The 57,671-nt window shown below is 43.8% G+C and carries 54 protein-coding genes and 4 pseudogenes (1 of these 58 running past the window's edge); 42 read left to right on the plus strand and 16 right to left on the minus strand.

Going from position 1 to position 57,671, the window contains the following annotated elements; translation table 11 throughout:
- Positions 1-208 precede the first annotated feature (208 nt).
- The 5 genes from LQV63_RS25285 to LQV63_RS25305 all read left to right on the plus strand — a co-directional run bounded on the left by LQV63_RS25285 (position 209) and on the right by LQV63_RS25305 (position 3,271).
- Positions 209-649 (plus strand): LytTR family DNA-binding domain-containing protein, encoded by a 441-nt coding sequence (locus tag LQV63_RS25285; RefSeq protein ID WP_233698729.1) that lies wholly within the window; start codon positions 209-211, stop codon positions 647-649.
- A gap of 10 nt (positions 650-659) precedes the next feature.
- Positions 660-1,112, plus strand: a complete 453-nt coding sequence (locus tag LQV63_RS25290) for a DUF3021 domain-containing protein (RefSeq protein WP_233698730.1) — start codon at positions 660-662, stop codon at positions 1,110-1,112.
- Positions 1,113-1,134: 22 nt separating this feature from the next.
- Positions 1,135-1,863, plus strand: a complete 729-nt coding sequence (locus LQV63_RS25295; protein ID WP_233698731.1) for an ABC transporter ATP-binding protein — start codon at positions 1,135-1,137, stop codon at positions 1,861-1,863.
- Complete coding sequence (locus tag LQV63_RS25300) at positions 1,860-2,585, plus strand: ABC transporter permease (RefSeq protein WP_233698732.1); 726 nt, start codon at positions 1,860-1,862, stop codon at positions 2,583-2,585. Before LQV63_RS25295 ends, LQV63_RS25300 begins: the two co-directional genes overlap by 4 nt.
- A gap of 401 nt (positions 2,586-2,986) precedes the next feature.
- Positions 2,987-3,271 carry a DinB family protein gene (locus LQV63_RS25305; protein WP_233698733.1) on the plus strand — a complete coding sequence of 95 codons (285 nt, stop codon included), beginning with the start codon at positions 2,987-2,989 and terminating at the stop codon, positions 3,269-3,271.
- A 153-nt stretch (positions 3,272-3,424) separates the two neighbouring features.
- Here LQV63_RS25305 and LQV63_RS25310 read toward each other — a convergent pair whose 3' ends face one another.
- Complete coding sequence (locus LQV63_RS25310; protein ID WP_233698734.1) at positions 3,425-3,976, minus strand: DUF1697 domain-containing protein; 552 nt, start codon at positions 3,974-3,976, stop codon at positions 3,425-3,427.
- 46 nt (positions 3,977-4,022) lie between these two features.
- Here LQV63_RS25310 and LQV63_RS25315 point away from each other — a divergent pair, with 46 nt between their 5' ends.
- Positions 4,023-4,478, plus strand: coding sequence for an ABC transporter permease (locus tag LQV63_RS25315; RefSeq protein WP_233698735.1), 456 nt, complete (start codon positions 4,023-4,025; stop codon positions 4,476-4,478).
- A gap of 416 nt (positions 4,479-4,894) precedes the next feature.
- On the opposite strand, the pseudogene LQV63_RS32175 reads toward LQV63_RS25315, so the two are convergent.
- Both LQV63_RS32175 and dcuC read right to left on the minus strand, forming a co-directional pair.
- Positions 4,895-4,972 (minus strand): annotated as a pseudogene (locus LQV63_RS32175) (IS3 family transposase); the annotation flags it as partial.
- A gap of 508 nt (positions 4,973-5,480) precedes the next feature.
- Positions 5,481-6,842, minus strand: coding sequence for a C4-dicarboxylate transporter DcuC (gene dcuC / locus LQV63_RS25320; protein ID WP_019419719.1), 1,362 nt, complete (start codon positions 6,840-6,842; stop codon positions 5,481-5,483).
- A gap of 198 nt (positions 6,843-7,040) precedes the next feature.
- Between dcuC and LQV63_RS25325 the strand changes: the two genes are divergently transcribed.
- Positions 7,041-7,220, plus strand: a complete 180-nt coding sequence (locus tag LQV63_RS25325; protein WP_233698736.1) for a hypothetical protein — start codon at positions 7,041-7,043, stop codon at positions 7,218-7,220.
- Between the two features lie 295 nt (positions 7,221-7,515).
- Here LQV63_RS25325 and LQV63_RS25330 read toward each other — a convergent pair.
- Positions 7,516-8,475: pseudogene (locus LQV63_RS25330) on the minus strand (IS30 family transposase).
- 76 nt (positions 8,476-8,551) lie between these two features.
- Between LQV63_RS25330 and LQV63_RS25335 the strand changes: the two are divergent.
- From LQV63_RS25335 to LQV63_RS25410, 16 genes are all read left to right on the plus strand, one after another.
- Positions 8,552-8,728: a Spo0E family sporulation regulatory protein-aspartic acid phosphatase gene (locus tag LQV63_RS25335; protein ID WP_233698737.1), complete on the plus strand. Its 177-nt coding sequence runs from the start codon at positions 8,552-8,554 to the stop codon at positions 8,726-8,728.
- 155 nt (positions 8,729-8,883) lie between these two features.
- The gene (locus LQV63_RS25340) at positions 8,884-9,810 is read left to right on the plus strand and encodes a type II CAAX endopeptidase family protein (protein WP_233698738.1); all 927 of its coding nucleotides are present in this window, start codon (positions 8,884-8,886) and stop codon (positions 9,808-9,810) included.
- Positions 9,811-10,533: 723 nt separating this feature from the next.
- Positions 10,534-12,381, plus strand: coding sequence for a proline--tRNA ligase (locus LQV63_RS25345; RefSeq protein ID WP_233698739.1), 1,848 nt, complete (start codon positions 10,534-10,536; stop codon positions 12,379-12,381).
- Positions 12,382-13,290: 909 nt separating this feature from the next.
- On the plus strand, positions 13,291-13,620 hold the full coding sequence (locus LQV63_RS25350) for a DUF3024 domain-containing protein (RefSeq protein WP_233698740.1): 330 nt from the start codon (positions 13,291-13,293) through the stop codon (positions 13,618-13,620).
- A gap of 131 nt (positions 13,621-13,751) precedes the next feature.
- A complete protein-coding gene (locus LQV63_RS25355) occupies positions 13,752-14,084 on the plus strand; it encodes a GNAT family N-acetyltransferase (protein ID WP_325175922.1) in 333 nt (110 codons plus the stop codon).
- Positions 14,085-14,344: 260 nt separating this feature from the next.
- The gene (locus LQV63_RS25360; protein WP_233698742.1) at positions 14,345-15,208 is read left to right on the plus strand and encodes an alpha/beta fold hydrolase; all 864 of its coding nucleotides are present in this window, start codon (positions 14,345-14,347) and stop codon (positions 15,206-15,208) included.
- Between the two features lie 316 nt (positions 15,209-15,524).
- Positions 15,525-15,932: a hypothetical protein gene (locus LQV63_RS25365; RefSeq protein ID WP_233698743.1), complete on the plus strand. Its 408-nt coding sequence runs from the start codon at positions 15,525-15,527 to the stop codon at positions 15,930-15,932.
- Between the two features lie 116 nt (positions 15,933-16,048).
- Positions 16,049-16,909, plus strand: coding sequence for an aminoglycoside phosphotransferase family protein (locus tag LQV63_RS25370; protein WP_233698744.1), 861 nt, complete (start codon positions 16,049-16,051; stop codon positions 16,907-16,909).
- A 252-nt stretch (positions 16,910-17,161) separates the two neighbouring features.
- A complete protein-coding gene (locus LQV63_RS25375) occupies positions 17,162-17,854 on the plus strand; it encodes a GNAT family N-acetyltransferase (RefSeq protein ID WP_233698780.1) in 693 nt (230 codons plus the stop codon).
- Between the two features lie 302 nt (positions 17,855-18,156).
- Positions 18,157-19,185 carry a serine hydrolase domain-containing protein gene (locus tag LQV63_RS25380; RefSeq protein ID WP_233698745.1) on the plus strand — a complete coding sequence of 343 codons (1,029 nt, stop codon included), beginning with the start codon at positions 18,157-18,159 and terminating at the stop codon, positions 19,183-19,185.
- Between the two features lie 76 nt (positions 19,186-19,261).
- Entirely contained in the window at positions 19,262-19,759 is a 498-nt protein-coding gene (locus LQV63_RS25385) for a DUF6933 domain-containing protein (protein ID WP_233698746.1), read from the plus strand.
- Positions 19,760-20,019: 260 nt separating this feature from the next.
- On the plus strand, positions 20,020-20,565 hold the full coding sequence (locus tag LQV63_RS25390; RefSeq protein WP_019419732.1) for a GNAT family N-acetyltransferase: 546 nt from the start codon (positions 20,020-20,022) through the stop codon (positions 20,563-20,565).
- A gap of 651 nt (positions 20,566-21,216) precedes the next feature.
- On the plus strand, positions 21,217-21,900 hold the full coding sequence (locus tag LQV63_RS25395) for a PspA/IM30 family protein (protein WP_233698747.1): 684 nt from the start codon (positions 21,217-21,219) through the stop codon (positions 21,898-21,900).
- A 27-nt stretch (positions 21,901-21,927) separates the two neighbouring features.
- Positions 21,928-22,965: a TFIIB-type zinc ribbon-containing protein gene (locus LQV63_RS25400; protein ID WP_233698748.1), complete on the plus strand. Its 1,038-nt coding sequence runs from the start codon at positions 21,928-21,930 to the stop codon at positions 22,963-22,965.
- Positions 22,962-23,771 carry a TPM domain-containing protein gene (locus tag LQV63_RS25405; RefSeq protein WP_233698749.1) on the plus strand — a complete coding sequence of 270 codons (810 nt, stop codon included), beginning with the start codon at positions 22,962-22,964 and terminating at the stop codon, positions 23,769-23,771. The genes LQV63_RS25400 and LQV63_RS25405 overlap by 4 nt, the downstream gene beginning before the upstream one ends.
- Before the next feature lie 41 nt (positions 23,772-23,812).
- A complete protein-coding gene (locus LQV63_RS25410; protein ID WP_019419736.1) occupies positions 23,813-24,796 on the plus strand; it encodes an SPFH domain-containing protein in 984 nt (327 codons plus the stop codon).
- 83 nt (positions 24,797-24,879) lie between these two features.
- Here LQV63_RS25410 and LQV63_RS25415 read toward each other — a convergent pair.
- A pseudogene (locus tag LQV63_RS25415) lies at positions 24,880-25,789 on the minus strand (EamA family transporter).
- Positions 25,790-26,081: 292 nt separating this feature from the next.
- Here LQV63_RS25415 and LQV63_RS25420 point away from each other — a divergent pair.
- The 4 genes from LQV63_RS25420 (at position 26,082) to LQV63_RS25435 (ending at position 31,139) form a co-directional block, all read left to right on the plus strand.
- The gene (locus tag LQV63_RS25420; RefSeq protein ID WP_233698750.1) at positions 26,082-26,765 is read left to right on the plus strand and encodes a response regulator transcription factor; all 684 of its coding nucleotides are present in this window, start codon (positions 26,082-26,084) and stop codon (positions 26,763-26,765) included.
- The gene (locus tag LQV63_RS25425; RefSeq protein WP_233698751.1) at positions 26,766-27,767 is read left to right on the plus strand and encodes a sensor histidine kinase; all 1,002 of its coding nucleotides are present in this window, start codon (positions 26,766-26,768) and stop codon (positions 27,765-27,767) included.
- A 94-nt stretch (positions 27,768-27,861) separates the two neighbouring features.
- The gene (locus tag LQV63_RS25430; RefSeq protein WP_111156475.1) at positions 27,862-28,545 is read left to right on the plus strand and encodes an ABC transporter ATP-binding protein; all 684 of its coding nucleotides are present in this window, start codon (positions 27,862-27,864) and stop codon (positions 28,543-28,545) included.
- A complete protein-coding gene (locus tag LQV63_RS25435) occupies positions 28,542-31,139 on the plus strand; it encodes an ABC transporter permease (protein WP_233698752.1) in 2,598 nt (865 codons plus the stop codon). Before LQV63_RS25430 ends, LQV63_RS25435 begins: the two co-directional genes overlap by 4 nt.
- A gap of 71 nt (positions 31,140-31,210) precedes the next feature.
- Here LQV63_RS25435 and LQV63_RS25440 read toward each other — a convergent pair whose 3' ends face one another.
- On the minus strand, positions 31,211-32,410 hold the full coding sequence (locus tag LQV63_RS25440) for an MFS transporter (RefSeq protein ID WP_233698753.1): 1,200 nt from the start codon (positions 32,408-32,410) through the stop codon (positions 31,211-31,213).
- Positions 32,411-32,513: 103 nt separating this feature from the next.
- Here LQV63_RS25440 and LQV63_RS25445 point away from each other — a divergent pair, with 103 nt between their 5' ends.
- Entirely contained in the window at positions 32,514-34,235 is a 1,722-nt protein-coding gene (locus LQV63_RS25445) for an ABC transporter substrate-binding protein (protein ID WP_233698754.1), read from the plus strand.
- Between the two features lie 74 nt (positions 34,236-34,309).
- On the opposite strand, the gene gltS is transcribed toward LQV63_RS25445, so the two are convergent.
- On the minus strand, positions 34,310-35,497 hold the full coding sequence (gltS, locus tag LQV63_RS25450; protein ID WP_233698781.1) for a sodium/glutamate symporter: 1,188 nt from the start codon (positions 35,495-35,497) through the stop codon (positions 34,310-34,312).
- On the minus strand, positions 35,481-36,464 hold the full coding sequence (gene hutG, locus LQV63_RS25455) for a formimidoylglutamase (RefSeq protein WP_233698755.1): 984 nt from the start codon (positions 36,462-36,464) through the stop codon (positions 35,481-35,483). Before hutG ends, gltS begins: the two co-directional genes overlap by 17 nt.
- A 119-nt stretch (positions 36,465-36,583) precedes the next feature.
- Here hutG and LQV63_RS25460 point away from each other — a divergent pair, with 119 nt between their 5' ends.
- The 3 genes from LQV63_RS25460 (at position 36,584) to LQV63_RS25470 (ending at position 39,282) form a co-directional block, all read left to right on the plus strand.
- The gene (locus LQV63_RS25460) at positions 36,584-37,507 is read left to right on the plus strand and encodes a LysR family transcriptional regulator (protein ID WP_233698756.1); all 924 of its coding nucleotides are present in this window, start codon (positions 36,584-36,586) and stop codon (positions 37,505-37,507) included.
- Positions 37,508-37,688: 181 nt separating this feature from the next.
- Complete coding sequence (locus LQV63_RS25465) at positions 37,689-38,243, plus strand: tyrosine-type recombinase/integrase (protein WP_325175921.1); 555 nt, start codon at positions 37,689-37,691, stop codon at positions 38,241-38,243.
- A gap of 223 nt (positions 38,244-38,466) precedes the next feature.
- Complete coding sequence (locus tag LQV63_RS25470; RefSeq protein ID WP_233698757.1) at positions 38,467-39,282, plus strand: hypothetical protein; 816 nt, start codon at positions 38,467-38,469, stop codon at positions 39,280-39,282.
- A gap of 380 nt (positions 39,283-39,662) precedes the next feature.
- Here LQV63_RS25470 and LQV63_RS25475 read toward each other — a convergent pair whose 3' ends face one another.
- Positions 39,663-39,812, minus strand: a complete 150-nt coding sequence (locus tag LQV63_RS25475) for a hypothetical protein (RefSeq protein WP_233698758.1) — start codon at positions 39,810-39,812, stop codon at positions 39,663-39,665.
- Between the two features lie 457 nt (positions 39,813-40,269).
- The gene (locus LQV63_RS25480) at positions 40,270-40,530 is read right to left on the minus strand and encodes a hypothetical protein (RefSeq protein ID WP_233698759.1); all 261 of its coding nucleotides are present in this window, start codon (positions 40,528-40,530) and stop codon (positions 40,270-40,272) included.
- Between the two features lie 272 nt (positions 40,531-40,802).
- Between LQV63_RS25480 and LQV63_RS32180 the strand changes: the two genes are divergently transcribed.
- From LQV63_RS32180 to LQV63_RS25510, 7 genes are all read left to right on the plus strand, one after another.
- Complete coding sequence (locus LQV63_RS32180) at positions 40,803-41,234, plus strand: serine hydrolase (RefSeq protein ID WP_407672969.1); 432 nt, start codon at positions 40,803-40,805, stop codon at positions 41,232-41,234.
- Positions 41,235-41,260: 26 nt separating this feature from the next.
- Complete coding sequence (locus LQV63_RS25485; protein ID WP_233698760.1) at positions 41,261-41,545, plus strand: serine hydrolase domain-containing protein; 285 nt, start codon at positions 41,261-41,263, stop codon at positions 41,543-41,545.
- A gap of 369 nt (positions 41,546-41,914) precedes the next feature.
- Complete coding sequence (locus tag LQV63_RS25490) at positions 41,915-42,526, plus strand: hypothetical protein (protein ID WP_233698761.1); 612 nt, start codon at positions 41,915-41,917, stop codon at positions 42,524-42,526.
- Positions 42,527-42,764: 238 nt separating this feature from the next.
- Positions 42,765-43,148, plus strand: a complete 384-nt coding sequence (locus tag LQV63_RS25495) for a hypothetical protein (protein ID WP_233698762.1) — start codon at positions 42,765-42,767, stop codon at positions 43,146-43,148.
- A 460-nt stretch (positions 43,149-43,608) separates the two neighbouring features.
- Positions 43,609-44,361 (plus strand): class I SAM-dependent methyltransferase, encoded by a 753-nt coding sequence (locus LQV63_RS25500; RefSeq protein WP_233698763.1) that lies wholly within the window; start codon positions 43,609-43,611, stop codon positions 44,359-44,361.
- 228 nt (positions 44,362-44,589) lie between these two features.
- Positions 44,590-44,919, plus strand: coding sequence for a GNAT family N-acetyltransferase (locus LQV63_RS25505; protein WP_233698764.1), 330 nt, complete (start codon positions 44,590-44,592; stop codon positions 44,917-44,919).
- A gap of 386 nt (positions 44,920-45,305) precedes the next feature.
- Positions 45,306-45,980 (plus strand): HAD family hydrolase, encoded by a 675-nt coding sequence (locus LQV63_RS25510; RefSeq protein WP_233698765.1) that lies wholly within the window; start codon positions 45,306-45,308, stop codon positions 45,978-45,980.
- A 119-nt stretch (positions 45,981-46,099) separates the two neighbouring features.
- Here the strand turns inward: LQV63_RS25510 and LQV63_RS25515 are convergent, their stop codons facing one another.
- Positions 46,100-47,308 carry an IS110 family RNA-guided transposase gene (locus LQV63_RS25515; RefSeq protein ID WP_233698766.1) on the minus strand — a complete coding sequence of 403 codons (1,209 nt, stop codon included), beginning with the start codon at positions 47,306-47,308 and terminating at the stop codon, positions 46,100-46,102.
- A gap of 504 nt (positions 47,309-47,812) precedes the next feature.
- A pseudogene (locus LQV63_RS25520) lies at positions 47,813-47,941 on the minus strand (IS110 family transposase); the annotation flags it as partial.
- A 452-nt stretch (positions 47,942-48,393) separates the two neighbouring features.
- Here LQV63_RS25520 and LQV63_RS25525 point away from each other — a divergent pair.
- The 4 genes from LQV63_RS25525 (at position 48,394) to LQV63_RS25540 (ending at position 52,664) form a co-directional block, all read left to right on the plus strand.
- Positions 48,394-48,972 carry a TetR/AcrR family transcriptional regulator gene (locus LQV63_RS25525; protein ID WP_233698767.1) on the plus strand — a complete coding sequence of 193 codons (579 nt, stop codon included), beginning with the start codon at positions 48,394-48,396 and terminating at the stop codon, positions 48,970-48,972.
- Complete coding sequence (locus LQV63_RS25530) at positions 48,969-49,472, plus strand: flavodoxin family protein (protein ID WP_233698768.1); 504 nt, start codon at positions 48,969-48,971, stop codon at positions 49,470-49,472. Before LQV63_RS25525 ends, LQV63_RS25530 begins: the two co-directional genes overlap by 4 nt.
- Complete coding sequence (locus tag LQV63_RS25535; RefSeq protein WP_233698769.1) at positions 49,472-50,110, plus strand: NAD(P)H-dependent oxidoreductase; 639 nt, start codon at positions 49,472-49,474, stop codon at positions 50,108-50,110. The genes LQV63_RS25530 and LQV63_RS25535 overlap by 1 nt, the downstream gene beginning before the upstream one ends.
- Before the next feature lie 271 nt (positions 50,111-50,381).
- Positions 50,382-52,664, plus strand: coding sequence for an ATP-dependent DNA helicase (locus tag LQV63_RS25540; protein WP_233698770.1), 2,283 nt, complete (start codon positions 50,382-50,384; stop codon positions 52,662-52,664).
- Between the two features lie 166 nt (positions 52,665-52,830).
- Here LQV63_RS25540 and LQV63_RS25545 read toward each other — a convergent pair whose 3' ends face one another.
- From LQV63_RS25545 to LQV63_RS25560, 4 genes are all read right to left on the minus strand, one after another.
- Positions 52,831-53,691: a MurR/RpiR family transcriptional regulator gene (locus LQV63_RS25545; RefSeq protein WP_233698771.1), complete on the minus strand. Its 861-nt coding sequence runs from the start codon at positions 53,689-53,691 to the stop codon at positions 52,831-52,833.
- Between the two features lie 98 nt (positions 53,692-53,789).
- On the minus strand, positions 53,790-54,467 hold the full coding sequence (locus LQV63_RS25550; RefSeq protein WP_233698772.1) for a hypothetical protein: 678 nt from the start codon (positions 54,465-54,467) through the stop codon (positions 53,790-53,792).
- A gap of 117 nt (positions 54,468-54,584) precedes the next feature.
- Positions 54,585-56,729, minus strand: coding sequence for a hydantoinase/oxoprolinase family protein (locus LQV63_RS25555; RefSeq protein WP_233698773.1), 2,145 nt, complete (start codon positions 56,727-56,729; stop codon positions 54,585-54,587).
- A 110-nt stretch (positions 56,730-56,839) separates the two neighbouring features.
- On the minus strand, positions 56,840-57,671 hold the 3' portion of the coding sequence (locus LQV63_RS25560; protein WP_233698774.1) for a citrate transporter. Its footprint extends 464 nt past the window's final position; only the last 832 of its 1,296 coding nucleotides appear in the window; its start codon lies off the right edge, out of view — the gene reads right to left on this strand; its stop codon occupies positions 56,840-56,842.

The following is a 57,671-nucleotide window of genomic DNA, read 5'->3' on the forward strand; positions in this document are numbered from 1 at the left end:
TTTATTGCTGAAAGTCCTTGTGTAGCAAGGGCTTAGATTACTGCAAAATGCTCAATTAGGTGAAATATAATGCTCCCATAGGTTGAGACACGGCTAGCTACATCGCCGTATGACCAGTTATCGTCCGGAAATGACCGATTATCGAAAATCCATTTACAATAAGTCTCTTGGTTTTTATAGTGAATACGGATGAAAGGAATGAAGCGCAGTGAAATTTGAAGTATCGATTGATCCATCTTGCAAAGAGCCGAAAATTATCATCCTAACCGACAAAATGACGGATGAAATAACTGATATCATGAAGATGCTTTCAGAATCCTCTACCGATTCATTAGCGGTGTTTTCGGAAAGAGGCGTTATCATCGTGGAATGCAGAAAAATCGTCAGAATTTATGCGGAGAGAAAAAAGGTTTTTGTCCAGACCGCTCATGATACGTATACGGCTCGTTCAAGATTATATGAGCTTGAAGAAAAACTGGACAGTCAATTATTTGTCCGTATTTCAAATTCGGAAATCATTAATATTAAAATGATTATCAATATGGACATAAGTATTACCGGGACAATTGGGATCCTGTTAAAGGGCGACATTAAAACATATGCATCTCGCCGATACGTCTCAAAAATTAAAAAATTGTTAATAGGATGAGGTGATCAACATGTTGAAAAAACTATTGAGTCGAGCCGCTGGAGGGTTTGCATATGGTGTGTTAATCGGACAAGTGGTGCAAATAATCATCTCCCTCTCTTTGGGAGAAGGGAAGTTTATGCCAGTAATCTCAGACTTTCGATCGTTATTTGAAAGTGAGATTACAGCTGTAATAGCACAAATGATATTGACAGGTATTATTGGTGTGGCTTTTGCTACGAGTTCTGTTGTATTTGACATTGCAAAATGGAGCTTACTGAAGCAATACGTCGTACACTTTTGCATAACAGCGATTGTGTGGGTGCCGATTGTTATTATTTGCTGGATGCCAAAAACGTACAAGAGCATCCTCATTCTTGGTGTCAATTTTTTAGGGACGTATTTGATTACATGGTTCATCCAATACACGATTTCCAAAAAGGATATCCAAGAGATTAATGCTGCTATAAAGGCTGAAAAATGATGAAAAGGCAGGCGATAAATCGATGTCAATTGAAATAAAGGAACTGACGAAGCAGTATCAATCAAGAAAAGCGGTCGATCATTTCAGTCTCTCGATTCATACGGGTGAATTTTTTGCACTGCTTGGACAAAATGGTGCAGGCAAAACGACAACTATTAAGATGCTTTCATGTTTACTAACACCGACAAGTGGAGATGCACTACTACTTGGTGATAGTATTGTGACAAATTCAAAGGCTGTGAAGCAAAAAATCAATGTGTCACCGCAGGAAACGGCCGTTGCACCGAATCTTTCTGTAAAGGAAAACCTTGAGTTTCTTGCAAGAATCTATGGTAGCAGTAAGCAACAATCACAAATGAAAGCTGTTGAGATGATGAAAGAATTTGGTCTAACAGAACGAGCAAAGAACAAAGCGAAAACATTGTCAGGCGGTATGCAACGACGTCTGAGTATTGCCATGGCGCTCATTTCCAATCCTGAAATACTCTTTTTAGATGAGCCAACACTTGGACTTGATGTTCGTTCAAGACGTGAACTATGGAAAGTGTTAAGTGGGCTTAAAGGAAAGATTACGATTATTTTAACAACGCACTATTTGGAAGAAGCAGAAGCACTGGCTGACCGAATCGGTATCATGCACGGTGGGGAATTACATGCGCTTGGCACGGTGGATGAGTTGAAGGAAACAACGGGACAATCTAATCTTGAAGATGTATTCCTTGCACTGACTGAGGAGGAGAGCGATGTATGAGATATTTCGCATTTGCTTCACGTAATCGTAAAGAGATTTTTCGAGATCCGTTGAATCTCTTATTCGGTATTGGACTGCCTGTTGTTATGATGTGGCTCTTTTCAATCATGCAGAAAAATATGCCGTTTGACCTTTATAATATTGAAAAATTAACGCCGGGTATTATCGTTTTTAGTTTTTCATTTATTACGTTATTCTCAGGTATGCTGATTGGTCGAGATCGAAGCAGTTCGTTCTTAATGCGAATCTTTGCTTCTCCAATGTCGGCATCTGATTATATTGTTGGCTATGCATTTCCGCTATTACCGGTTGCCACCCTACAAATTATCGTTTGCTTTATTACAGCATTTTTCTTTGGCTTATCTTTTAATGCGAATATACTTCTTACAATCGTTGTACTGATTATCATTGCGATGTTTTATATTGGATTAGGTCTGCTGCTTGGCACTTACTTCACAGACAAGCAAGTTGGTGGGATTTTTGCCATCTTCATCAATATTACAACATGGTTAAGTGGCACATGGTTTGAACTAGACATGATTGGCGGAGTGTTTAAAACAATTGCGTATGCTCTCCCATTTGCTCATGCGGTTGATGCAACACGAGCTGCTCTTGCCGGAGAATACGGTGATCTTGTAGTACCACTATTATGGGTGATTGGCTATACAATCGTCATATTTGTCATTGCGGTTACTGGTTTCAAGAAGAAAATGAAAAGCTAATTTTTTAATAAGGACCTTTAAAAATGATCAAACTTTATTCAAAAGCTACACCAAATGCCTTTCTATGAAGAGAGGAGTCGCTCAACTAACGGAACACGTTTGTTTAATAAGTAATTAAGAAAATAAGCTATTTGAACATATTAGTCATAGATAATATGTCAAACAGCTTATTTTTATTGATTTCTTTAAAGTTAGCTCTTGACAACCTAGTCAAATAAAGTATTTTCTTAGTGCTTAATCCTAGTTTATTGGTTTATTTGAAGAACTACATGCTACACGCGTATGTGCTTTCATTAAAATTGGAGAGGAAATTCGTCAGTTGGACCGTTCCTCACATTTTTGGAAGGTTCGTAACCTAATTGGTTAGGAACTAAATCATACATGAAAAGAGGAGATTCAAAATGACTCATTTTGCATTACAGTTTTTTATTGGTAAAAGTATGAACCATGCATTGATGTTAGCTGATCAACTAAAAGAACACACTGAGTCAAAAGGATTAGAGGAAATGGAGACAATGTTTTTTGAGTTATCTGAGCGATACAAATCGTTTCTTAACCAAAAGGGAAATATAGACAAGTCTCTTGTAATTGACAATCCATCTGGCGACCTAATGAAAACAAGTGTGTCCGAAATAGTTCCCCATAAAAACAAGGGCTTAGCGTACAATCATTTCCGCGTAATGTAATTATGGCTCGGTCGCTATTTATTTACATAAATACCCGTCTACTATGTGGGTGGTGTCAGCTTTGATGATACAGGAACTTAGAAAAAAGCCAGAAAGAAAACGATTTGGACAACTACCACGGTTGCCCTATGCCTGAGGCATATCGTAAATGACTTACTTCTCCTCAGCTTGAACTTGCATAAGTTCGTATATTTTGCGAGTTGTATTTACATTCCTGACTGTCATTTGTTGATATATCGTTGACCTAGCAAGTTTCATCATACCGCTCTTGGTAACATTTTTTCTGTCAACCGACCATAGAATCGCTCCGGTAACGTATTTCACCGTATCAAATTCTGGTTTGATGACCAGCTTATCAAGCACTGACTCATCATTGACATCATCCCATAAAAACAGCACATCACTTTTCATCTGTTGATCGTTTGTCCATGAGTCCGGAAGGGAGTGCATGATTTTTTTAAAATCATCAAAACTACGGACCACAACTTTGATTTCTAATCCGAAGTCTGCATGTATAGCCTCTTCCAGAATGTGTGATATTTTTGTTCTTGATTGGCTATTGTCTGTAAAAATGATATTACCTGAATTGATATATGTCACTACAGAGTTCATACCCACTCGTTCAAAAGCTTTTTTAAGCAACTTCATGTCCATTTTATTTTTTCCACCAACATTGATTCCCCGAAGCAGTGCGATATAGACCATGATTATCCCCCTATCAATAACATTAAAAAAAATTGTTTCTACATAAATGCACAAAACCATTATAAATACAACGTTTCCGCTTTTGCCGTTTGCAATGTTCCAATGTGCCGTTTGCTTTGTTACTGCCATTATCGTTGGCCTGTCTGTCAGTGTAAATATTCTGATTGCTATCATTGCACTCATTCCCGTTTCTTTACTTTTTATAAGTATCGGCTTGCTGATGGGAAGTGTTCTTTCGAGTAATCAGATGAACGGCGCTGGTGCGATTCTCACCAATGGGGCTTTATGGCTTAGTGGCGCACTGTTCCCTCTCGACACAATAGGTGGAGCGTTTAAGACGGTATGCTATGCACTTCCGTTTGTTCACTCAGTGGATATGGTAAAGTATGCTCTATCTGAAAATAATTCACCTATTCTTTCACACGTTTGGTGGGTGTTGGGATACGCAGTCATTATTTTTATCATTGCGGTTATCCTTTTCAAGAAAAAAATGAAAGGCTGATTTCTTCGTAGAGCAATACAGTACCGTCCTGCCGTTCCTACTCGGCGGAGCAGTATACCTGCTTGCGGCGGTGGGTCTTACCATCTACCTGATGTATCAGTACAGGCGTTAAAAAGTAGGAAAGCCGGAGGCGCGGGCAATGTCTCCGGCTTTCCCGTTGAACGGGTGCAAATTCCCGCCCATTCACGCCATGCAACAGGATTTCACGGTCTGTTGCCGACATCATGGACAAGCAGGAAACCAATGATCGGATTCATCAGGCGTTGGCCGGTCTTTCCACAATACAGCGCCGGCGCATAAAGACTTATTTTTACAACGGGCTGATCTATCGCCAGATCGCGACAATAGAAAAAATCACCTGCATGGCAGTGTGAACTGCAACCCTATATGTGGACAGCAAAAAAAGCACTTCGTGCTTAAGCTGCTAAAAGATGGCTTCTGAACTCATCAGGAGTCATCACCTCTAATGTCCATTGGTATCGTTCTGAATTATAAAAGGAAACGTACCTGCCTCCTCAAAGATTTTTTGTGGCATTTTCCCTTCCTTATGTGCATGCACCGCAGCCATTTTAAACGAAGGGGCATAGGTTATTGATTTCTCTGTTACGTGTAAGACGTTTGGATTAGATTCTAACTGTCTGATCTGTTGCTCCGCAAAACGAAGTCTTCTTGTTGTAGGCTTCTTGCTGTCTGTAATTTCATCGACCTCGCTCTTATTAGTTACACTCATTATAAACGCAAAGAACCCGTCTGGCAGAGGCACTTTTTTCAGAGTGTCCATCCTACGGGTTACAGTTCAAAGATTGATCAGAATGGTTTCTTTTCGTTTACTATAAAATATGACTTAGTAAATGAGCCCATCTCCGTTGTTTGGAAGCTGCTTAATTTCCAATTTCTAAGGGGATGGGCTATAAGAATGCCTGTTAAAGGCCATGTAGGTACATTGAATTATGTTCTCTTATAAAGCACAATCGTCCGCTAACTCCTCTGTCTCTTGATGCCTTATGTGAAAAAGATGAACGATAAGATAAAGCAAGAGACGATCCCGACCAGAATCGGCACGGATGTGCGTTTGACGATCTGTATCGGGTTGACCTTAATAATCGAAGCAACGACGATGATGACCGCCGCCACCGGCGATATGGAACGAACCAAGTTCGCAATCAACTGCATCGGCAGCGCGACCATAACGCCGTTTATGCCGAGTTTCTCTGAAATTTCCGGGATGATGTTGATCACGGAGTAGAAAACGGCCAAGCCGCTTCCGCTGATGAAGGTGATCAAGCCCTCAACGCCCGCGAAGGTGAGCATCAGGATAACGCCTGCACCTTCGATGTGTCTAACCGATTCGATGAGCATATCAATGATGCCCATCGACTTCAAGCCTTCGACCAGCATGCCTGCTGCTACGAGGAGTGAGACAACTTGTGCCAATCCGGTGCCCATACCGGTGAAGAAAATCGAGAGCTGCTTGGAGGTTTCTTTGAAGGAACCTTTGCGGATAATCTCGATTATAAGGGCGATGGCCATACAAATGAACGTAATTTCCACCAACCCGAGCTTGACACTCGTTATGATTAAACCAAATAACAATACGAGAATGAGCGGCAAAATCGGCAGCAAACCGTAGTAGGCCGGCGGCAAATCGTTCTTCACGACAAGCTTCTCGTCGTTGATCTCCTGCTGGAGCGTGCCCTGCTGCCGCTTATCCATATACTTCTGCCAGAAATAGTGAACGACCGCCATGATAAGAAGCACAGGAATCGAAATCTTGGCATGGTAGGAGAAGACATATTCAACAAGGTTTATGCCTAGATTCTCCGCCGCGACGACGCTGTCCGCTCCAAGGGGCGTCGGCATAATCGTAGCCGTCGTTGCAATGATAGCGCCGGCCGTCAGCGAGGACATGCCCGTATTTTTCAATACCGGATACAGCGTTGCCATAAGCAGGACCGCCAAGCTGGATGCGCTCGGCACGACGAGAGAAAGCAAGTTGCCAAGCAGGAAGACGATAGGCACGAGAATGTACTGCGATTTGATGCGGCCAAGCGGCTTCGTCAACAGATGCACGGCAACATCACTGGCGCCGATATGCGTCATATAGCTGGAGAAACCGAACAACACCATGATCGTTAAACCGACACCGCCTAATTGTTTGACAAAGATCAGCCCGATTTGCTTGAACGGATCCAACAGGACAAGACCGGTGGAGTCCTCTGGCTTCAATACAGGGTGGCCAAGCAGCACGGCCGCGATCATGATCACGATACCGGCAGTGAGCAGCACGAATTTGGCGTCATAGTTTTTAGCGATTAAAAAACCAGTTGCAACAAGGAGAACTAAGCTAATGATAATCTCCAACACGTGGAACACGCTCCTTTTCTAAGATAGGGTTAAATCGCGTTGCGAAGCATTTCGAGCGCCCATTCGCGGAAAGTGAATGGAGTAGAACACAGAGCTATGAAATAACGGATATTTGCGATTTTCATATGTGTAACCGGTTACATATCGAACGAAAGAAATTCTTCATCCCAGACGTGAAACAAGAGGTGACTCCTATATATGACGATTACGGGCAATCCGTTTCCGCTTGGAACGGGCATGAAGAGGAACATGCGGTATGATGCGTTTGCCGATGGAAAGGGTACCGGTTGGCATGTATTATTTCCTAACGGTTGTATTTCTATTACGGCTGACTTGCGCTCTATCGAGTCGTTCCCCACGTCCTTCATTACGGTTTAATTTCCTACATTGTGTAACCGGTTACACAATGTATTTATAGTTATAATACTGCCCATGTATTCGACTTGTCAATCAGCTAGCATTTGTAAATCGTGTGAAATGGGTGATAGTCGAACCAAGCATATGTAGGAAATTTCTCTTACATGTGTAGTATGTAGTTCTTCATATAAACCAATAAATTGGGACTAAGCACTAATTGCTTTATTTTCTTCTTCTATACTGTCTTATGGTTATTTTCCAACATGAGCCTAATACTAATTCTCATGAGCTGATGATTTTTATGTATGACGGATTGTCAAGCCAAGTGCGACAGTTCACTCACGAATGATTCGTACGCCGTTTTCCACCCAAGACATTTTCTTGGTCGATTATTAATCAATTCTATTGCATGTGAAAGTTCTTCCTCTGTGACCCTAGCAAAGTCATGTCCCTTGGGAAAGAACTCTCTGAGGAGCCCATTGGCATTCTCATTGGTTCCTCTTTGCCATGACGAATAGGGATCAGCGAAATAGACCTTAATCTTGTGCGAGGACTCAAGGTTTCGATGACAAGCAAACTCTTTCCCTCGATCCACGGTCGCCGTCTGAAACGTGGGTATAGGATAGGACTTAGCTACTTTATCAAATGCTTCTTCCATGGAAGAAGCGGTGCGATCAGGCATCTTCACCGCAAGATACCAGCGTGTCTTACGCTCTGCAAAGGTTGCCACACAAGCTTTGCTTCTACCACGGCTAGATACGACGGTATCGAGTTCCCAATGCCCAAAGCTCTCACGCTTTCGTACTTCCACGGGACGCTGGCTGATTGTTCTTCCGATATTGAATCGTCCGCGTGTTTCTGCTGGTTTGCGGCGTTTTCCTTTGTGTCGAAGAACTTCAATGCTCCCTTGTACCAACAGGCCTGAGTACAGCTAGCGATAGATCGTTTTAAAGGATATACGGATGTCTGGATAGTCTTGTTTCATACGACCAGCGATCTGTTCAGGAGACCAAGTAGCCTCGAGTTTCTCCGTGATGTAATCGATTCGCTCAGGTGTATGCTTTCCTAAGTAACGGACAAGATTACGACGTTCCTCAGAGGCTATATGAGCAGCATTTGCCTTGTATTCGTTGGAAATATGATTGCGTTTCAACTCACGAGCAACACTCGAATGGTGTCGTCCTAGTTCCCTCGCTATGACTCGGGTGGACCAGCCCTGGCTGTGCAGGAGCTCTAGCTTCCCCCGTTCGAACATGTTAAAATGTGAGTAACTCATGATTGATTCCTCCATGTAATGGTTGTTGTGGTGACTCCATTTTACACGAATCAATCATGAGCCATTTTTTTATTTAATGATAACTGTCGCACTTCATATTACAATCCGTCGCTATGAAAAACATGACGGTTTAATTGAAAAAATTGAAAGTATCCGGCTGGAATTAATGAAAGCAGCCAATGAAAAAAAGAGCTTTACTGACGATACTGTTGTGAGATTCAGTCAAGAGCTGGATTTTTATCCATTGTTGTAATGATGTGACTTCTTCTAAAACAATATCGAACATCAGCCAAGCTCTGTGAAGGCACTCGCTGATTACGATACTACTCGCACAGATACATATGAGAAAACTTGGAATTACATTGGAATTACATGGATGAAGGCGTATTGAGCTGAAAGGAGAGAAGAATGACCAAAGGAATGAATGCAATACATGCGGGTTGGCTGTTTCTTGTTTCCTATATATCAGGAAATGTGCTGTCTACCTTTATATTTCCAGATAAACAGCAGCTATATGCTAACTTAGGCTTTTTTCTGCTCTATGTAGCGTTCGCACAAATCGGTTTGAATGTGGTTCCTTCTGTTGTATTGACGAGCAGCAAGAAGCTATCATGGGTGTCCGTATTCAAATTCCGTAAGGTGACTTGGTGCACGATGCTGCTAAGTATACTGATTTATGCGGTCAGTCAAATTGTCATGTTGTTTATTCATCAAGCGACAGAAATAATATCAGCAGCGCTTGGGAGAACGTATCAGGTATCCATTTATCCGATTGCAACCGACATCACGTCTCTGGTTCTGCTCATTGTAGCGATTGGCGTAATTCCTCCGATATGTGAGGAACTGTTGTTCAGAGGTGTGCTATTGACCGGATACGAACAAAAGGGAAGATGGTTCGCCGCGGCGATGAGCTCCGTCTTGTTCGCACTCTTTCACGATAATCCATATCGGCTGCTGGAGCTGTTCTTCGCCGCCTGGGTATCGGCCCTGATCGTGCTCTACGCTCGGTCAATCTGGCCGGGGATCGTTATCCATATGGCCACGAACGTATCGTATGTAATCGGATCGTATATGCAAGGCGGGGATTTGGTGAAGAGTATATCTTCACCATCTGGTTCTCCTGACTATATTTTGTTAGGGTTCTCAGGAGCAGCGTCCATCCCCGCGCTGTATCTATGCATGCTCCTGCTGCGGAAGATTGATAAGATTGAGCGGCCTCGAAACCACTCCAAGGATATATATCCCACTTCTTCGGACATAAAGTATTGGCAGGTGCCGATTCTCATTTCTGTCTGCTGGTTTATATTTGAAATGATCATGATAAACAAAACTTAAGAAGCATTACCATGTAAACGCAAGGTCGAAGTTATCTACAATCAGGATGATCTGGTTGATGGGCGTGGTTTATTATGCTTAAAATCATCAAATTATGAGAAAAAATTATTCGACTCATGTTGGAAAATGACTATGAGACAGTATACGAAGAAGAAATGAGAGATCGGTATGCGCCGAACCCGGCGCATTGCGCACCGAGGAATTCGGAGTGGATCGTAAGGTTTTTTGTGTTTATATATTTAAATGGGATTACCTAGGGGTATATGATATGGAAAAAAGGAATGAAGATGGTCAAAGCAAGAGCAAACGAAAACGCTTGACTTTGCGAGGAAAAGATTGTATCTTCAATGGAAATCGAATTGAGAAAGTTAGGAAAAAGCGAAGACCAAAGACATGAGCGCCAATGTACGTACGCATGCGCAGAGAGGGGGCCCCAGGCTGCAAGGCTCCTCGTGCGGGTGGTTGCTTCCTCCTTTGCAGCTGTGGTTCTCAGTGCCCGGGAAGGGCGCTGTTAACTGCCGGGTTACGCCGTTATGCCGTGTATAAGGATCGCTTGCTTCGTGCAGGCGGTCAAATTAGGGTGGTACCACGACGCATTCGTCCCTTGGGGCGGATGCGTTTTTTTTGTATTAGCGGGGTGACTGCAAGGTTGGAAGCATTGGTAAAAGTCTTGAAGGTCGGATGAAATGCGGTTTCCTAACGAAAAGAGGAGGAATGGGCAAAATGCGTCAATCACAACTTCTATCCCCAACTTTGCGGCAAGCGCCAGCGGATGCCGAGGCGGCGAGTCATCAGCTGCTGATGCGGGCGGGGTACATCCGGCCGCTTGCGGCGGGAGTGTATTCGTATTTGCCGATGGGCTGGAAAGTGCTGCGCCACATCGAGCGCATCGTACGCGAGGAAATGGATCGCGCGGGAGCGCAGGAGCTCCATCTCCCAGCGATGCTGCCAGCCGAGCTGTGGAAGGAATCGGGGCGGTATGACGTATACGGGCCTGAGCTAATCCGTCTGCATGACCGTCATGGGCGGGAATTCGCGCTTGGTCCGACACATGAAGAGGCGGTTACGGCGCTTATTCGAGACGAGGTGAAGTCTTATAAGCGGGTTCCGTTGACGGTATATCAGATCCAAACAAAGTATCGCGACGAGCGACGGCCGCGGTTCGGGCTGCTGCGCTGCCGTGAATTCGTGATGAAGGATGCGTATTCGTTCGATATCGATGCGGCTGGGCTGGATGCGAGCTATCGCTCGATGTTCGAGGCGTATCATCGTATTATGCAGCGGCTGGGCTTGTGTTATCGTGCGGTAGAGGCGGATGCGGGCGCCATGGGCGGCGAAGGGGCGACGCATGAGTTCACGGCGCTGGCTGATGTCGGGGAAGACACGGTCGTGACGTGCACGGAGTGCGGCTATGCGGCCAATCTGGAGCGGGCGGAAGCGGGACGAGGCGCTTCGACAGCAAGTGATGCTGTTGGAAATGGAGTTGACGGCGATGCTCAGGCAGCGCGTGTTGAAACGGATGAAAATCTGGCCGAGGATCAAACTTCAAAACTAGCAGACGCTCAAGCTTATAAGCTTGCCAGTGCAATCGCTCAAGCTGAACGATTCCTTACGCCGGACATGAAAACGATTAAGGATTTGGTCGCAGGACTCAAGCTGGATGAAACGGCGTTCATTAAGACGCTCATCTATATCGCTGATGGAGAAACGGTGGCGGTGCTCGTGCGCGGGGATCATGAAGTGAACGAGATAAAAGTGAAAAATGCGCTTGGCGCAGACGTGATTGAGCTGGCGGACGAGGAGACTGTCGTGCAGGTGACGGGAGCGCCGACGGGCTTTGCGGGACCGATAGGGCTGAAGCAGAAAGTGAAGCTGCTCGTCGATTATGCAGTTGCCGCGCTGAGCGAAGGCATCGCCGGGGCGAACGAGGAGGACTATCACGTGAAGCATGTCGTGCCTGGCCGTGATTTTGCGATTGACGCAGCAGGCGATTATCGCAATGTGATGGAAGGCGAGTCATGTCCGTATTGCGGCGGAGGCCGCTTGCAGTTCCACCGCGGCATCGAGGTCGGCCACGTATTCAAGCTTGGCACAAAATATAGCGCAGCGCTTGGCGCCACCGTCCTCGATCCGAACGGCCGCGAGCATCCGCTGCTGATGGGGTGCTATGGCATCGGGGTATCGCGCCTAATGGCTGCGATTGTCGAGCAGCATCATGACGAGCGTGGCTTGATCTGGCCACAGGCGATCGCGCCGTTCCAAGTGCATGTTATCCCGGTGGCTGTTAAAGATGAGAAGCAGATGCAAGCGGCGGAGCAACTGTATGCGGAGCTGCAGCGGGCTGGCGTGTCCGTGCTGCTGGACGACCGCGACGAGCGTGTCGGCGTCAAGCTGGCGGATGCGGATTTGTTCGGCATTCCGCTGCGGATTGTGTGCGGCAAGTCGGTGGCGGACGGCATGGTGGAGTGGAAAGAGCGTGCGTCTTCAGAGGTGAAGCTTGTGGCAATTGGGGAGTGTTTGGAGAAGGTTAGGCAGTGGGAGCAGTTATCTTTGTGCAGCCCGGTTTGGTAATCTGAAGAATAACAGAAATATGATATCATTCTTCCGAAAGAACCAGAGGCTCTTTAACCCTTGAACGAGGGAAGAAGGGCCTCTTTTCGTTACTGTTATTATGAACAGATGCTATAATCAATAAAAGGTGGGTATTTTGTCCAATGGTTACTACTCTGTCTATGCATGACTCACATTTTATCGCGGTGAAATTTGTTTATCATGAACCTATTGTTGCTAAAATGAAGACAATAAACAAAGGCCGTTAAAAAGAAATAGAAGGAGGAAGAACAAATGAAATGGCAAAAAGTAAGAGAGCTGTTCTCTGACCAATTTGTTCTGGTTTCCATCCTTGATTATCATGAAGAAGGTAATAGAAAATAGATAAGTATTAAGAATAGTTGATGTGATTATTGATACCGGATCCTCACATACTGTAGTTAGTCCTGATGTTTTGGAGAAAGTCGGAGTGACTTGCGAAATAGGGGATTCTATAATGAAGCATACAGGATTGGTGGAAGCGATCCTTTCAACACGAAAAGGATGGATAGAATAGAAATAGATGTTGGGATGTTGCCTAAAGACCATAATGGGTTACTGGGACTGGATATTTTAAAACAGTATGACTTTATTATTGACCTGAAAGTATTAGAACTATGTATTTGAACAATGAATGGGGAAAAATTATAGGTTGAATCGGGGAAGTCGCCGACATCCTATAACATTGCATCTACGCTGCGGGGCATTCGCCCCTTGGTTGTCAGGTGATAAAGCACAGAAGAATATTCAGACAAAACACGACCCGGCCTAAGATAAGAGCTATCTGAGGGCGGGTCGCGTCGTAGATGCTGAAACGTTATGAGAAAACAATGAATTGGATAATAGATAGAGTTAAAATCTCGAAAGCCAATCCTATGAGGAGAGAAAAATATGGATGAATTCACAAAAGCAAAAGTAAAGAAAATTATGGATGACTATATAAAAGACAAAATTCCAAAACACTTACAAAATCAAATCAAAATGAATTACAAAATTCGAGGGAATAACGTAACAATCATAGAAGAAAGACCGGCTTTTAGAAGCGAACAATGGGTACAACATGATATTGCTCAATTAAGAAAAGACCAAGAAGTATGGAAAGTATATTGGAAAGACAGTAAAAACAAATGGCAATATGTAGAGGAGATAGAACCGAATAAAAACTTTGAAAAACAACTTGAAATCATAGAACAGGATAACACTGGAGTATTTTGGGGTTAATCAAAGGAGCATCGACTTCTCATAACAACGTATCTACACTGCGGGCTTCGCCCTTGGTTCGTATGAAGCGGTGAGATCCTGATAAAAATCATTACCTTGTAGAGAAATTTGTAGCTTCAAATGCAGTTTCGATTGCACAATCAAAGATAGAAAAAGGATGGACAACAAAAGCAATTTATAGTGAAGATACCATGGTGGGATTTACAATGTATGGATATTCAGAGGAGGATAATTGTTTTGAATTATGCCGTATTATGATTGACTATAAATTTCAACGTCAAGGTTTCGGTAGAAAGGCACTAAGTCTAATCATTAAAGAGATGAGTAAGAACAAGGAATGCTCAGAAATATATTTATCGTTTGATCCAGAAAACCATTCTGCAAAAAAACTATATGAAGAATTTGGATTTGAAAATACAGGTATAATCGTAGACGACGAAGTTCTTTATTGCTTGAAAATATAAAATGTAGGTGAATTCGAGATGCCGGTAACTACAGATAACAAAACATTCACGCATCGGACCCTGAAGGCTCCTCGGTCTACGAGAGGCATCTCAGCGAAGTGAATTCAGCAGACACCTGCACCGACTAAGCGCATGGTGCCCGGCCTGACGGCCTTAAGTCGGTAAGGGTTCGTGAATGTACAAACGTTATACGACAGACCGAAGCAAACATATATCTAAAAGATTAATCCAACAGTTGAATAAAGAAGGTGATTCAAAATATGAAAAGAACGACTGAAGTATATAAAAACGATGAATTGTCAATTGAATACTCAATTAGTAATAAAGGTGGAATTCCCATTCTCGTAATGCACGGTGGACATTCAAATTGTAATGAAGAATTTGGATATACAGAGTTAGAACAACAAGGATATTCGATACTTACACCTTCTAGACCAGGGTACGGGAAAACATCTCCTAATAATGGCTTAAACCTATCAACGGCTTGCAATTCATACATTGAGCTCTTAAATCATCTTAAGCTAGACAAGGTTCATGTAATTGCAATTTCTGCAGGTGGACCTAGCGCGATTTATTTCACTTCTAAATACCAAGAGCGTGTAAAAAGTCTTACGTTACAATCTGCTGTATCTAAAGAATGGCTTACACCTAAAGATAAAGAATATAAAGCAGCCAAAATGCTTTTCCACCCTTCACTGGAGAAATATACATGGAAGTTACTCAGATCTATGATTAACATATTTCCAAAATATATCTTTAAGCAGATGGCTCCTTCTTTTAGTAAATTGTCATATGCTAAATTAAAAAGCCATATTAGTGATGAAGATATCAATAAGTTTAAGGAAATGATAGAACGCCAACGCTCAGGACAGGGTTTTTTTATAGATTTATCACAGACAGGTAATATCACTCTTTCAGATTTGCAATCAATTAAGTGCCCGACTCTTATTCTGCATAGCCGAAATGATGGGGCTGTTTCAATCGAGCATGCGTATAATGCACATAATAATATTTCAAATTCCAAACTTTGTATCCTTAATACATGGGGACACCTAATATGGCTTGGACAAGGAGTAGAGGAAATGAATATAGAGTTATTCGGTTTTCTACATACTAATAATTAATCTGGGAGTTATTCAAGAGGTCCGTCGGATAACATAATATTCGCGTTGCGGTCCATTCATAGGAGCTATCTAAGGGGAATGGTCGTCGTGAATATGACAACGTTAGACGAAACCGGTGCAACTGAATATTTAAAACCTAAAAAGTACTTTAAAGATGAAAGCATACCCTAATACATTGGTTAGTTCGCGAGTCAAGACGAGTTAATGTATTAGAGTTGGGAATGCCTGACTGTTATATAAAATCGCGCGTAGTAGAACGCCCCGTCCGTGGGGCGGATTATTAAATGCATTAATCATTTTTTATGGGGGATTAATAATGAATAAAATGATTGAGTATGGTTTTTTATGCACAAGTAAGAATGAAAAGGCACTAATGAATGCTCTTTACAAATTTTTAGAACCACTTAATAGAACGTTCTCAAAAACTAACAATAAAAGTATGTTGAATGCGAGATTGCCATATGTTTATAAATATTTTTATTGGAATTTGAATAAAGAAAAGCAAGTATATGTAGAAATGTACCCAAATAAAGATTTAGAAGGAAAATGTAAGTTTTCAAATGAAGACATCGGTTGGGTATTGTTTGCTAATCTAAAAGATCAAGCACCACCATATCATGTTCCTATCGAGGAACAAGAAAAATATCTTAATGATTTACTAAGTTCATCGAATTTTGATTATGTAAAACTATTTGAGTACAGCGATGGTGAAGAAAGACTATAGTTGCATGTGCTGTAGTGATAAGAGAGCAATCGGACCCGGCGCGTTGCGCCTTAAGCCTCTCGGGCTCGTGAATACAACAACGTTATAAGAAATCCCCGCGAAATGGAGAGAAAATAATGAAGGATCTTATCCGTAATATCATCTGGAAGGAAAGATGTAAGGATTTCCAATCATTGTTAGCACAAGATGTCCCGAAAAATATTATTCCAATGGATTCTGGACTTGAAGCAGATGTATTTAGGATCAGCACGACGGAATCTAATTTTGTATTAAAAGTATGGAATCGGGATTCAAAGCCAGATATATCAATTCAATATAATCTGTTAGAGGGTTTGTATAATCGAGGAATTGCAGTTTCAAAGCCGTGTGGTTGGGGAGTTGATGAAAACAATAATCAAGTTTTATTAACCAGTTTCGATGGTACACCTATTAATAAAGTGAATAAATTGAAACTTACTGAAATTGCAAATATATTAACTGAGATACATAAATTTCCGACAGATATATTGGGTAGTAGAACAATGCCTAGATACGATTTTGTAGACTACTTTTTCCCAGGACTTGACGATCAGTTAGATATAAAAGAACTATTAATCCAACTCGTTGGAAGTACAAAGATGGAACAAAATTGTCTCATACATGGTGATTATAATTTGGGAAATATCCTTGAATCAGATGGAAAGTATACAATTATCGATTGGACGAACGTCCAACTTGGCGATCCAAGATATGATATTTCATGGTCAATTATCTTAATTTGGATTTATGTAAGTGAAAGGTATTGTTCAACTTACCGTTCTGTATTTTTAGCGATGAACAATTACACTGGGGATGAACTAGAAAAATTTGAAGCTATTGCTTGCCTCCGATGGATTCTGCTAAACAGAATTGCAAATCTTCCAAAACGGGATAATACAATTTCAACGGTTAGAACCATCTTAATGAAGAATAAATACTTGAGTGAAGAATTACTTTGAAGGTTACTCGAAGAAGGCGGGGACATCTTATAACAATTTTTTCACGCATTGGGCCTGCTCCGCCGCCCCTCGGTCCGCCCGAAGCAATCGAAGAAAATTCGGTGAAGTAGATTCAAGCAAGGAAGTAGATTCAGCGGACACATCCGAACCGCCCAACCGCATCGCGGCCAGTCACTTCGTTCCTTTAGGGTGGTGGGACGTCGTGAACACGGAAACGTTATAAGAAATTGGCGCAAGTGCATATTGAAAGGCGTGAGAAAAATCGATTTCAATGACAATGAAATAATGAAAATTCAAGCATCTACTTTATATGTGCTAAATAAAGAGAACAGAATTATAAGAATTAATGAGAGATCTCAAACTAGTCCTCCGGCAATTTTTATTGGAAAAACAAAAAAATCTATTTTTACTTACTTTAGAAACGATATATCACAATTAACTATAGATGAAATCAATACGTACATCTTTGATTCTATAAATATCATAGATCTTTGCAGGATCATTGGGAAATACAAGAAAGTAAAAGACATTTGGATAGGTCCAGCATATAGATTCAATCAAAATGAAATCAGGAATACAGAAGAAGCGATTACAGTTATCGATGGGTCTAACAAACAGTTGTTGAACAAACACTTTGGTGGCTTAATCAATGAACTGGATGATCGATCTCCTATTGTGGGGTATATCGTGAATAAAGAAGCAGTTTCAGTTTGTTGCAGTGCGCGCAAGACAAGTAAAGCAGCAGAGGCAAGTTTAATGACGGTAGAGCAATTCAGGGGGAAAGGACTTGCTCAGAAAGTTGTATATGGGTGGAGCAAAGAAATATTTGGGCAAGGATTAATTCCTCTTTACAGTACTTCATGGGATAACTTGAGTTCACAGAAAGTAGCACAAAAATTAGGATTAGTTCAATATGGAGTGGATTTTAATATTAGTACGGAATAAAGAAAATTGTTAGTTTTTCCAAGAGGGCGCCAACATCTTATAACACCGTATTCACGCTGAGGGGCTTACGCCCCTTGGTTCGCCAGAGGTGTTTCGGGAAGTGGGCTCAGGCGGACAGCCCTGCGAACCTAACCGCGTCGCGGCCGCCCCGTTGGGACTTAAGGTTCTCGGGTTCGTGAATACAAGAACGTTATAGGAAATCAGCGCAAACATAACATCTAAATATGAACATTTCTAAAGCATTCTGTCCTTTGACTAACGGGCAGAAAAATTGAACAAGCGACAGTATTTGGAGGAATTTGATGAAAACTAATATGATAAAGCGTATCTCAGATATTCAGAGTAATAACAAATTCTCAGGAACGATACTTGTTAAAGAGGATAAAAAAATTTTGGCAGAATTATGCTATGGATATGCTGATCGTTCTGAACAATCAAAAAATAACACTTCCACTCGATATGGAATAGCCTCGGGCTGCAAGCTTTTTACTGGAATAGCAATTTGTCAGCTTGTGGAGGATGGAAAGCTTTCATTTGATTCAAAGTTAAAAGAGTGTCTTGATATTAACTTTCCAAATTTTGATGAGGAAATAACAATCCATCATCTTCTAACACATACGTCTGGAATACCAGATTACTTTGATGAGGAAGTTATGGAAGACTATGAAGAGTTGTGGATTGAAACCCCGATGTATCAAATAAGAAACTTGAAAGATTTCTTGCCATTATTTCAAGACAAATCAATGAAACGTAATGTGGGGGAAAAGTTTCATTATAATAATGCAGGGTATATTTTGCTTGGTTTAATTGTCGAGCAAGCAAGTCAACTTAGCTTCGTTGAATACGTTGAGGAGCATATTTTTAGAAAAGCTGGAATGGAGGAATCAGGATATTTTGAATTTGATGCCTTGCCGTCAAGGACTGCGCTAGGGTATATTGACTATCCTAATGGCACTTGGAAGACAAATATCTATTCATTGCCTGCAAAAGGCGGTTCAGATGGTGGAGCATTTGTTACAGTCAACGATATGACTAAGCTATGGGATGCACTTATGAATCATCTACTATTAAGCGAAACTTACACTCAACAATTGCTCACTCGGCACATTCGAACCAATGAGGATAATAATTTCTATGGTTACGGTGTATGGATTGAGATATTTGAAACTGACATTCTAAAGTATCACGTTATGGGTTATGACCCTGGCGTCAGTTTCCACTCTGCTTTTTACCCAGGGAACTCGATCAAAGTTGTTGTATGTTCAAACAAGTCTGATGGCGCATACGGTATTATGAAAGGGATTGAGGATGAAATAATAAATGTACAATAGGTAAAAGAAGTTGTGAAATAACGTACTTAAAGGTACGAAGTACGATAGACGAAATAGACTGGGAAGGATTAAAAAAATGATTACAATTTCATGTACTAAGAAGCTGTTTGAACTCAGCTCGTTTGTTGAAGAACAAGATACTGAAACAGATGATGAATTTTTCAAATGGCATGCCAATGTATTCCGCATGGCTAAAAAGAATAATCTTATCATAATGAATAATAAAACAAGATATTGCTTTGTGTTGTTTGGGATAAAGAAGGAACACTTTAAAAATTTCAAACAGTTGTTTGTTAAATCTCTAATAGATAATTTACAAGCTGAGGGAATCCCAGACTCAAAAATAAACGAATACGTTGATAAAGCAAATAAAATGAAATTTACAAAGACATATGATCGAAGTGTACTTGGATCTATGACTGATATGGTTAAGATGACTGAATTTTTAATTGAAGATTATTTACCTATGCAGGAAATGAATATTTTAGACCTTAACAAAAAGAATAATCATTCTCCTATAGTAAAACTTAAAAACTTCCCAGACCGGTTGATGAAAGAGGCTCTTGGAATCTGAGCCTACAGTCTACTTCGTCTAACACCATATTCACGCTTCGGGCCATTCGACCCTCGATCCGGCAGAGGTATGATGTGATTCGGGGATGCAATTGGCAGTACCGAGGAAGCATATTCAACCGGACACATCTGCACCACTTAACCGCATCGCGGCCGCCCCTTTGGGGCTTAAGGTGTTGGGACGTGGTGAATACAACAACGTTAGAGCTTCTCCTTTGTTTTATTTTTCTGAATCAACTTAATTTGAATGGGGGGGATATCATGATAATTAACAAACAAGAGTTTTATGTTAATGGGATAAATTATACTGTTAGATCTGCAATCGAGAGAGATGCAAAAGATTTGTCTGGATTAAGATTACAGATTGATGGAGAGACCGAAAATTTAGACAGAGAAAAAGGGGAGGCGTTCATAGATGTACCGGGTTTTGAACAAATTATTAAAACAGATACTGAAAATAGAAGGAACTTATTTTTAGTTGCGGTAGTTCATGATCGGATAGTCGGGTTTTCAAGATGCGAAGGAAATCATTTAAATAGATTCTCTCATAAAATAGATTTCGGAGTATGCGTAATAAAAGATTTTTGGGGATACGGTATAGGGGGAAATCTTTTAAAAGAATCTATTTCTTGGGCTGACTCCAATGGTATTAAAAAAATCACTTTGAATGTTTTAGAAACAAATGATAAAGCCATTAAACTTTATAAAAAGCTTGGCTTTGAAATAGAAGGTATATTAAAAAAAGACAAAATCCTTTCGGACGGTAAATACTATAACACCATTATTATGGGAAGGTTTAATGAATGATGCCTTATAAAACTGTCGGGTCTATCAATTCACATATAAGTCAAAGAATTGAAATAATTAATTTCCTATCCTATTTTCTAAAATCAACATAGATGTTTAACATACAGATGCCCGTTCATTAACCGACGAACAAATTGGTTCATTAATTAATGTGTGTGATCGGTTGGAACGGTTCCATCAGATGAAGGGACGTAACTGGAGAGGACAGGGGTTCGGTCCGCTTCTATTTCAAAATCACTTGTATGTGAGTACCGTCAGTTGCGTCTTCTGTGACGCTTTTGACGGTACTTTTGCGTTCAAAGAAGTTTGCTGGTTTTCCCTAACGATGAAAGTGAATTGAAACTTACGAAAAGTAAGGGATCTATATGATTATCATTAAGGTCAGTGAGGTTTCTCCATTTCACGCGGCGGCAAATTTTGAATTTGCTAATCCACGGATCAGTTGTTGAACCTTGTCCAATTAAACCTATAATGTCTATTGATAAACTAGGGTTCGCTGTGCTAACGGATTGAACGGAGTTTTCTGGCTGTTGAGTTTATAAGAGGAATTCTATTAGACTCAATACACGTCGAATTTCGGGGGGTGAAACCTTCTTCGTGAATTTAATGTATTATATGATAGGATGTAATCTTTTCGAGGGGGAGCGCAGCATGGGAATCTTGTCGAGATTCAGGGATATTATGGCAAGCAATGTTAACGCCTTATTGGATAAGGCGGAAGATCCGGAGAAGACGATTGATGATTATATGCGGAGCTTGAACAGCGACCTAGGCAAGGTTAAAGCGGAGACGGCTTCGGTGCTGGCGGATGAGAGAAGGGCCAAAAGTGCATTGGATGAATGCAATGCCGAGATTAAAAAGCTGCAGCGTTATGCCGAGAAATCAGTGGAAGACGGTAAGGAAGAGGACGCTCTCAAGTTCCTGGAGCGAAAGGCAGCGTTGGCAGAGAAACAAAACCGATTGCAAACGTCTTATGACCTGGCTTCTGCCAATGCCGTAAAGATGAAGCAAATGCAGGATAAGCTTGTGTGGGATATGGGCCGGTTGGAAGCGCGGCGGACCGAACTGAAAGAGAAGATGGCGGCGGCCAAAGCACAGCAAAGAATGAATTCAGGCAACGACGTGGATTCGTCATTCGATGCCCTGGAAGAGAAGGCGAATCACGCCTTGGATGAAGCGATGGCCTTGGCCGAGCTTAGAGGCGGTGCGAAGGAAGACGATCTGGATGACCTGATCCCACAATTGGAGAAGAATATGAGCACGAATATGAATACGACTACCACTGCAGAAGATGAATTGGCTGCACTCAAAGAAAAAATGAACAAGAAGGAATAACGGTTTCTTTGTGATAGGGGTGAGCAGATGCCGATTATCGAGTACAAATGTCCAAACTGCGGCAGCGGGATGGTTTTTGACGCTGACACAGGGATGTTATCCTGCTATAGCTGCGGAAGAAAAGACAATATCGAGCAAATTCCCGATCCTCTGACGAAACATGTTTTTTCAGAAGAAGATGAGGCCAGGGAGTATCATTGCAATAGCTGCGGAGCCGTCATTATGACCGAAGCGGAGACGAGTGCAACGAGCTGCAGCTTTTGCGGTTCAGCCGTTGTTCTCAGCGATCGGCTGACCGGGGAGTTGGCTCCGGTGAAGATCATCCCTTTTTCCATTAGTAAGGAACAAGCGATGAAAGCATTCCGAAAATGGTGCGGGAAAGGCCTTGTAACGCCAAGCGGGTTTATGACAGCGGATCGAATTAAGGGAATAACCGGGTTGTACGTGCCTTTTTGGCTCTATGATTTGCATAATGACGTGGAGGTTTATGCCCGTGCCACGAAAGTGAGCACTTATAGATCAGGCGACTACGAGTATACCAAAACGGATTATTATGACTTATATCGGGAGATCTGTCTGGATTATGTAAAGGTGCCGATTGATGCTTCGGAGAAAATGAATGATGAACTGATGGATAAATTGGAGCCTTTTCCTTATGATAAGCTGGAAAGCTTTAAAACTCCGTATCTTGCCGGTTACATTGCCGAAAAATACAGTTATAACGACGAGGAGCTATACCCTCGGGTTAAAGATAAAATAGATAAATATATCTATTCCTATATTAATTCTACGGTGTCAGGGTACGCTACCGTGAACTATACCGATGTAGACATCGATACAGAGCTAGAACGTGCCGATTATGTTCTGCTTCCGGTATGGATGGTACAATATGACTACAATAAAAGGAAGTATACGTTTGCTATGAACGGCCAGACGGGCAAGGTGGTCGGCAAGCCTCCGATTAGCAAGATGAAAGTGGCCGGATGGTTTGCAGGTATTTCAGGTATCTCTTTCCTTACACTGCACCTAGTGTCCTCTTGGATAATAGGGGGTGGATTTTGGTGAGAAGGAAGAGAGTGATCCTTGCCGTCCTGTTCTTCTTCGTCATGATGCTTGCCGTCCCTATGGACATGATTGCGGGCGAAGCGGCCGCAACGAAGGAGAAGCAATTGATTTTTGATACAGCGGAACTGCTCAATCAGCAGGAATATGATGAGCTGAACGCATTGGCTAATCAATACGGAGCCGAACGAGAAACGGACATGATGATTATGACGATCAACAGCCCGGAAGCTTACGACGTGAAGAAAATGACGCAGGATTTCTACGATGACTATGCGCCCGGTTACGATAAGCCTCATGGCAATGCCGTCATTTTGATGCTGGACATGACTCATCGGGATGTGTATTTGGCCGGATTCTATAAGGCGAAGACGTATCTCGATGACGAGAGGTTTGATAAGATACGTGACAAGATCACTCCGGATTTAACGAGCGGCGATTATAAGCTGGCTTTTCAAAAGTATATCCAAACGGCACATAAATATATGGGGTTCCGCCTAGGTGTAAACCCGGACAATATTTTTTTTAATACGTGGGTTCAATTGGGCATTGCGCTGGCACTCGGAGGGGGGATCGTAACCTTGATGGTTCGCCGTTCCGGCGGCCGTATTACGGTAAATTCGCGGACCTACGAGGATGCAAGCACTTCGGGAGTTGTGGATTATGAGGATACTTACCTTCATACCAGCACAACGAAACGGAAGATCGAACGAAGCAGCAGCAGCAGCAGCGGCTCAAGCGGCGGAGGCGGAGGCGGAGGGACCACCTCAGGCGGTCATTCGCATAGCGGCAGCAGAGGATCATTTTAGAGGTAGTTCACATACACTTTTAGTGAAGGGATGGGTATAGAATGGGGTTCTTCAGAAACCAATTTGCGAATGTTGTGGAATGGGAAGAATTTAGAGACGATATGATTTTTTGGAAGTGGAGCAACCGGGAGATTAAAAAAGGATCCAAGTTAATTATCCGCTCCGGTCAAGATGCGATTTTTGTAAATAACGGCAAGATCGAAGGGATTTTTGAGGATGAAGGGGAGTATAACATTGATTCTGACATTATCCCGTTCCTGTCCACGCTAAAAGGGTTTAAATTTGGTTTTAACAGCGGGATGAGGGTGGAAGTCTTATTCGTCAACACGAAGGAGTTCACCGTCAGATGGGGAACGCAGAACCCGGTTCTGATCCCGTCTCCCCAGCTTCCGGGCGGCATGCCCATTCGCGCTAACGGCACGTTCAATTTTAAAGTGAACGATTACGTGACGCTGATCGATAAGATTGCCGGGATGAAAGACAGTTATCTGGTCGAGGATGTGAAAATCCGGATTACTTCCGTGTTGGATCAGTTGTTAATGAAGTGGATCAGCCGGGAAGGGAAGGACATGTTCAACCTGCAGGCGAATGCTTCCGATATTGCCGCAGGGATTCGCGAAGATCTGGATATGCAAGTGATGGACAACGGGATGACGATTACAGGCTTTCAAGTCATGAGCTTCAATTACCCTCAAGAAATCCAAGATATGATTACGAAGACGGCTTCCCATGAGATGATCGGCAATGTGCAGAAGTATCAACAGGTTACCATGACAGACGGTATTGCATCCGGCAAAGTACAAGGCGGCGGCGCTGCCTCGGACATGGCGGGTATGATGATGGGGATGAACATCGCCAATGAAATGATGAAAAATATGAACCAAAACCAAAAGCCTTCGGCTGAGACAGCGCCTGCTGCTTCCACTCCTTCTGAAGGCAATAAAAAGCCTAACTTCTGCCCTCACTGCGGTGCGAAAAACGAAGGGGCTAACTTCTGCCCGAATTGTGGTCAGAAACTGAACTGAACTTGTAACCCGGAAAGCCGCCTCCACCATCATGAAGCCGACCACGTAAGGTCGGCTTTTTGTGTTCTGTGAAACCAAAGAGTTTACAGCTCATCAGCAATACCTAACAATGCGATGCCAATGATTACAACGACAATAATCGCATATTGCTTCTTGTTCAACCGTTCCTTAAGAAATAATCGGGACAGGATGACCGAAAAAATGCTGTAGGAAGCAATAAGGGGGGGCTGCAATAATGGCGTTGCTGGACATGGCGAACACATAGAAGAATTGCCCCGTTGTTTCAAATATGGCAGCATAACCTTTAACACGTTCTTTGAACATGTTGAACTGCTGTTTTTTTATAAACTTGAGGTATGTAAATGCGAACACAGCGCAAATGAAAAAGGTGAATTCATAAGCGAGCAGGGCAGCGTCTTCACTGATCAGACTCAGCTCATCCAAATAAATCGCATCGGCAAAGGTTCCGAGCCCGTCGATTAAGCAGTATAGAAGCGGGAATGTGATGGCCATAAAGCCGATTTGATATTTTTTATCAATTCGTGTTGCACGGTTCTGGAGAGCTTCGCGTTCAGCTCTCTTTTCCAAAATAGCAATTCCAATAACGCCTAAAGTAATAATGGTCACACCCAATATTTCAATGATGCTCAGGTCGTGGGTGAAAAAAATGAACAACAGTATGGCCGTGACGGCTCCTGAAGAATTCTGTATGGGAGATGCAATGGAAAGCTCCATATATCGTAAACCAATATAACCGATCGTCATCGACAAGATGTAAAGTGCAGATACGGGAAAATAGCGAATTAAGTCTAAGGGATCAAAGTTGATTCCCTGGATGAACATATAAGCCGTGGCGTGAATCCCCATAACCAAGCCTACCATAATGGCGATTTTAATATGGCTGAACCGATCATGGCTATCACTGCCTTTTTTATAAAATAGATCAGCACCTCCCCAAGCTAAAGCTGTTAATAAAGCAAATAAAAACCACATGATTCGCTCTCCTTGTTACAGATTTCACATATAGTTTAAACTTTATCATTATAAAGACTTCACCATGAATGTCAAGAGCAAATCAGAGCCTTCTGACGATAAGGGCCGTGTATGATTGACCATGGACGGCATTTTCGGTCGTACCCAATAGAGTGGGCAAAAGATTTTCAATTCATTTTCTGTTACATTTAGGGATGACATTAAAAAAGAGCTTATTAAGATGGAAGAATGACTTTGTATTCTATATATAATTAATTTTCTCAAAGTAAAATATAGTTAGGATGATCTTTAGATGAAAATTTTGCTCGTGGAAGATGATAAAACGATTGCGTCTGGTCTTGAGTATTCACTGCAGCAGGATCACTTTTCTACTGTTCTTTGTCATGATATTGCATCGGCAAAAAAGGTGATAGCTGAAGATCTGGATCAATTCGCGTTATGCTTGTTTGATTTATCCCTACCCGATGGCAGCGGCTATGAATTGTGCAAGCTCGTCAAAGAGCGGAGAGATATTCCGGTCATCTTTTTAACGGTGATAGATGATGAGGTCAATGTTGTCATGGGGTTGGATATGGGGGCGGATGATTATATTACGAAGCCTTTTCGCGTTCGCGAGCTTCTGTCGCGAATCAAATCCGTCTTGCGGAGATACCATAAGCCGTCTCAGACCAGGTCGATCATCGAGATAGATCAGGTTCGCATTAATATGCTCGAGGGAAAGGTGTATAAACACGGCGCGGAAATTCCGCTGACGGCTTTAGAGTATCGCTTGCTGCTCATTTTCGCCAATCATATTGGGCAGGTGCTTACGAGAAACCAGCTGCTGGAGCAGATCTGGGATGTCGCAGGGGACTTCGTGAATGATAATACATTAACGGTGTATATCAAAAGGCTGCGGGAAAAGCTGGAGGATCAACCGCAGCGTCCGACGCTGATCAAAACCGTCCGCGGTCTGGGTTATAAGGTTGGTGATTAGATGCTGCGGAACCGGGAGATTCAAATTTTGCTGCTAACGATGGGCTTCATCAGCTTGACGGCGACCGTTGCTGCCGCTTGGATATCGCCAGTCGCTGCGGCGCTCGTGTTCGCTGCCACCGCTTTGCTTATGGGGAGCAGCCTCGCATTCACGCGATGGAGATACCGCGAAATCGAAAAGCTGTCTGCCTATTTGCGCCAAATTAGCAGCGGCAATGATTCGCTTGATGTTCGCGATAATCAAGAAGGCGAGCTTAGCATTTTGAAGAATGATATTTATAAAGTGACACTCATGTTGTCCGAGCACCGTTCTCTTTTGCAGCAAGATAAAATCCAACTGACCGATGCCATTTCTGATATCTCCCATCAGCTCAAAACGCCGCTGACTTCCATGACAGTCATGGCCGATTTGTTGCGCGATCCCGAGCTGCCTCAAGCGAAAAGAACGGAGTTTTCGCGCAATATTCGGATTCAGCTTGAACGAATCGATTGGCTGGTCACTTCCTTGCTGAAGCTCTCAAAAATTGAGGCGAAGACGGTACAATTTAAACAAGATCGGGTACCGGTGAACATGCTCGTACAAAAGGTGTTGGAGCCTGTCCTCATTCCAATGGATATTAAAGACATATCGGTTTCGGTTCAGGGAGAAGATACCGTCGCATTTGTTGGCGATCTCCAGTGGACGGCCGAAGCGCTCATCAATATTTTGAAGAACTGTGTCGAGCACACGGAGGAAGGCGGAGCGATCGCCATTTCTTTTTCGGAAAATGCGTTATTTACGGAACTCATTATCGAAGATAATGGCAAAGGAATCCCGAAGGAAGATTTGCCCTATATTTTTAAACGGTTTTATAAAGGGAAGGATGCGAGCGAGGGCAGCATCGGCATTGGTCTGTCGATGGCTCACAGCATGATTACAAGTCAGAACGGTGTGATTGACGTAGCGAGCGACAAGGATAAGGGGACGCAGTTTCGGATTAAGTTTTACAAGCAGGTGATTTAAGCCCAGGTGACTAAACTGTCATTTTCGGAGTCACTGGAAAGTCATTTTAGACAGATAAAATGAGTTCCATCAGCACATCTATGGAGGTTGTATCATGACCATTTTACAAATCGAACATCTGTCTAAAATTTACGGGAAGGGCGAATCATCGGTTAAAGCGCTTGATGATGTTTCTTTTTCGGTCCAAAAAGGGGAGTTCGTCGCCATTATCGGTCCATCCGGATCAGGGAAATCGACGCTGCTGCATCTGTTAGGCGGCGTGGACCGGCCGACCAGCGGCAAAATCCTCGTTGATAATACGGACATGTACAGCTTGAATGAAACGCAGTTAGCGATTTTTCGACGCAGGCAAATCGGCTTGATCTATCAGTTCTACAATCTGATTCCCGTCCTGACGGTGGAAGAAAATATTACGCTGCCGCTCTTGCTTGATAAGCAGAAGGTGGATCGGAAGCAGCTTGACGATCTCGTCAAGACATTGAGCCTGCAGCAGCGTCTGAACCACCTGCCGAATCAGTTATCCGGCGGACAGCAGCAAAGAGTCTCGATTGGCCGAGCACTCATTGGCAATCCGGCGATTATGCTGGCGGATGAGCCCACTGGCAACCTGGACAGCAAGAATAGCAGCGAGATCATCGACTTACTGAAAATGTGCAACAAAACCTACCAACAGACGCTGATCGTGATTACCCATGATGAACGGATTGCTCTGCAAGCGGATAGGGTCATCTCGATTGAAGACGGACGGATCGCCAAGGATGAGGTGATTCGCCCATGAATATCGTCAATAGACTCACCGTCAGACATATGAAGTACAACAAGAAACGAACGCTGGTCACCATCATTGGCGTCGTGATTTCGGTGGCGATGGTGACAGCTGTGGCCACGCTTGCTTTTTCTTATTTGGATGTCATGAAAAGGCAAACCATCGCGGATGGAGGGGAATGGCATGTCCTATACAAGGATGTAAACAGAGAACAACTTGAAGCGATTCAAAATGATGATGCAACAATAACCGTTGTGCTCATAAGAGATCGCGGCTACGCTCCTTTGGCGGGAGGTCAAAATCCAAGCAAGCCATATTTGTTCATCAAGGAGTATAATGCACAAGGTTTAGCTGAATTCCCGATTGAGTTGAGCAAAGGGCGTCTTCCGCGCACAGACAAGGAAGTCGTGATTTCCGAGGCCATCGCAACGAACGCAAAGGTCAACTGCGAGATCGGCGATCAGCTCGCGCTCCAGGTTGGCGAACGGTTCACTGAAGGCACGGAAAAGCCGCTCAATCAATGGGAAGCATTACGAGTGGAAAATGACAATGTGACCGAGACCTTACAAAATGTCGCGACAAGGGAGTACACGATTGTCGGCATCATCAAGCGCCCTGCCTGGGAACCGACGTGGGCGCCGGGATATACGGCGATTAGCTATGTGGATGAGAACCTGCTGGGGGCGAACGATCAAGTCAATGCGGCGGTTGTCTTGCAGAAAGTCAATCGTTCCTTGTTCGCTCATGCGGAAAATTTGGCAAAGAACAATAACATCGAATCCGTCCAATATAATCACGAGTTGCTTCACTATTATGGCGTGGCCAAGAGCGAAGCTGCGCAAAACACGTTGTTTTCATTATCAGCCATTATTATGGCCGTCATTATGATCGGTTCGGTTTCGTTGATCTATAACGCGTTCGCGATTTCCGTCTCGGAGCGTTCCCGTCATTTAGGGATGCTTGCGAGCGTGGGGGCTACGAAAAGGCAGAAGAGAAATTCAGTGTTCTTTGAAGGTGTTATCATTGGCTTGATCAGTATTCCCACGGGAATGATATGCGGTCTTGTCGGGATTGGGATGACCTTGTGGATCATTAACTCCATGCTTCAAGGGGCATTAGGGATTACGGAAAAGTTAACGGTCATCGTCACGCCGCTGTCGCTCTTGATTGCCTGTGTCGTTTCGATGCTGACGATTTTCATTTCAACGTATTTCCCAGCCATAAAAGCGTCTAAGATCTCCGCCATTGATGCGATTCGCCAAACCACCGATGTGAAGCTTGCGGGGAAAGCCGTGAGGACGCCGATGTTCATTCGCCGGCTCTTCGGAATCGAAGCAGAGATAGGATTGAAAAACTTAAAAAGAAACAAGCGAAGATACAACGCGATTGTATTTTCACTCGCTATTAGTATCGTTCTGTTTCTTGTCGTCTCCTTTTTCACCGCCAGCTTGAAAGAATCATTGGTACTCTCACAGGATGGCGTCAATTATGATCTTCAAGTGTCGTACGGCAATGAAAAAAGAATAGACGATCGGTTGCTTCAATCCATTGCATCCCTTGATGATGTAGAGGAATACAGCGTCATTCACGAGTTATACGGGGAGGCTTGGTTAGAAGAAGCAGTAATCGCTGATCAATTGAAAGAGATGGTAAAGGAGGATCAAAGCAGGCTTAGGGATGGAAAATACCCTTACTTTATTCGGATAAATGCATTAAATGATTCTAATCTGAAGGCTTATGCCAAAGCAGTTGGTGCAGATTACAACCAGCTAACGGACCCAACACATGTAGCGGCGATTGTAATCGATACGATTCACTATAAAGATATGGAAACTGAAAAATACGTCGAAGCGAAGGCCATTTATAAGAAAGTTGGCCAAAGTATCGATGTCATTTCTACAGTTTTTGATAGGGAATCAGTAAAAGATATACTTGTAAACAAAGTGAAAATAGCTGCACTGACCGATCAATATCCGATGGGGATGGTTACAGAAGGGTTAGGCAGATTAAATATTATCGTGTCAGCGCGAATCATGGATCAGTTTATGTACGATAACGGGAAGGATGAAAGTCACACCTATCTCTACCTGCAAAGCTCGGATCCAATGAAAACGCAGCAGAAAATTGAAGATCTGAAAGAGGCGAATTTGGTTGTTCACAATCTGTATCAATATCGAAAACAGAACGAACAGAAGATTCTGTTGATGTCCGTATTTTCTTACGGCTTTATCGCATTAATTTCATTGATTTCGATTGCGAATATTTTTAATACGATCTCTACGAGCATCTCTTTGCGCAAGCGGGAATTTGCGATGCTGAAATCGGTTGGGATTACTCCCAAGGGCTTTAACAAAATGATGAACTATGAAAGCATCTTTTATGGAATCAAGTCGCTGTGTTACGGGCTTCCTAGCAGCTTCGTCGTGATGTACTTGATCTACAGAGCGATGATGAACAAATTTAACTATGGATTTGTATTTCCATGGATGAGTGTTATTTATGTCATCGCTGCCGTATTTGTCATCGTTAGTTCAGCTATGCTATACTCCAGCGCAAAAGTAAAAAAGGAAAACATTATTGATGCAATAAAGCAGGAGAGTATATAGGATTGAAACAACCTCTATAGATTATTATTCTAATAAGCGTAAACATGACGAGAGCATGTTTACGCTTATTTTTACGCGGCCGATCGAAATGAACCCTTGGCTAAATAGATGGCCAGGAACGCGACAACGGCACTGGAGATCAGGAACAGACAGGGGATCGGCAGATGCTCGGCCCATAGACCGGACAAGAGCAAGCCAAGCGGCAATACGAGCTTCATGAACATCGAAGAAGTGCCTGCGACGCGTCCCAGCAAATGATTGGGGGTAGATTCCTGGCGAATCGCCAAATAAATGATGTTGATGATAACGGTTGTGCAGGTCCGGCAAGCTAACAGTATCGCGAGCTGCCACCAATGCGCCGCGAAGAAAAATAAGCAAAGAACGAGCGCATCCACGCAGAGCATGGCATGGAAAATGGCGCCTCTCTTCCATTTTTTACGCAGCATCTTCAGGCCCTTTGCGCCGGCAATGCCGCCGAACGCAGAGACGGAGAACATCCAGCCCACCTCTTGCGGCGACGATCCCAGCCCATCTACGGCATAAAATACGAGAACGCCGATAACGAGACTCGTTGCAAAATTGGTAAATAGAATGGTCAATGTCGGCGGAAGCAGCGTCTGATTACCGAATAGCTCGGCAATCCCTTCCTTCATATCTTGCCACAGGGTCTGCCCTGTCTTCCATTCTGGCGATGGCACCGGATCGATCAGAAAGACGGTCAGCCATAATAGGATGAGGCTGATGACATAAATGAAGAACAGCCATTCATAGGCGAGCCAAATGATAAGGAAGCCGGCGATGGAAGGGCCGATGATGGAGAGAACGGTTCCAAGTAATGAAAATCGGGCCTGAATATCCGTCAGCATCTCTCGGGGAAACAATTGCGGCACAATCGCATGCTTCGCATTGCCGAAGGTGTAGCTTAGGGTCGAAAGCAAAAAACCGAACAGATACAACTGCCAAAGATGCAGCGCGTCAAGCCATATCGACAGAACGAGGATCGAGGCCAGCGCGGCTTGCAGCATGCTTGTCCACTTCATCATCTTCCTCCGATTTATCCGGTCGACCATCGCACCCGCCAGCATGCCAAGCAGCACGTTCGGCAAAAAATCCATCACGCGCATGGTGCTCATGGCGATGGCGGATTGGGACCACTCGTAAATAAATAACGGCAGGATGAAGCTATAGATTTGGCTGCCCATGGTCACGATGAACGTGCCGGCATATAACACATGGAAATTCCGGTAATGAGGTAATGCTTGCTTTGTCATGCTTCTTCTTCCTTCCATCTAGGTTACAACTAGTTTAAAATGAAGAAACAGGAACAAAAAGTGATCATATTGCAAGATTAGTTCCCCTTTTAGGAGGATGAGCATGTATCCTTACTTGATTGAGCTGGCCAAACGCTTTCCCCAAGGCATCGAGATCGAGACGGGGATTGACGAGCTGGCATCTGTATTTCATTGCTCCACGCGTTATACGAAGACCCTCCTCAAAGAACTGCACCGGCAGGATGCAATCCGCTGGACCTCTTTTCAAGGCAGAGGGAAGAAGCCCCGCCTACTGTTGAAAAAGGGGCTGCATGAAGTGATTCGCCTTTATTTTCAAGCGCTGTGGCAGAAAGACGAATTTCAAAAGGCGTTTCAACTCATTGCGGAGCACGATATGTTCCAAGACGAGGAGATCAAGCGGCTGATCGAGGAGGCGTATGGCCTGCACCATATTGTACATAACGCGAAGCCATTGGATGTGTTCCGCTATCCGTATCCGAATACGCGCGTCGTGCTCGATCCGCTGCACACGATTTCGCGGCATGATGTCCATTTCGTTGAACAGTTGTTCGAACCGCTGCTTCGGTTCGATCAGGAGCTTCAACAGGCGGTTCCCAATCTTGCGCAAGCTGTCGGCAGCGATGACGGGATAACTTGGCGAATCCTGCTTCGCAAAGGAGTGCGCTTCCATGATGGCTCTGCCGTTACAAGTCAAGATGTCGCGGCTGCATTGAGGCGAGCCGTGAACAGGGACAGGATGTTCATCGCTATCGAGCGGATTACGATTCAGGATGACGGTTCCTTGACGATACAGCTGAAGGAATGCAACTACTTATTCCCGAGAATATTGTGCAGCCCGAAGCTGTCCATTGTGTCGTTCCGTTGGATTGAGGATGGCGAATTCGGCATCCCGGCAGGAGCGGGGCCATTCCGTCTGGCATGCCAAACGGATACGTTGATCAAGCTGGAAGCCTTTGAGCATTATTTTGGCTATCGGCCATGGCTTGATCAGGTGGAGGTGATCCATACCCCGAATTCATTGACATTCGGATTGTCGACCAGCATCTCGAGCGAGCCGGATGAAGAGGCGATGAAGATGGAGCAGGTGGAACAGGGGGCTGATTATTTGCTGCTCAACTGCAATGAGACGAGTGTGTTTCATGATGCGGCTGCCAGGCATTGGCTGTATGATGCGATCTCGAGCGATGCGTTTTGTTTAAAGGAAGAGGGAGAAATCGCGGCGACAAGCTTTTTGGTACACCGTTCCGAGCGTCAAAGGCCACGGGCAAACGTACGGCCAAAGCCTGACATCCAGTGGCCGGTCATCCGCATTCGGGTCCAGCAGATTCGGCCGGATGCCAATCATATGAGAGAAGCGCTGGTGCTTGAGCGGCTGCTGCATGCGCATGGACTGGAATGCTCGCTCGAGATCGTATCTCCTGCGGAGATCGACGAGGAAGCACGCAACAAGTATGATTGCTTCGTCGGGGGGACTGCTTTCGGCAAGGACTGGATGATGTCGGCGATGGCCATGCTGCAGGCCAAGGGCAATTACTTCATGTCGTCTATGTCTGAAGAGGGCCGAAGACATGTGCAGTCTCTCCTGCAGCAGATCCAATGTGAGCAATCGGAATCGGCCAGAGTGCGATTATACGAGGAAATCGAGTCGTATTTCACGGGGAGTGCCACCCTCAAATTTCTGACTCATCGCCGCCATACGCTGTATGTGTCGAAAAACAGCCCCTTTTACAATATTAAAATGGATGCCAACGGGAAAATAGACTATCGTGCCATCGTGAAGAGCCATCATTCATCGCGCCAATGAACGAAGGGGAGCCGCTAGAGCTCCCCTTCGATAATCTTCGTCAAATAGTCATCAGGATTATTTTTTAGTTGATACTATTTAAATAAATTCAGCGTCGTAATAATGATTGGCACGGCAAACACATCGATAAGAAAGGCGCCTACAATGGGAACGATCAGATACGCTTTGCGGGAAGGCCCGAAGCGCTCCGTTACCGCAGCCATATTGGCCATGGCATTGGGCGTGGCGCCGAGACCATGGCCCGTAAAACCGGCGACCATCACGGCGGCGTCATAGTTTTTGCCCAGCATCCGGAACAAAATGAAAATCCCGAACAGAACGATAAATAGGACTTGTACCAGCACGATCACCAAGATCGGAAGCGCAAGATCGGCTACTTCCCATAGCTTGATGCTCATGAGCGCCATAGACAGGAAGATGCCAAGCGTCACGTCACTAATCAGGTTGATGCTCTTCATATCGATCGTATTCGGATTGAGCTTATCCACGATGTTGCGGACGATAACGGCCACAAACATGGCGCCGACATATCCGGGAAGGACAAAGCCTGTCGCTGACGTGAACAGCTCTCCCAAATACGTCCCTAACGCCATACAGAATGTAATGAGCAGCACTTGGATGAAGAAGGAATTTGTCGTTATCGGTTGAACGTTTTCTTCCACGTCCGCTGCTTCTCCTTTTGTTTCCGTCGGCTTCAGATTGTATTTAGCCATCAAATATTTTACAGTCGGGCCGCCAACCAGACCACCGGCGATAAGACCGAAGGTAGCTGCCGCGATTCCAATAGACAATGCCGAGTGGATTCCCATATCTTCAATGGTTTGTCCAAATGCGCTTGCCGCTCCATGTCCGCCTTCCATAGATACGGCTCCTGCCATCATCCCGATCAGCGGATGAATGCCGAATAACGAGGCGAGGGAAACCCCGATCACGTTTTGCGCTAAAGCCAGAAATCCGCAGGCAAGCCAGTAAATGACGAGCAGCTTGCCGCCTAATTTGATGAGTTGAAAGCTTGCGCCCAAGCCTACCGTGGTGAAGAACGTGAGCATGAATAGACTTTGGAGCGAGGTATCCAATGCAACTTCCAAAAGACCCGTCGTTTTCAGGAGCGTGGCCAGGATGGCGAACAGCAGACCCCCGACAACGGGCGCCGGAATACAAAACTTTTGCAGTACTCCCGATTTTCTGACAATGACGGTTCCTAGTACGAGCAGGGCTACGGCCAAAAATATCGTATTCACTTGATTAAGTGCCAGTGTCATCATTGTTCCTCCCCATAAATGCCATAATGGCTTCATTCGTCAAGTATGCTCCTAGCTTTACGGTTCTTCCGTTCTCGTCAACAGCCGGATTCACCTCGCAAATATCGAAAGAAAGCGCTTTCTCGTGAGAGGCGACGGTACGGATAAGGGCACGAACAGCCATCGGCGTTAACCCGAAAGGAGACGGAGCGCTGACTCCCGGCGCAAATGCCGCATTGAGAACATCGGTGCAAAGGGTGAGCATGACATAATCCTGTTGTTCCATGAACGCTTGTAATGCAGAAGTGATGTCATCCATCCGTCCTTCATGCATCTCTTCCTCGCAAATATAGCAGGCACCGAGCTCGTCCGCCTTGTCAAACAGTTCCTGTGTATTTCCGAAACGCTGGATGCCAAGCACAAAATAGCGGCTATTGCTGTCTTGCTCCAATATTTGTCGGAACATCGTTCCTGATGAAGGCTGGTTGTCGTAGGGGCGCAAGTCGAAATGGGCGTCAATGTTGATGATTCCTAACGAAGCATCTGGTCCTATATGTTGCCGGACACCTAAATAATGTCCATACAGCGTCTCATGTCCTCCGCCTAAAATAATGGGAGTCGCGGATTTTGAAAAGAGGTCGGAGACGGCATGGCCCAATGCTTCCTGGGCTTCTTTAAGCTTTTCGTCGGGACAAACCACATTGCCCGCATCGACAAGGCAATGACCTTCCGCTGCTCTCCAGGGGAGGCTTGCGAGCGCTTGTCTGATTGCATTCGGAGCGTTCGCCGCACCTAATCTTCCTTGATTGCGCCGAACGCCTTCCTCGCATTCAAAACCGATGATGGCGCAAGTGTTAGTAGAGGAGGTTTTCCATGGTGTATCCACCAGATCCATCCGTTCCACGATTTGATGGTAGCGAAAGCTTCTTCTTCTTTCCGTATGATCCGTTCGGCCGGTCCATATATCGGCTCCAATATGTTTTCGCAATGTCCCCACCCTTTCTGCATATTCTGTTGTTTCATTATATGATGACATTCTTATCATTTAAAATATATAATATAAATAAATTAATAGCTTTAAGTTATAAATCGAAGGGGAGATCGGTTTTGGACATCAAACAATTACATTATTTTGTGACGGTCGCCGATCAGTTGAGCTATTCCAAAGCCGCACAAAAACTGCATATATCACAGCCTTCTTTAAGCAATGCCATTAAAAATTTGGAGCGTGAGGTCGGCTCGCCGTTGCTTGAACGAAGCACGAGAAAAATCGAACTGACGGATGCCGGCAACGTATTGTATCAAAAATCGATTCGGCTTCTTTCCCAAATGAACATTTTGAAAAAAGAGATGGAAGAAGTAAAGCAGACCGGCAGCGGGGAGCTTGTGATTGGCATGATCGAGTCCGTGAGGCAGTGGGTTCCGAAAGTGATCCGTGAATATCAAGGCCGTTTTCCTTCCATTCATATTAAGCTGATGGAGGTGCTGAGCAGAAAGGCGGTAGTCGATTCATTGCGGAAATACCATACCCATCTCATTATTACAAACCAGTGCATCTACGAAGACGATATTGAATCGCTCCCTTTATATGATGAAAAGTTAGTCCTTGTGCTGCATCGGGATCACGCTCTATCCCGGAAGGAATCCATTACATTCAAAGAGTTGGAAAGAGAACCCTTCATTATTAGCATGGAAGGATTCCAGACGAGGGAAGATATTTTGAAAGCCTTTGCGCTCGAGCAAGCGTTTCCGAACATCAAATTTGAAATTGAACGGTTTGAGACCGCTTTGACATTGGTAAGGGAAAATCTTGGGGTCGCCATTATCCCTGAAAATTATTTAGTTGAACCGAAGGATGTATCGATTGTCCGAAAAACGATGGATTCACCTGCGTTGGAACGAACGGTCTATTTGACGTTTATGAAAAATCGGTATTTGGCTCCTGCGGTCCAATGCTTTTTGGAAGATATTCAACGCAACTTTGCGCCGGGACAAAAAGAAACGGATGTTATAGATGACGATATGAGTTAGCCTAAATGATTTCCAGCAAAAACGCATGAAAATCATCAATAAAAATGGTGTTCATACATCGTTTTCTGAAAGCATCAGAGACACTTCAATCTGCCTATAGGCGGAGGAGGTGTCTTTTTTTCTATGTAAGATGATATTTCCAATATTACACACTGTCGGTATACTTAGGGAAGAGTGAGTTATGAGTATGAATTTGGAAAAGTACAGTGAAGTGGAGCTGGCGTTACTATTCGCATATGATGCTGAGTTGATAGAGCGGACGAAGAAATTATCCCGTAGATATTGGAGTCCACAGCATCGCGCGTGGATCGTGCCATATTATAAACAGTCCATTCATGAAATGATGGAGATTTTCAAAGGTGAAGAGGTGATCATAGCTTCGCAGTTGTTACAGGAAAATGAGCTCCTTGGATCTTGGATGCAGAAGAATCTAGTAAAAGCGAATGCCAAGCATAATATTAAGGGGGAAAGTAAGAAGCAGCCTCTTGTTGAGCTGTTTCCCGGTCAGGGTAAGAAGCGGCATCTGACGGAACGAACGGTTCAGAAGGTATTCGAACAGGCAAAGGCAAGGGCATTGGTACAAAAGCCTGTAACCGTCCATTCGCTTCGCCACTCTTTTGCAACGCATTTGCTGGAAGCGGGTACGGATTTGCGGCACATTCAAGAGCTTCTTGGTCATCAGAGCTCTCGAACAACGGACGCTACACGTATGTCAGCAACGAACTCGGCATTATGATCCCGCTCGATCGGATAATGAGTGATATCGGGGACGGAGAAAAGGGGGAGATGTAAGAGACTAGTTCGTCCTCGAGGCAGGCAGGTTTCGTACATTCCCGCGAATTTGTAGGTATTCGCGAAGTTCGTAGATATCACTATAAGCTGATTTTTTGCGAACTTCGCAAAAAAGACGTTAGGCGAAATCAACAACAACTAATATTCATAAAGAGAGGTAACATTAATTGCTTAATCCAAGAGAACAAGCAATCATTATTTGGTTAATTATCTTTTTAATCTACGCTTTATCAATTAGAAATGTAAGGTCAACAATACCCAATATAATCAGATCCCTACTGACGCTGATGAAGCATCCGATATTCATATTTACAAATATATATGTTCTACTTGTTTTTTTAGCCATGTATTCATTTAAAGTTATTGGAGTTGAATTAATTAAAGACTACGTTGTTTGGATATTTAGCGCCTTGTATCCTTTAATATCAAAAGTGTCAACGAACTACTCTGAAATAAGTGTTAAAAGGATATTTTTTGAAACATTTAAACTAAGTGTGATACCTATGTTTATTATAAGTGAATATACACTTTCTTTATGGGCTGAATTATTTATTGTTCCTTTATGTGTATTTATAGGTGGTTTACTAGCAGTAGCAGATACGGATGCGAAATATGCACTTGTCAAGAAACTATTTAATTATGTACTTATGATTATAGGGGTGATTTTTATTTTCGTCGCTTTTAAGGGGCTTATTAACAATATATCTGATGTTTTAAAGATAGATTTTTATGAGAAGATGTTCATGGACTTTGTTGGCATAATTTTGCATACACCATTACTTTTAATGATTCAATTTTTGAGCTTCTATGAACAGATTATAATAAGGACGAACTTAAAAACAAGATTTGATAAGATTCGTGCGACATTGATTATTATTCGAAGATGTAAACTCAACAAGCAGCAGTTGATAAGAAATCTAAGAGATTACAAACTTAGACAGGTTAACACTATACAAGATTTTAAGGAAACCTTGCAAGCATAGTCTGTGAAGAGTTGACTTCGCCTAACATTACATTCACGCTGCGGCCCCTATCGGGCTCTTGGTCTGCAGAAGCTAAGGTAGGGAGGTTATGGCTGCAGACAACCCTGCGAGGCCAAGTCTCCGACCCGGCGCTTGAGTGCCTTAAGCCTCTCGGGTTCATGAATGCACAAACGTTATAGGAAATATCGGTAAACCCATAAAAAAATATTAAGCCACCCAGACTGAGTGACTACAATTTCTTACTGTCTGTTATATTTTTCGAAATCAGATTCCAAACGAAAGACTCGTTTATTAAGAGCAGCTATCTCGGCATCTTTATCAACAAAATTGTTGTGTATTCTTTCCAAAAACGCGAAAATGTCTTTAGGTTGCCCATCTTCTCATCGTACGATAGATTGATAAATACTATTAATTTGAAGAGCCACTTGTTGTTGATTTTTGTCTAGAAGAAGTTGATTTTGATTGAGTTTTTGAACTTCTCCATTAAGAGATTGAAGTTCTTGAAGAATTTGATGAAGTACCTGCTCCACAGGCAATCCCGCCTTTCATGAAAATCATTATAACACTAGAAGACTTAAAGAATCAGTAGGAACTTGAAACAAGGGAAAAATAAAGACTGTATAATAATAAGAGCACCTAACGAAAGAAATCGTGAAACTTTGTAAAGAGCTTTGGTAAGTAACACTAAGAAGGCCAATCCATCGTATAACAACATATTGTTATACGCAAGTTCGTTAAAGCTTCTATGAAACAACTAAATTCTTAAAATCTATTTTTAAACCATTGTATAAAGAAAATAGACACCTAGTATAGCATCGAAACCATAGGGTTCTTTAGTAAGTCTTAGTTGAATAGGTTCAACGAGATCAGTATCGAAGATAGCTGTGGAGCATCCAGTATCCAGTAAGACATTATGTAGAAGAGTTGATTTATTCTTGTAAGATAAAGGGAGAGAGACAATAGGAAGACCATTTATAAGATGGATTTTTATTGAAGGCCTCTAATTCCGGTAAAGGGCTGTTCAATGACTTCAATAAATTCATTTCCGGTGTAGAACACATAGAGTTCTCTAGTAGGCTCTGACAAATGAAGTTTTTTATAGGAGGCCCAGGCATGTTTAGGGTTGTCATATTGAGAAATTACAGACATTTCCTCAATAGTTCTCTTGTGATTATTTGAATGAGCAGCTAGAGCTTCAACTAGAACCCAACGATCGGGATGAATATCACGGATATTAACCCATTTCATATATGAACACCTCCGAAAAGACCTTATAAATCAATTGTACCAACCCTACTGAGAAACAAGCAATGATGGTGAATTCGAAGAAGAACGAACCAGCGTATAACACCGTTTTCCTGCTATGTCGCGTGCGCTCCTTGGTCTGCCCGAGGTTTTTCGAAGCAGCGGATTCAGGCAGACAACCCTGCGAGGCTAAGTCCGTTGGACCCGGCGCGTCCGCGCCTTAAGCCTTTCGGGTTCGTAGATACAAGAAATTGGATACATTTATTACTGAGGGATTGGAACGTGCGATAAAAAAATTAAAGATTAAAAGTTGGTCGGTCTTTGTAGATGGATGTATATCTTTTGAATTCTATAAGAATAGAAAGATACAAAGAAATCCTCAAAAAAATAATTCGTGCACAAAGAGTGTCTTATCAACTCTAATTGGCATATCAATCGACAAAGGTTTTATCAATGATACTACAGAGACGATTAACGACTATTTTCCGAATTTACTAGAAAGACAAGATGACACTAGGAAACATCAAATAACGATTGAACATTTACTTACAATGTCCGTTGGATTTGACTGGCCAGAGTTTGGAGAATGGAATTATTTTGCACCAATGGTGTATAGTCCTGACATAGTTCGATTTGTTATAGATAGAGAACTCAAGGATGAGCCAGGGAATAGAATGAACTATAACTCGGATGTTCACATGTATTAACAGCAATCTTACAAAAATCAACAGGCATGAAAGCTGTTGATTTTGCAATTGATTACTTATTTAAGCCATTGGGAATTACTAGCTTTGATTGGGTAGAAGACAGTAGAGGAATTAATCGTGGGGCGGATGGTTTAAGATTGACCCCAATAGACATGGCAAAGATAGGATTACTCTATCTAAATGAAGAAACTTGGAAATCTAATAACCTTGTCTCCGCTGACAGGGTGAAAATATCTACTCAACCCTATTTTTTAACCTATAAACCCATTGGATCCTATGCTTATCATTGGTGGGTAAGGAATGATTTATGAAATCATCAAATGTTTTTCGCACTTGGGTACGGGGGTCAATATATATGTATAATCCCAAAGCTAAGAATGGTTATATCAATTACAAGTGAATGTACGAGAATACGATACAACCCTTATTGCTAATAGAAGAATTAATTCTTAGGAATTATTAAGCGGTTTCAGAGAGGGCCTATTACATCATCTAACACCGTATCTACGCTGCGGGCCTTGCCCTTGGTTCGCAAGAAGAGGTGAGCAGAGAAGTTGAATCAGCGAGCAACCCTGCGAGGCTAAGTCCGTCGGACCCGGTCGCTGGGGCTCCCTTAAGCCTCTCGGATTCGTAGATACGAGAACGTTAGCTGAAATAATATGTATATTAAGGAGTCGAAGATGAAGTATTCGAAGGAAGAATTAGATCTAATTAATCACATTGATCAACATGTTAAAAACAAAAAAATAACATACTATAAAGCAATACCTCAAGAACTTTATCAAAAGATTAAAGCAATAATGAGAACTAAAAATTTCAATGGATCTCTTCAAGAATACTTTGAATTTTTAGGTTACATTTTTATACCCACATCTAAATATCCAAAAGATACGATTGATATAATTACTTTACTTATGCAACACTACCCAAGTAGATATGTCACTAACCTAGAAAATATTGACAGGAATTTATATTATATAATCCAGGACAAAGCTCTACAACATAAGGTTGATATTCCTGAGTATATTAATAAGTTAGGTTTTAATTTTGTTTTCAATAGTAATATATATCCGCACTCTCCTACATATTATATCGGAACATCAGAGAAGGAATATATTAAACAGCTGAATAAATTATTCCCAGAAGGAACTATAATTATTGAAGAACTAATAGAAAAAGACAGTTGGTTATTTAAAAGTATAAATTATCTAAGGCAAATCCGCTCAATACAAACAATTGATGAACAATTAGAATTTTTTGGATTTAAGGTAATTAGGAGATGGAACGGTTAAAAAATATTATGTATATCAAAGGGGATATATTACTTCCGATAACACCGCATTCACGCATCGGGACTAAAGCCCCTCGGGCCGCCCGAAGTTGTGAGCAGTGGAGCGAAGACAGGCGGACACACCAGCGAACCTAACTGCGTCGCGGCCGGTCCCTACGGAACCTTAAGGTTCTCGGCGTCGTGAATGCAAGAACGTTATATGAAAGACATGCAGATTTATTATTTAAGGAGTTTTCTCAATGAAGATAAGAAATATAGAAAACATAAAACCATTTATAAGTAATTTTACAATTCGTCAATTAGAGTGGCTTTCGGATTTTCATTTGTACATTACTCAAGACAAGTATTTTGAGAATACTTCAATACTAGATATAACTTTTTTAATTAAGGAAAGCTCAAAAACATATGAATTAGTTATAAGATTCTCAAATGTAGAAAGTCTAAAGTTTGAATCTGGAGGAGCACTAACACAAATTAGTGGATTTAATATTAGAGATCTAAAAGAACATGGATATCACCCAATGAAATATTTAATTGAGGATTACGAGAACGGAATAATAAACTTTTATTGTAATGATGTTGAATTCGTAAGTCTTAATGAAAGTGAAAGCCTTACAATTTAGAATACATAAAGAATTATTGAATGTTGATCGAGGTAGACATGTCATTCATATAATACCGTATCTACGCTGTTGGGCTTTGCCCTTGGTTCGCAAGAAGTGGTAAGCAAAGAAGATGAATCTACGAACAATCCTGCGAGGCTAAGTCCGTCGGACCTGGTCGCTGACGCTCCCTTAAGCCTCTCGGGTTCGTAGATACAAGAATGTTAGCTGAAACCCTTGCAAGAGTGTAAAGTGACTATAGAGGATTAGGGATAACCTCGCTGTGTAGTATGTATTTAAAGATTTGAAGGAAAGCTCGGAGGATCGCGCTTCTCTTTTTGACGGTTGGTATTTGGGCTTCGCCTATCAGTAGAAGCAGATTCATTACGGAGCATATTCAGTAGCAAGGAAGCGTAATCAGGCGACAACAATAGTAAACTATTGTGAAGTATGATCATTTATATTAAGTGGAGGTAATCATATGAATAAAACTGATATTAGCAATATTCATCGCACGAACAAGATTTATTGGGACGAGAATGGTAACGATATTTTAGAAGCGATTGTACTGCCTTATTACGGTTGTAATACGTTAACGGAAAATGAATTAAACTTATTTGGTGATGTAGCAGGCAAAAAACTTTTAGATATTGGTTGCGGCAACGGTGAATCTCTTAAATTTCATGGCAATAACAAGGCCGCCGAGTTATGGGGCATAGATATTTCTAAAAACCAGATTGAGAAGGCAGCGAAATGCCTTTCAGAAAGTGGTTATGCAGCAAAGCTGATTTGTGGGGCAATGGAGGGCGAATGCGGACTACCAACAGATTATTTTGATTATATTTATTCAATTTATGCAATTGGATGGACAACGGATTTACAGGGTACATTTAATAGGGTTGCATCATATTTAAAAAAGGATGGCGTGTTTATATTCAGTTGGTCGCACCATATCCATATGTGCGTGGCATTTGAAGAAGGTAAAGCCTTTTTTAAAAATAGCTATTTTGATGAAACATGGTCTGAGCGAGATCTTGACGGGAAAAATATTTTGCTTTGCTCCCGGAAAATATCAACTTACGTAAACGCCTTGGCGAAGGCAGGTTTTGTAATTGAACAATTGATTGAGGAGACAAACGACGAAACTTTGCAATTAACAGGCGAACTTAGCGATTGGACAAAAAAATCACAAATGGTTCCGTTAACAGCTATTTTTAAAGCGAGGAAGCTGTAAGACAAATTGACATTCCTCACTATTTTCAGAGGCGATAGTAAGATGAAATCAGTATTCTTACTACAACATAGAGTTATGAAATTGAGGCAACCTTTATAATTAATATTTTGGGCGGTGTGAATATGGAAGTTATAATACGTGAAATTGAAGTAAATGATTATCCTGAGGTAGTATCATTATGGATTAATGTGTTAGGAAACCGCAAGGTTAACCTTGATAATTTTTTTCGTGTCTATAGAGAAAATGAATAAAGATGGGAACTATAAAACATTTGTAGCATTATTTGAAAATAAAGTGGTTGGCTTTATTACAACGGTACAGGCGTTATCAATTGGAGATGAAATTGGTTACTTACACATCCAGGGTCTTGCTGTGCAAAAAGAACTTCAGAATAAAGGAATTGGCACAAAACTGCTTAAATATGTGGAGGAATATTCCAAAAGAAAAGGAATTTCAAGCATAATCTTATGTAGTGGATTTAAACGTACAGATGCCCATGCCTTTTATGAACATAATGGTTATGATAAAGATTCATACTGCTTTGACAAAGGTCTTTGACTTCCATTAATAAGTTTAGTTGGTTCTTGGTTCGCTATATTTATAACGAAAGATAAGATTTTTATTTAGGATTTAGCCGTCAAAGGCTGAATCTGGCTCGCATTTTGAAGAAGAGAATTTGTTTAAGAGGCTTCTCGGAGAAGCTAATAACGTTATTATAGATTTGAGAGTATAATCGAAGAAGCGACGACTTCAGGTAACAGGTAACATCGCATTCAACGCTGCGGGACTACCGTCCCTTGGTTGTCAGATGTATAATCAAAGAAGATATAGCAGACAACAAACGACCCAGCCTAAGATAAGAGCTATCTAAGGCTGGGTCGTTTCGTGAATAATAGAACGTTATCGGAAAGCTGGGCAAATCCATGTTTTGAGCGAGGTATCCTATGAAGCATCAATTAAAAGGAATTGTATTTGATATGGATAATACTATTTTAAGATCAAGAATTGACTTCCAAGCCATGAAGAATGAAACATATCAATTTCTCGTATCGAAAGAGATCCTACCCGATGGATATAATCTTGATTACCATACAACATCAACTATTGTTGAAGAAGCAATACAAACGAATCGAATGACTGAAGAGTTACTAAATGAAATGTGGGATATTGCTAAGAAGCATGAAGTGTGTGGAATGCAGGGGGCAGACTTGGAGCCTGGTGCGGTGGAGGTCCTTAGTGAACTCAAAGGTAGATATCACATTGCAATTGTAACGAATAATTCTGTTGAAGCTGCAGAAATCGCATTAAGAGATAATGATATTTTTGAATACTTCGATTTCATTATTGGTAGGGAGTTAATGAAAGCATTGAAGCCTTCACCTGATGGATATTTGCGAGTGTTGGATGAGTTTAAGCACTCAGCGAATGAATGGCTCTCTGTAGGCGATTCATGGATAGATGGGAAGGCATCAATAAGCGCAGGGATAAGGTTCATAGCTTATCGATCAGATAAAGAAAAGTTGAAGCAGATGAAAGTGTACCCGACTGCAGAACTGTCCAATCTCTTGGAATTGATAAGTCTGATTGAGCAATTTGAAGAAGGCCCAGCCATCCGATAAACCAGCTAATCAAGGTCAAGATTTATTCCGTTGAAGGATTCAGAGTACTAACGAATGCAGACTCAAATAAGCCTACTCGTAGAAGTAAACCAATGGTAAAATATACCTTACAATATTCGTTAGTTATCCTGAAAAGGCGTGCCACTACTCAGAATTCCGTAAATCATGCGTAAAAGTTTGCTTGAAGCAGCTACGATTGCCACTTTAGCTGGTTTGCCTTCAAGGCGCTTTTGCTGGTAATATCGCCATAGAATCGGATTTCGAGGGCCGTGAACTTGCTTGGAAATGCCGCTAACGGATGCTTGGTAGAGCGCGGTGCGGAGATAAGCAGAGCCACGTTTTGAGATACGATTCTGGTTCGCCTTGAAGGTTCCCGACTCGTAAACAGATGAATCCAGCCCTGCAAAAGCGGTCAACTGTTTTACGGAAGGGAACCTTTTTATGTCCCCAATTTCTGCGTGGATCATTGCCGCTGTAATCGGCCCTACGCCAGGAATCGAGCGTAACAGATGGTAGGCTGAAGACTCTTGGGCTAAGGATTCCATTTGTTTTTCAAGTGAGGCAATTCCTTCTTGGTACGTCTTGAATAACTTCATAGAATTCTGCATTGCAAATACATGGGCTTTAGATCCATACAAGTCAGGGAGACTATTGCGTGCAATCTCAATGAGCTGAGAATATTTTTCTTTGTTCCAAGTCCGACCTCTACGGTTGAGCATCAGGATGGTTAATACGTCCTCTTTGTCCGCATTCAGTAAAGCTGAAGGGGAAGGAAACTTCGTAAGAAGTTGAATGGACGAAGGGTTGAAAATGTTCTGAAAAGCCTTGTCATATCCCGGAAAGGCTAAATCGAGAATGGAACGGAATTGCAGCTGTACTTCACCTAGGAGAGCCTTCCATTGGGCATGCTGGCGACAGAGAAAGCGTAGTTCGGTTACCTTTTCATTCACTGGAATGAGTGGGGTACCTTCACCTAAATAGAACGCATTAGCAATTCGAATTGCATCAATGGGATCGGTCTTCACCTTACGAGTAGAGCGCTTTTTTAGCTCATGAGTTGTTAAAGGATTTAACATGAAAACAGGATAACCATGGGAGAAAAAGAAAGAAGCAATAGGCTTCGAATAATTACCTGTAGCCTCCATGACGACCGTTGGTTGCTGCATCGTAGCTTCTTCAAGCTGAACAAGAATTGAGAGCAATGACGAAATATGATCGGGTGAGTGTAAGAAAGAGAAAGGCTTTTTCACTTGCATACCATAGGAAGTGAATGCAACAGCAACACTCTTACCCTTCGCAATATCGATACTTAAAACAGGTTGATTCATATGACCTCCTTAAATGACACCAGGACCCAAAACAGTTGCTCTCCACAGGTTGGCACGGTGATACGGGCTCTTAGCCCAACCAGCTAAATCGGGGTATGAACAATGCAAGGGCTGAAACACTTTATGTGACGAGATCTAAGTCCCAACACCACATCCGTTTTTAACCCAGTGTTAATCTTTTAAGTATAAAGAAAAACTCATCCCCGATGAACTGGGATGAGCTCAATATACCAACACCGTATTCACGCTGCGGGCCTTACGACCCTTGGTTGTCTGATGAATAATCAAGGAAGTAACTCAGACAACACATGCCCCGGCCTAAGATAAGAGCTATCTAAGGCCGGGGCGTGAATACAAGAACGTTATAGGAAATCAACGCAAATAACTAAAAAAATCAAAACCTATTTAATTTAATTGTTGAATTAACTCCCTCGGTACGATTTGATTTTCTCACGAATGCTCGCTTATTCGCAGGATTTCACCCTTGCCAGAAATCCAGAAAGATAGTAAACCACGAAAGTTAACAGCACGTGCGACATGCATTTGCTGAGCGATGTCGATCCCGACGACCAGATGCTGAGCAGTAATTTTTTCAATGAGTTGATTTTGTTTGTCCTGCGATTTAAACTTCATAGTAGAGCGTCCTCCTAGATGATGGGATTTTAAGGGCTATGACCCGTTGCGTACTCCCATCGTACCGAGGCGCTTTTCTTTTTTCAAAGACGAAATTAATCCATCTACAGGAATGCTAACGGAGAACGATAGGGAGAACGATAGTTGAATTGTGTAAGTGTCTCGAAGAAGGCGCTAATATCCTATAACAATGTGTTCACGCTTTTCACGCTTCGGGCCGGCTGCACCGGCCCTCGGTCGTCAGTAGATAATTCGGTGATGTGGATTCAGTCGACACATCCATTCACCCAACCTCATCGCGGACGGCTGAGATCGTGCTAGTTACACGAATATAAGCATGAATAGTTGAGATGGAAACTGTCGATTTCCTATGACGTTTTTCAACTTGACACTGTAAAGATTGTTTAATATAATCTTTACAGTGTCAAGTTGTATGAAAGGAAGTATATCAAATGAAAGAAAAACCATATCATCACGGTGATTTGCGAAATAAACTTATAGAAGCTGGTATAGGGCTTATTAATGAAGATGGTTTAAAAGGTTTTTCCCTGCGTAAGGTCGCAGCGAAATGCAACGTCAGTCATGCCGCACCATACAGCCATTTTAAAGACATAGACGAGTTGATTTATGCCATGGGCGAGCATGTAACGGAGCGATTTGTGGAAAAGATGCGTACATCAATTCGTGGACAGGAAAACAGTCTCGAAGCGACCTCACTGCTTGGGCAGGCTTATATTTCCTTCTTCATTGAAAATCCGCAATATTTTCAGTTCCTTTTCTATCACTCAGGATTAACCATTGATTTGGACAATGATAACGCCAATGATTATCCGCCATTTGCTTTATTCAGGACAACGGCGTATCAAATGTTTCACAGCATAGGGTTGCCAGAGAAAGCTTATTCAGAAAAATTGATTGTTCTTTGGTCAATGGTACACGGCATAGCCTCGCTGCTTACCAATCAGGGTATCCGATATTCCGGGGACTGGATTAATGTTTTTATAAACAATTGTATTAAGGAGATAGAATGATGAAAATTATTATACATGATTTGAATCAACAAGAATTCATGGCGTTGTATGATAACCAAAATACAGACGTAACTGTTATATCAGACAATGGCACAATCCGTAAATGCATTGGTTGCTTCGGATGCTGGATCAAAACACCAGGAAAATGCGTTATAAAGGATGGTTATCACAATATGGGTGAACTTCTTTCAAAATGCCATGAGCTGGTTATTATCAGTAAATGTGTTTATGGGAGCTACAGCCCCTTTGTATGCAATATTGTAGATCGGAGCTTACCATATCTTCTGCCTTATTTTGTAATAAAAAATGGAGAAACCCATCACCGATTCCGGTATGATAACAAATTCACTCTATCGGTACATTTTTATGGCAATGACATAACCAAAGCAGAAAAGGAAACCGCACAAGCTCTGGTTGCGGCGAATAGCGTGAACTTAAATTCCATAGGAAACAAGATGTATTTCCATAACAGCCTACAAGCAATCAAGGAGGTTATATAGTGAGAATCGCTATGATAAATGGAAGCCCAAAGTTAGGAAAGAGCAATTCGGGCATGATGCTCAAAGCACTTGAACCCCTGATAATCTCCGAGCATGAAATATCACACTATAATATGAATAAAAAACCGCTTACCGATGAGCAATACATCGAGCTTTGCCACATGGATACACTGATAATTGCATTCCCTCTATACTTCGATGCAATACCGTCGCATTTACTAAGGATGTTGACTACTCTTGAAGGGTATATGAAAGCAGAACGGAAAAAGGAAATTTATGTTTATGCTCTTGTAAACAATGGATTTTATGAGGGGAAGCAAACTTACATTGCTCTTGAAATCATCAAAAACTGGTGCATACGATCCGGCCTTCATTTTGGACAAGGAATCGGACAAGGCGCCGGTGAAATGATGGGTTTTATCGAAAAGGTACCACTTGGCCAGGGCCCTTTAAAAAATCTAGGAAAGGCAATGGAAAGCCTGGCAAAAAATATACATTCGCATGGTAGTGATGAATCCTTGCTGTTCAGTCCAAATTTCCCGCGCTTTGCCTGGCGCTTTGCAGCGACACACTCTTTTTGGCATGCAAAAGCTAAAAAGAATGGTCTGAAGAAGAAAGATATTATGAAAAGGCTTTAAGAAGGCACCGTTCTCGTGGAATAATCATCAACGTCGATACATAATTGGGGTAGATTATTAATGAAAATCGGACTGTCGATTAATGAGTTGACAGCGTCCCTGCGTTCATAATGAATGCGGGGGCGCTGTTGTTTTCTGTGAAGAAAGGATATGTTGAAAAAGGGTCTGCAAAATAACAACATTCCATTTCGATAAAAGTAAGGAGAATTAGCAGTTTTTTATGGTATACTATGGAACAAATGTTCTATAGCGAAAGTCAGCGGGTGAAGTGATGAAGGATCAAGTGAAAATCGCTGTGAGGCCTTTGGTGGAGTACGTGTACCGCAGCGGGGATTTGGATAGCGGGTTCAGGGCAGGAACGGCCCTGACGGAGGGAACCAAAGCGCATCAGCAGGTGCAGCGAACTTACGGCGAGTCGGATCAGAAAGAAGTATATCTATCGGTGGAGATTCCTTGCGGAGATCTGCTGTTTGTCATAGACGGGCGCTGCGGCGGGTTGTTGGTAGAAGAAGATGGATCCGTGATCATCGATGAGATTAAATCGACTTCTGGCGAGATCCCACAGACACTGGAGGATACCTATCCAGTTCATTGGGCTCAAGCTAAATGCTATGCCTATATGTACGCCAGAGAGCATGGAACTGCTCGAATGAAAATCCAATTGACCTACGTACAAGTCGTAACGGGCGAACAAAGACGGTTTCAGCAGGAGGCAGTTTTTGCGGATGTAGAGTCATTTGTACGGCATGTGGTGGAGAATTATGCTCCTTATGCACGGATGCTTCGCGCTCACCGGATTTCACGGGACAGAAGCATCAGCGGGCTGGAATTCCCCTTCGCTTCTTATCGGGCCGGACAGCGGAAATTAGCGGGAGCGGTCTATAAAGTGATCGAAGAGGGAGTAAAATTATTTGCCAAAGCTCCCACAGGGATCGGAAAGACGATCTCGACAACGTTTCCCGCCGTAAAGGCAATGGGGACGGGACAGCTTGAGCAGATTTTCTATTTGACCGCCAAGACGACTACCCGTACCGCAGCGGAGGAGACGTTCGCCCTGATGCAGTCGCAAGGATTGCAGATGCATACCGTAACTATCACGGCCAAGGAGAAAATTTGTTTTCAGGATCAGGTGAGCTGCCGCAAGGAAGATTGTCCATTCGCGGACGGCTACTATGATCGGATTAATGAGGCGGTACTTGATATATTGACTAACGAGTCGCTAATCAGCCGGCAAATAATTGAGCAATACGCACGCAAGCACCGGGTTTGTCCGTTTGAATTTTCGCTTGATCTCGCTTATGCGGCGGATGCGGTGATCTGCGACTATAATTATATTTTCGACCCTAGAATTTCTTTAAAAAGAATGTTCGCCGAGCGGAAGAGCCGGACGGCGCTTCTGATTGACGAGGCGCATAATCTGATGGATCGGGCGCGAGAGATGTATTCGGCCACATTGAATAAAGGGGATTTCCTCAGCTTGCAGCGGGAATATAAAGAGCTTAACGCTGAGGTGCACAAGGCGGCCAAGGCGGTGAACACCTTCTTTATACAACTGCGCAAAGAATCGGACGGAAAAGCACAAATTACGCAGGAGGTTCCTGTACAACTGGTTGAACGAGCCGAGGCATTTATCCTCGTAGCAGAAGAGGAGCTTGGCTCCCGTCAGGATACAGAGCAGTCGCAGTTGTTGCTGCAGGTTTATTTTGCGGCCCAGAGTTTTGTGAGGATCAGCAAGCTGTACGACGAAAGATATGTAACCTATGCCGAGATTTCTTCGAGAGAAGTATCCATTAAGCTGTTCTGTCTCGATCCTTCTCATCTGCTACGGGAAATGGGCAAGGGCTTCCGCTCGCATATTTTCTTCTCGGCTACCCTTACGCCGATGTCCTATTATCGGGACATGCTGGGGGCAAGTCCGGAGGATTATACATTGTCGCTGCCTTCTCCTTTCTTCCGCGAGCAGCTTTCGGTCCAGATCGAGCCGTTGTCGACGCGTTATCACGATCGCGAGGGAACCAAGCTTGAGCTGGCGAGACTGCTGGGGCTGATGATTACCGATCGTCCCGGAAATTATTTATTCTTTTTTCCTTCTTATGCTTATATGAATCTCGTCTATGAAGCTTTTGCTGCTGCTCATGCAGAAGATGCAAACTTGCGGCTGTTGCTGCAGCGGGGGGATATGGCGGAGGAGGAGCGGGACAGTTTCCTGTCAGCCTTCGATGCTGGAAATGAAGGGATATTGATCGGTTTTGCGGTTATGGGCGGAGTTTTCTCCGAGGGGATCGATCTAGTGGGAGACCGCTTGACCGGCGTTGCCATCGTTGGTGTAGGACTGCCGCAGATCGGCCTGGAGCGTGATATCATCCGCGACTACTTCAACTCGCAGGGCAAGAACGGTTTTGACTATGCCTACGTATATCCGGGTATGAACAAGGTACTGCAGGCCGGCGGGCGGCTGATCCGTACAGAGACGGATCAGGGGGAATTACTGCTGATCGATGACCGTTATCTGCAGCCGCATTATGCGGCATTGCTGCCGGATGAGTGGAAGTGAGCGGTAACGGTGGAACTTTCACATAAACATGGATTTGACCAAAAAAGAGGGATCGTTTTGTTTAGAAGGTCTGTTATGGAAGGAGCCATAATTCTGCCCGAAAGTGTGGCCATGAAAAAAGCGCCCCTTCCTTGTTGGAAAGAACGCTTTAGGAACTTTGTTATTTTCATAAATAATAGTTGGTCATCGCCTGATCGCTGGCCAGAACGGCCTCACTGTCAAGCTTCTTCTTCAGGTAAGCCTTGTCCGACGAAATGAAGATGCTCATGATCAAATCGACGACGAACAGGAACGTGATGTGGTTGGACATCAGCGCGCTGTTATTGACCGATATCTTATCCGGCACGATGATGTTCACGTCCGCATTCTCCGTAATGGGTGACGAATCGTAACAGGTGATCGTAATCGTCTTGACCTGGTGAACATGCGCGATCGCTACCGTCTCCACGATTTCCTTCGTCGAGCCGGAGCGGGAGAATGCCACAACAGCGTCCTCTTTGCTGCACTGTGCAGCGGCGATTTTCATGGCGCGGCTGTCATTGATCGCTTCGGCCATGATGCCGATAATGGACAAGCGATTCTTCAAGGCGATAGCAGCCAGATAAGAATCGAACATGCCGATAATATAGATGCGCCGGGCTCCCTTCAGAATGTCTACCACTTGGCGGAGCTGTTCCTCGGTGACAAGCGCTGATGTATTGACAATCAGTTCATTATAATCGAGCGCAAGCGCATCGATCGGATTGATTTCTCGTCTTTCTTTTTTCTTGGCCTGCATATCCCGATAGAAGGCGTCTTGGGCGAAGGCGATTTTGAAATCGTTGAAGCCCTTGAACCCGACCTTTTTACAGAAGCGGTTAATACTTGTCTCCGATACGCCGATTTCATTGGCAATGGCCGTAATCGTGTTGCGCGTAATAAAATCCGGATTGTGTATGACGAAATTGGCGATCTGATTTTCGCCATATGTTAATTTCTGCGATTGGGATACGATTTTGGCGATGACGGCCGGAACTTGTGAAGACATGATACCTCCTCCTGATCTAACGCTGGAAATGACTACTCCGGCGTGTCTGGCAATAGCCTTCCCCATTATATCATACTGAGTGAGGTATTGAGAGTGTGTCATATCCATAATTTACAAGTTTCGATCTGCTCCTTAAAATCTCCAGTCGAAAGCTGTTGCTCCCCGATCAAATAGACATAGTCCAGCAAGTTGGGGAGGCAGGGAAGTCCCAGCAGCTCTTTGCAGAAGGCATGCGCAGCGATCTCACAGCACTGCACTACGCTTGATTTTCTCGAATATGGCCCAAGCTTGAAAACCTCAATCCGCTCAAGCTTTTCATTCGTAAAAATCTGCTCCCGGTACTCCAGCCAGTGATAGAACTCATGAGCCAGATGAATATCGACTAGAAGGTCGAGTTCCGCTGCGTAGCCGCTGAACCTTTCCCCTAGGATTTCTTGGCATACCGTCCGCATTCCCTTGAGCGAGGAGGCGTACAGAATAATTTCCGGTGTTGTCTTAGAGAATTCGATCTGTGCGCGGAAGGAGACGTTATGAAATTGGCCAGAGGACTCCGTGATCTCATAACGAAGTCCGGCGTCCCTGCACATGTCGCGAATGCCGAGGCCTTTGTATGTCGCAGCCGCCAAGCGTCCGGCCTGAAGCGACTTATGAACGTAATACGGAATTTTCTCTGGCGGTATTTTATGAAACAATGGATCCTGGCGCAGCTCCATACAGCCTAAGACCTCATCGGACAGACCGGACAGTGAGTTCGGTAAAAGGGTGTGAATCGGCATTCGAACGCCTCCTTGCTAATTCAGGTATCCTTAGTGAGCAAAATGAGTGACTATAAGCCTGTTTTTTATCCCAAATAACGCTCTGCAGTTTCGTTAGAAATACAAGTCGGTTTCCGATTACTGATAAGCCACAACCAGCATTTCATCCTCTGCTGCGAGCATCTCGGTTTCAATTTCAAGGATGGACAGCAGCTGCTCTTTGGTCTGCATGCCGGTTAAGTCCAGCATCTTCTCCTTATAAAAGACGAACACCTTCGGAATCGTGGCATTGGCATCGGAATAAATGGTGTTATCGTCCAAAAATGAGCTTAGCGCTTCCGGCGCGGATTTACTCAGTTTCGTATAGTGCACATTGCTTTTCTTGAAGCGGACGACGCCTTCGCGGTCGAGAACGCTGACAGAGCTGGATTTCTTTTTTAACAGGCCAAAAAAAGATTTCTTCACATTCTCGCTGACGAATAGGCTCCAGCGCCCGGTCTGCGCGGCGAGTGTCGTCGATTCTAGCGGCTGGTCGATGGAGCTGGCAGCAACGGCCCTCATATCTTCTACCGACATTGCTTCCTGTGCCAGATCCTTGGAGCGCAGCTCGGTGGAGCCAGTCGCCATGGCGCGGAGAATATTCTTCTGGCTGTCGATCTCGATGCTGACTTCGACCGTCTCCTCGGAAGCGCCAGACTGTACGATACGCTCGATGATGTCGGCGCGGATGCGCTTGATGTCCTCTTCGGTCGGATTGACGACCATCCGCTCTAGCTGTTCTTTGACCATGGCCAGTGCTACGCCGATCGTGGAGACATAAGGCGCATTGTTGGCGATTTGAGACTTGAGGCCTTCGCGATCCGCCATTGCCGGGATGAGCACCGTACCGCTGCCACCGCCGCCAACCAGCGTGACGAAGCGGCGATCGAGCTCATAGTCCTCGATCATCTCGTTGACAGTCTTCATCGTCTTATCGATGGCGATATTCATAACCTGTCTAGCGGCTTCCTCTACGCTTAGTCCAACATGATCGGCTAGCGCCTTCCAGGATTTCAGCGCCGCTTCCTTGTTTCCTCTCGCATAATCGCCCTCGGGAACATAATTCAGAATGTTGGCCGCTCCGGCTAGTGTATACGAGAATTCTTTGCCTCCGGCGCATTCGCAGATGACGTATTCGGCAGGGTCGCCCTCGCGGGGGCTGATGAATTTCACCTTCGGATCGACGATGTTCTCTGTCGGGGTGAAGGCTTCGTACTCTTTACCGGCGATATGTGCGCTGCGTGGCCCGACATCGGTAATTCTTCCACCTGCCACCTTGATCATGCTGCCGCCGGCGATGCCGAGCGTGCGCACATCCAAGGATTGCAGGTAGGTGCGGTGGCCGCCGACCTCGGCATTCTTGATCATCACCTTGCCGTTCTTGATCACGGAGATGTCGACACTGGTTCCGCCGACCTCGAAGAAGATACCGTCGGAAATCTTCTCGTACATCAACGCCCCGGCAACGCCTGCGGCAAGACCGGATAGCATCGTCAGAATCGGGCGCTTGCGTACCTCGTCAATGCTCATGACACCGCCATCGCAGCGCATAATCATGAGTTGGGACTGGATGTTGGCATCCTTGACGGACTTCTCGGTCATATTGGCGGTCTCCATCATTTTCGGAATGAGGGAGGCGTTAATGACGGCTGTTCGTGTCCGTGTCTTCAGTCCGTAGAGCTGGCTGATCTCATGTCCGCCTGTGGCGTACAGCCCCTTGCGGTTGGCAAGATCAACGACGCGTAGCTCATTGGTTGGATCATCCACGCTGTATGCTTCGGAGGCGACGATCACCTCGGCGCCCTGGGCGGCCAACTCGTCGATGGCACTGTTGATCTGCTCATCCGTCATGCTCTTGGAATCCAGATACGTATGAAAAGTGTGCAGGAATTTGCCCGGAGCCAGCTCGATATCGCCCGGATTGGATTCGGAGCGGGCGCTGAGCCCATCGATGCCCGAGCCCATACCGATGATGCCGATACGCGCCACGTCTCCTTCGAGCAGGGCGTTGGTAGCCTGCGTTGTTCCGTGGGCGATGAAGGTAACGTCTTCAGGCTGGATACCTCTGCTGTCCAGAATTCGCTTCAGTATTTGTACAATCCCTTTGGCCACGCCGTCCGGGTCATGGTGGGTGGTTGGGATTTTCATTTTCTCAATGACTTCGAATGTTTCATTGTCGATCAGTGCCGCATCGGTAAACGTACCGCCGACGTCAATGCCGACCCTAACTTTCGTTATCCCCATAATGTTCTCCTCCAGTTGGCGGGACAAGGACCTTCTGCTCGAACCCTGTGAAGGTTCTTCGCAGGGCCCTTGTCCCGGTTTTATCTATAAAGGGTAATTAATTTTAAAGCTTAAAATACCATAAACGATCCAATGATGACGGCGATCAAGACGGATACCATTGTCCATGGCAGTGTCTTCTTCAGAATCTCGTTAATGTCGCTCTTCGTGAAGTCAGCTACCCATACGTTATGCGAGTTCGTAGGGTCGGAGACGGATTGCACGTTGCTGACAGCGCGCAGGGCAAGCATTGCAGCTACCGGAGTCATACCTGCGGATACGAACAGGGCGGCGATGCCGCTGCCAAGGCCCCATACGTTCAGCGGTCCGCGGTAGATGGCCAGCGGCGACAGAATCGTGAAGAACAGGATAAACATCAGTGGGGTATTCGGCAGCACGGACTCGATCAGCGGCGAGATGACCGCCGATACCTGCGGAGACATAACAGAGCTGAGCAGGATGCCGATACCGATCATGAGTCCCATCGCGCCAGCGACGTCTTGAATTCCTTCTACCAGCGCACTGGAGAGGATATGGATCGGACGCTTCGGCCAGGTGAGCAGGATCGTGACGAGCGCACCGGCAATAACGGCCGGAACGATATCGATTTTGAAGATAAAGACGAGCAGTACCGGTACGAGCGGGCTAATCAGGGCAATTGCAGGCACCTTTTTGTCACCGCCGCCAGGTGTTGCCGCTGGCATTGCCCAAGCTTTGCGGCCTTTACCATCTTTCCGGATATAGAACACGATCATGGCCAGGGCAATGACGATCAGTGGGGAAGCAACAACCAACGTGTAGTTGGCGATTTGGTCGACGGAAAGACCGAGCACATCGACATATACAGCCCAGTTGGAAACGTTGAACAGGGATCCGACGCCAACGGCCAGTAGAACAACGATG

This window comes from Paenibacillus profundus (assembly GCF_021369635.1).
Lineage (GTDB): Bacteria > Bacillota > Bacilli > Paenibacillales > Paenibacillaceae > Paenibacillus_B > Paenibacillus_B profundus.

Coding starts and splice junctions, on each gene's coding strand:
- LQV63_RS25290 (WP_233698730.1), top strand. CDS start 660: ATGTTGAAAAAACTATTGAGTCGAGCCGCTGGAGGGTTTGCATATGGT.
- LQV63_RS25295 (WP_233698731.1), top strand. CDS start 1,135: ATGTCAATTGAAATAAAGGAACTGACGAAGCAGTATCAATCAAGAAAA.
- LQV63_RS25300 (WP_233698732.1), top strand. CDS start 1,860: ATGAGATATTTCGCATTTGCTTCACGTAATCGTAAAGAGATTTTTCGA.
- LQV63_RS25305 (WP_233698733.1), top strand. CDS start 2,987: ATGACTCATTTTGCATTACAGTTTTTTATTGGTAAAAGTATGAACCAT.
- LQV63_RS25310 (WP_233698734.1), bottom strand. CDS start 3,976: ATGGTCTATATCGCACTGCTTCGGGGAATCAATGTTGGTGGAAAAAAT.
- LQV63_RS25315 (WP_233698735.1), top strand. CDS start 4,023: ATGCACAAAACCATTATAAATACAACGTTTCCGCTTTTGCCGTTTGCA.
- LQV63_RS25325 (WP_233698736.1), top strand. CDS start 7,041: ATGACGATTACGGGCAATCCGTTTCCGCTTGGAACGGGCATGAAGAGG.
- LQV63_RS25335 (WP_233698737.1), top strand. CDS start 8,552: ATGATAACTGTCGCACTTCATATTACAATCCGTCGCTATGAAAAACAT.
- LQV63_RS25340 (WP_233698738.1), top strand. CDS start 8,884: ATGACCAAAGGAATGAATGCAATACATGCGGGTTGGCTGTTTCTTGTT.
- LQV63_RS25345 (WP_233698739.1), top strand. CDS start 10,534: ATGCGTCAATCACAACTTCTATCCCCAACTTTGCGGCAAGCGCCAGCG.
- LQV63_RS25350 (WP_233698740.1), top strand. CDS start 13,291: ATGGATGAATTCACAAAAGCAAAAGTAAAGAAAATTATGGATGACTAT.
- LQV63_RS25360 (WP_233698742.1), top strand. CDS start 14,345: ATGAAAAGAACGACTGAAGTATATAAAAACGATGAATTGTCAATTGAA.
- LQV63_RS25365 (WP_233698743.1), top strand. CDS start 15,525: ATGAATAAAATGATTGAGTATGGTTTTTTATGCACAAGTAAGAATGAA.
- LQV63_RS25370 (WP_233698744.1), top strand. CDS start 16,049: ATGAAGGATCTTATCCGTAATATCATCTGGAAGGAAAGATGTAAGGAT.
- LQV63_RS25380 (WP_233698745.1), top strand. CDS start 18,157: ATGAAAACTAATATGATAAAGCGTATCTCAGATATTCAGAGTAATAAC.
- LQV63_RS25385 (WP_233698746.1), top strand. CDS start 19,262: ATGATTACAATTTCATGTACTAAGAAGCTGTTTGAACTCAGCTCGTTT.
- LQV63_RS25390 (WP_019419732.1), top strand. CDS start 20,020: ATGATAATTAACAAACAAGAGTTTTATGTTAATGGGATAAATTATACT.
- LQV63_RS25395 (WP_233698747.1), top strand. CDS start 21,217: ATGGGAATCTTGTCGAGATTCAGGGATATTATGGCAAGCAATGTTAAC.
- LQV63_RS25400 (WP_233698748.1), top strand. CDS start 21,928: ATGCCGATTATCGAGTACAAATGTCCAAACTGCGGCAGCGGGATGGTT.
- LQV63_RS25410 (WP_019419736.1), top strand. CDS start 23,813: ATGGGGTTCTTCAGAAACCAATTTGCGAATGTTGTGGAATGGGAAGAA.
- LQV63_RS25420 (WP_233698750.1), top strand. CDS start 26,082: ATGAAAATTTTGCTCGTGGAAGATGATAAAACGATTGCGTCTGGTCTT.
- LQV63_RS25425 (WP_233698751.1), top strand. CDS start 26,766: ATGCTGCGGAACCGGGAGATTCAAATTTTGCTGCTAACGATGGGCTTC.
- LQV63_RS25430 (WP_111156475.1), top strand. CDS start 27,862: ATGACCATTTTACAAATCGAACATCTGTCTAAAATTTACGGGAAGGGC.
- LQV63_RS25435 (WP_233698752.1), top strand. CDS start 28,542: ATGAATATCGTCAATAGACTCACCGTCAGACATATGAAGTACAACAAG.
- LQV63_RS25440 (WP_233698753.1), bottom strand. CDS start 32,410: ATGACAAAGCAAGCATTACCTCATTACCGGAATTTCCATGTGTTATAT.
- LQV63_RS25445 (WP_233698754.1), top strand. CDS start 32,514: ATGTATCCTTACTTGATTGAGCTGGCCAAACGCTTTCCCCAAGGCATC.
- gltS (WP_233698781.1), bottom strand. CDS start 35,497: ATGACACTGGCACTTAATCAAGTGAATACGATATTTTTGGCCGTAGCC.
- LQV63_RS25465 (WP_325175921.1), top strand. CDS start 37,689: ATGAGTATGAATTTGGAAAAGTACAGTGAAGTGGAGCTGGCGTTACTA.
- LQV63_RS25480 (WP_233698759.1), bottom strand. CDS start 40,530: ATGAAATGGGTTAATATCCGTGATATTCATCCCGATCGTTGGGTTCTA.
- LQV63_RS25485 (WP_233698760.1), top strand. CDS start 41,261: ATGAAAGCTGTTGATTTTGCAATTGATTACTTATTTAAGCCATTGGGA.
- LQV63_RS25490 (WP_233698761.1), top strand. CDS start 41,915: ATGAAGTATTCGAAGGAAGAATTAGATCTAATTAATCACATTGATCAA.
- LQV63_RS25495 (WP_233698762.1), top strand. CDS start 42,765: ATGAAGATAAGAAATATAGAAAACATAAAACCATTTATAAGTAATTTT.
- LQV63_RS25500 (WP_233698763.1), top strand. CDS start 43,609: ATGAATAAAACTGATATTAGCAATATTCATCGCACGAACAAGATTTAT.
- LQV63_RS25510 (WP_233698765.1), top strand. CDS start 45,306: ATGAAGCATCAATTAAAAGGAATTGTATTTGATATGGATAATACTATT.
- LQV63_RS25515 (WP_233698766.1), bottom strand. CDS start 47,308: ATGAATCAACCTGTTTTAAGTATCGATATTGCGAAGGGTAAGAGTGTT.
- LQV63_RS25525 (WP_233698767.1), top strand. CDS start 48,394: ATGAAAGAAAAACCATATCATCACGGTGATTTGCGAAATAAACTTATA.
- LQV63_RS25530 (WP_233698768.1), top strand. CDS start 48,969: ATGATGAAAATTATTATACATGATTTGAATCAACAAGAATTCATGGCG.
- LQV63_RS25540 (WP_233698770.1), top strand. CDS start 50,382: ATGAAGGATCAAGTGAAAATCGCTGTGAGGCCTTTGGTGGAGTACGTG.
- LQV63_RS25545 (WP_233698771.1), bottom strand. CDS start 53,691: ATGTCTTCACAAGTTCCGGCCGTCATCGCCAAAATCGTATCCCAATCG.
- LQV63_RS25550 (WP_233698772.1), bottom strand. CDS start 54,467: ATGCCGATTCACACCCTTTTACCGAACTCACTGTCCGGTCTGTCCGAT.
- LQV63_RS25555 (WP_233698773.1), bottom strand. CDS start 56,729: ATGGGGATAACGAAAGTTAGGGTCGGCATTGACGTCGGCGGTACGTTT.